Source organism: Limosilactobacillus pulli, from assembly GCF_947381555.1.
Taxonomy (GTDB): domain Bacteria; phylum Bacillota; class Bacilli; order Lactobacillales; family Lactobacillaceae; genus Limosilactobacillus; species Limosilactobacillus pulli.
The window spans coordinates 1-56,034 of record NZ_CANCWQ010000010.1; the positions used below are offsets into that span (position 1 = coordinate 1).

At 46.9% G+C, this 56,034-nt stretch carries 60 protein-coding genes and 9 tRNA genes (1 of these 69 only partly in view); 61 read left to right on the forward strand and 8 right to left on the reverse strand.

The features are described 5' to 3' along the window. The 9 genes from QOS03_RS04425 to QOS03_RS04465 all read left to right on the forward strand — a co-directional run bounded on the left by QOS03_RS04425 (position 1) and on the right by QOS03_RS04465 (position 754). Positions 1 to 76 (forward strand) — tRNA-Asp (locus QOS03_RS04425). Between the two features lie 7 nt (positions 77 to 83). Continuing rightward, positions 84 to 156 (forward strand) — tRNA-Phe (locus tag QOS03_RS04430). A gap of 26 nt (positions 157 to 182) precedes the next feature. Further along, positions 183 to 253: transfer RNA gene (locus QOS03_RS04435), tRNA-Gly, on the forward strand. Positions 254 to 265: 12 nt separating this feature from the next. Continuing rightward, positions 266 to 339 (forward strand) — tRNA-Ile (locus QOS03_RS04440). A 2-nt stretch (positions 340 to 341) separates the two neighbouring features. Beyond that, positions 342 to 429: transfer RNA gene (locus QOS03_RS04445), tRNA-Ser, on the forward strand. 4 nt (positions 430 to 433) lie between these two features. Further along, a tRNA-Glu gene (locus QOS03_RS04450) sits at positions 434 to 505 on the forward strand. 8 nt (positions 506 to 513) lie between these two features. Further along, positions 514 to 585, forward strand: a tRNA-Glu gene (locus QOS03_RS04455). Positions 586 to 600: 15 nt separating this feature from the next. Continuing rightward, positions 601 to 674, forward strand: a tRNA-Met gene (locus QOS03_RS04460). A 4-nt stretch (positions 675 to 678) separates the two neighbouring features. After that, positions 679 to 754 (forward strand) — tRNA-Asp (locus tag QOS03_RS04465). A gap of 326 nt (positions 755 to 1,080) precedes the next feature. On the opposite strand, the gene QOS03_RS04470 is transcribed toward QOS03_RS04465, so the two are convergent. Further along, positions 1,081 to 1,572, reverse strand: coding sequence for a hypothetical protein (locus QOS03_RS04470; RefSeq protein ID WP_283575484.1), 492 nt, complete (start codon positions 1,570 to 1,572; stop codon positions 1,081 to 1,083). Positions 1,573 to 1,872: 300 nt separating this feature from the next. Here QOS03_RS04470 and spxA point away from each other — a divergent pair, with 300 nt between their 5' ends. The 4 genes from spxA (at position 1,873) to QOS03_RS04490 (ending at position 4,434) form a co-directional block, all read left to right on the forward strand. Continuing rightward, entirely contained in the window at positions 1,873 to 2,274 is a 402-nt protein-coding gene (gene spxA / locus QOS03_RS04475) for a transcriptional regulator SpxA (protein WP_283575485.1), read from the forward strand. A gap of 161 nt (positions 2,275 to 2,435) precedes the next feature. Continuing rightward, complete coding sequence (locus QOS03_RS04480) at positions 2,436 to 3,152, forward strand: adaptor protein MecA (RefSeq protein WP_272208310.1); 717 nt, start codon at positions 2,436 to 2,438, stop codon at positions 3,150 to 3,152. A 91-nt stretch (positions 3,153 to 3,243) separates the two neighbouring features. Further along, positions 3,244 to 3,798 (forward strand): competence protein CoiA, encoded by a 555-nt coding sequence (locus QOS03_RS04485; protein ID WP_283575486.1) that lies wholly within the window; start codon positions 3,244 to 3,246, stop codon positions 3,796 to 3,798. A gap of 174 nt (positions 3,799 to 3,972) precedes the next feature. Continuing rightward, positions 3,973 to 4,434, forward strand: a complete 462-nt coding sequence (locus QOS03_RS04490) for a hypothetical protein (protein ID WP_283575487.1) — start codon at positions 3,973 to 3,975, stop codon at positions 4,432 to 4,434. Here the strand turns inward: QOS03_RS04490 and QOS03_RS04495 are convergent. Next, the gene (locus QOS03_RS04495) at positions 4,431 to 5,069 is read right to left on the reverse strand and encodes a DsbA family protein (protein ID WP_169462022.1); all 639 of its coding nucleotides are present in this window, start codon (positions 5,067 to 5,069) and stop codon (positions 4,431 to 4,433) included. The genes QOS03_RS04490 and QOS03_RS04495 overlap by 4 nt on opposite strands. A gap of 245 nt (positions 5,070 to 5,314) precedes the next feature. On the opposite strand from QOS03_RS04495, the gene QOS03_RS04500 reads away from it, so the two are divergent. The 3 genes from QOS03_RS04500 to QOS03_RS04510 are packed head-to-tail and all read left to right on the forward strand — an operon-like array spanning position 5,315 to position 7,710. Further along, complete coding sequence (locus tag QOS03_RS04500; RefSeq protein WP_169462021.1) at positions 5,315 to 5,983, forward strand: GTP pyrophosphokinase; 669 nt, start codon at positions 5,315 to 5,317, stop codon at positions 5,981 to 5,983. Positions 5,984 to 5,986: 3 nt separating this feature from the next. After that, positions 5,987 to 6,799 carry an NAD kinase gene (locus tag QOS03_RS04505; RefSeq protein WP_283575488.1) on the forward strand — a complete coding sequence of 271 codons (813 nt, stop codon included), beginning with the start codon at positions 5,987 to 5,989 and terminating at the stop codon, positions 6,797 to 6,799. After that, positions 6,799 to 7,710, forward strand: coding sequence for an RluA family pseudouridine synthase (locus tag QOS03_RS04510; protein ID WP_283575489.1), 912 nt, complete (start codon positions 6,799 to 6,801; stop codon positions 7,708 to 7,710). Before QOS03_RS04505 ends, QOS03_RS04510 begins: the two co-directional genes overlap by 1 nt. 31 nt (positions 7,711 to 7,741) lie before the next feature. Here QOS03_RS04510 and QOS03_RS04515 read toward each other — a convergent pair whose 3' ends face one another. Further along, the gene (locus QOS03_RS04515) at positions 7,742 to 8,773 is read right to left on the reverse strand and encodes a lactonase family protein (protein ID WP_169462018.1); all 1,032 of its coding nucleotides are present in this window, start codon (positions 8,771 to 8,773) and stop codon (positions 7,742 to 7,744) included. Between the two features lie 94 nt (positions 8,774 to 8,867). Here QOS03_RS04515 and QOS03_RS04520 point away from each other — a divergent pair, with 94 nt between their 5' ends. The 3 genes from QOS03_RS04520 to QOS03_RS04530 all read left to right on the forward strand — a co-directional run bounded on the left by QOS03_RS04520 (position 8,868) and on the right by QOS03_RS04530 (position 12,804). Beyond that, positions 8,868 to 9,719, forward strand: a complete 852-nt coding sequence (locus QOS03_RS04520; protein WP_283575490.1) for a methyltransferase domain-containing protein — start codon at positions 8,868 to 8,870, stop codon at positions 9,717 to 9,719. 174 nt (positions 9,720 to 9,893) lie between these two features. Next, positions 9,894 to 10,403: a tRNA (cytidine(34)-2'-O)-methyltransferase gene (locus tag QOS03_RS04525; protein WP_169462016.1), complete on the forward strand. Its 510-nt coding sequence runs from the start codon at positions 9,894 to 9,896 to the stop codon at positions 10,401 to 10,403. 22 nt (positions 10,404 to 10,425) lie between these two features. Further along, entirely contained in the window at positions 10,426 to 12,804 is a 2,379-nt protein-coding gene (locus tag QOS03_RS04530; protein ID WP_283575491.1) for an FtsK/SpoIIIE family DNA translocase, read from the forward strand. A gap of 81 nt (positions 12,805 to 12,885) precedes the next feature. Here the strand turns inward: QOS03_RS04530 and QOS03_RS04535 are convergent, their stop codons facing one another. Then, positions 12,886 to 13,002 (reverse strand): DUF4044 domain-containing protein, encoded by a 117-nt coding sequence (locus QOS03_RS04535; protein ID WP_006499693.1) that lies wholly within the window; start codon positions 13,000 to 13,002, stop codon positions 12,886 to 12,888. A gap of 123 nt (positions 13,003 to 13,125) precedes the next feature. On the opposite strand from QOS03_RS04535, the gene QOS03_RS04540 reads away from it, so the two are divergent. The 27 genes from QOS03_RS04540 (at position 13,126) to QOS03_RS04670 (ending at position 39,217) form a co-directional block, all read left to right on the forward strand. After that, positions 13,126 to 13,464 carry a hypothetical protein gene (locus tag QOS03_RS04540; protein ID WP_169462014.1) on the forward strand — a complete coding sequence of 113 codons (339 nt, stop codon included), beginning with the start codon at positions 13,126 to 13,128 and terminating at the stop codon, positions 13,462 to 13,464. Between the two features lie 152 nt (positions 13,465 to 13,616). After that, positions 13,617 to 14,045 (forward strand): division/cell wall cluster transcriptional repressor MraZ, encoded by a 429-nt coding sequence (mraZ, locus tag QOS03_RS04545; protein WP_283575492.1) that lies wholly within the window; start codon positions 13,617 to 13,619, stop codon positions 14,043 to 14,045. Positions 14,046 to 14,068: 23 nt separating this feature from the next. Then, positions 14,069 to 15,013, forward strand: a complete 945-nt coding sequence (gene rsmH / locus QOS03_RS04550) for a 16S rRNA (cytosine(1402)-N(4))-methyltransferase RsmH (RefSeq protein WP_272208303.1) — start codon at positions 14,069 to 14,071, stop codon at positions 15,011 to 15,013. Between the two features lie 24 nt (positions 15,014 to 15,037). Next, complete coding sequence (gene ftsL2 / locus QOS03_RS04555) at positions 15,038 to 15,409, forward strand: cell division protein FtsL (protein WP_283575493.1); 372 nt, start codon at positions 15,038 to 15,040, stop codon at positions 15,407 to 15,409. Then, positions 15,409 to 17,553, forward strand: coding sequence for a penicillin-binding transpeptidase domain-containing protein (locus tag QOS03_RS04560; protein ID WP_283575494.1), 2,145 nt, complete (start codon positions 15,409 to 15,411; stop codon positions 17,551 to 17,553). The genes ftsL2 and QOS03_RS04560 overlap by 1 nt, the downstream gene beginning before the upstream one ends. 33 nt (positions 17,554 to 17,586) lie before the next feature. After that, positions 17,587 to 18,546, forward strand: coding sequence for a phospho-N-acetylmuramoyl-pentapeptide-transferase (gene mraY, locus QOS03_RS04565; protein ID WP_272208301.1), 960 nt, complete (start codon positions 17,587 to 17,589; stop codon positions 18,544 to 18,546). Positions 18,547 to 18,654: 108 nt separating this feature from the next. Continuing rightward, positions 18,655 to 20,031 carry a UDP-N-acetylmuramoyl-L-alanine--D-glutamate ligase gene (gene murD, locus QOS03_RS04570; RefSeq protein ID WP_283575495.1) on the forward strand — a complete coding sequence of 459 codons (1,377 nt, stop codon included), beginning with the start codon at positions 18,655 to 18,657 and terminating at the stop codon, positions 20,029 to 20,031. Then, positions 20,031 to 21,137, forward strand: a complete 1,107-nt coding sequence (gene murG / locus QOS03_RS04575) for an undecaprenyldiphospho-muramoylpentapeptide beta-N-acetylglucosaminyltransferase (protein ID WP_283575496.1) — start codon at positions 20,031 to 20,033, stop codon at positions 21,135 to 21,137. The genes murD and murG overlap by 1 nt, the downstream gene beginning before the upstream one ends. A 14-nt stretch (positions 21,138 to 21,151) precedes the next feature. After that, positions 21,152 to 22,003 (forward strand): cell division protein FtsQ/DivIB, encoded by an 852-nt coding sequence (locus QOS03_RS04580; protein ID WP_283575497.1) that lies wholly within the window; start codon positions 21,152 to 21,154, stop codon positions 22,001 to 22,003. 135 nt (positions 22,004 to 22,138) lie between these two features. Next, positions 22,139 to 23,521, forward strand: a complete 1,383-nt coding sequence (gene ftsA, locus QOS03_RS04585) for a cell division protein FtsA (protein ID WP_283575498.1) — start codon at positions 22,139 to 22,141, stop codon at positions 23,519 to 23,521. 35 nt (positions 23,522 to 23,556) lie between these two features. After that, the gene (gene ftsZ / locus QOS03_RS04590; protein ID WP_283575499.1) at positions 23,557 to 24,894 is read left to right on the forward strand and encodes a cell division protein FtsZ; all 1,338 of its coding nucleotides are present in this window, start codon (positions 23,557 to 23,559) and stop codon (positions 24,892 to 24,894) included. Positions 24,895 to 24,970: 76 nt separating this feature from the next. Beyond that, the gene (locus tag QOS03_RS04595; RefSeq protein WP_169462003.1) at positions 24,971 to 25,411 is read left to right on the forward strand and encodes a cell division protein SepF; all 441 of its coding nucleotides are present in this window, start codon (positions 24,971 to 24,973) and stop codon (positions 25,409 to 25,411) included. 8 nt (positions 25,412 to 25,419) lie between these two features. Next, complete coding sequence (locus tag QOS03_RS04600; protein WP_169462002.1) at positions 25,420 to 25,680, forward strand: YggT family protein; 261 nt, start codon at positions 25,420 to 25,422, stop codon at positions 25,678 to 25,680. A gap of 10 nt (positions 25,681 to 25,690) precedes the next feature. Next, positions 25,691 to 26,479 carry a YlmH family RNA-binding protein gene (locus QOS03_RS04605; protein ID WP_169462001.1) on the forward strand — a complete coding sequence of 263 codons (789 nt, stop codon included), beginning with the start codon at positions 25,691 to 25,693 and terminating at the stop codon, positions 26,477 to 26,479. A 16-nt stretch (positions 26,480 to 26,495) separates the two neighbouring features. Beyond that, on the forward strand, positions 26,496 to 27,209 hold the full coding sequence (locus QOS03_RS04610; protein ID WP_283575500.1) for a DivIVA domain-containing protein: 714 nt from the start codon (positions 26,496 to 26,498) through the stop codon (positions 27,207 to 27,209). A gap of 299 nt (positions 27,210 to 27,508) precedes the next feature. Continuing rightward, positions 27,509 to 30,304 (forward strand): isoleucine--tRNA ligase, encoded by a 2,796-nt coding sequence (ileS, locus tag QOS03_RS04615; RefSeq protein WP_283575501.1) that lies wholly within the window; start codon positions 27,509 to 27,511, stop codon positions 30,302 to 30,304. A gap of 126 nt (positions 30,305 to 30,430) precedes the next feature. Further along, a complete protein-coding gene (locus QOS03_RS04620; RefSeq protein ID WP_169461998.1) occupies positions 30,431 to 30,634 on the forward strand; it encodes a cold-shock protein in 204 nt (67 codons plus the stop codon). A 15-nt stretch (positions 30,635 to 30,649) separates the two neighbouring features. After that, positions 30,650 to 31,222, forward strand: coding sequence for an NUDIX hydrolase (locus tag QOS03_RS04625; protein ID WP_283575502.1), 573 nt, complete (start codon positions 30,650 to 30,652; stop codon positions 31,220 to 31,222). Continuing rightward, a complete protein-coding gene (locus QOS03_RS04630) occupies positions 31,215 to 31,541 on the forward strand; it encodes a hypothetical protein (RefSeq protein ID WP_283575503.1) in 327 nt (108 codons plus the stop codon). The genes QOS03_RS04625 and QOS03_RS04630 overlap by 8 nt, the downstream gene beginning before the upstream one ends. A gap of 17 nt (positions 31,542 to 31,558) precedes the next feature. After that, positions 31,559 to 32,260 carry a 5'-methylthioadenosine/adenosylhomocysteine nucleosidase gene (locus tag QOS03_RS04635; RefSeq protein WP_169461995.1) on the forward strand — a complete coding sequence of 234 codons (702 nt, stop codon included), beginning with the start codon at positions 31,559 to 31,561 and terminating at the stop codon, positions 32,258 to 32,260. A 4-nt stretch (positions 32,261 to 32,264) separates the two neighbouring features. Continuing rightward, positions 32,265 to 32,609, forward strand: coding sequence for a cysteine desulfurase (locus tag QOS03_RS04640; protein WP_283575504.1), 345 nt, complete (start codon positions 32,265 to 32,267; stop codon positions 32,607 to 32,609). A gap of 111 nt (positions 32,610 to 32,720) precedes the next feature. Beyond that, positions 32,721 to 33,854 carry a tRNA 2-thiouridine(34) synthase MnmA gene (gene mnmA / locus QOS03_RS04645; protein WP_169461993.1) on the forward strand — a complete coding sequence of 378 codons (1,134 nt, stop codon included), beginning with the start codon at positions 32,721 to 32,723 and terminating at the stop codon, positions 33,852 to 33,854. A 139-nt stretch (positions 33,855 to 33,993) separates the two neighbouring features. Then, positions 33,994 to 34,653: a histidine phosphatase family protein gene (locus QOS03_RS04650; RefSeq protein ID WP_283575505.1), complete on the forward strand. Its 660-nt coding sequence runs from the start codon at positions 33,994 to 33,996 to the stop codon at positions 34,651 to 34,653. A gap of 13 nt (positions 34,654 to 34,666) precedes the next feature. Continuing rightward, positions 34,667 to 35,353, forward strand: a complete 687-nt coding sequence (locus tag QOS03_RS04655) for a tetratricopeptide repeat protein (RefSeq protein ID WP_169461991.1) — start codon at positions 34,667 to 34,669, stop codon at positions 35,351 to 35,353. Then, a complete protein-coding gene (locus QOS03_RS04660; protein ID WP_283575506.1) occupies positions 35,350 to 35,643 on the forward strand; it encodes a YrrC family ATP-dependent DNA helicase in 294 nt (97 codons plus the stop codon). The genes QOS03_RS04655 and QOS03_RS04660 overlap by 4 nt, the downstream gene beginning before the upstream one ends. Beyond that, positions 35,630 to 38,137: an SF1B family DNA helicase RecD2 gene (gene recD2 / locus QOS03_RS04665; protein WP_283575507.1), complete on the forward strand. Its 2,508-nt coding sequence runs from the start codon at positions 35,630 to 35,632 to the stop codon at positions 38,135 to 38,137. Before QOS03_RS04660 ends, recD2 begins: the two co-directional genes overlap by 14 nt. A gap of 78 nt (positions 38,138 to 38,215) precedes the next feature. Further along, a complete protein-coding gene (locus QOS03_RS04670; protein WP_283575508.1) occupies positions 38,216 to 39,217 on the forward strand; it encodes a ribose-phosphate diphosphokinase in 1,002 nt (333 codons plus the stop codon). Between the two features lie 48 nt (positions 39,218 to 39,265). On the opposite strand, the gene QOS03_RS04675 is transcribed toward QOS03_RS04670, so the two are convergent. Then, positions 39,266 to 39,688 (reverse strand): ArsC/Spx/MgsR family protein, encoded by a 423-nt coding sequence (locus tag QOS03_RS04675; RefSeq protein WP_169461987.1) that lies wholly within the window; start codon positions 39,686 to 39,688, stop codon positions 39,266 to 39,268. Positions 39,689 to 39,986: 298 nt separating this feature from the next. Between QOS03_RS04675 and QOS03_RS04680 the strand changes: the two genes are divergently transcribed. Further along, positions 39,987 to 41,552 (forward strand): C40 family peptidase, encoded by a 1,566-nt coding sequence (locus tag QOS03_RS04680; RefSeq protein WP_283575509.1) that lies wholly within the window; start codon positions 39,987 to 39,989, stop codon positions 41,550 to 41,552. Positions 41,553 to 41,807: 255 nt separating this feature from the next. After that, entirely contained in the window at positions 41,808 to 42,020 is a 213-nt protein-coding gene (locus QOS03_RS04685; protein WP_169461985.1) for a hypothetical protein, read from the forward strand. Between the two features lie 141 nt (positions 42,021 to 42,161). Here QOS03_RS04685 and QOS03_RS04690 read toward each other — a convergent pair whose 3' ends face one another. Further along, entirely contained in the window at positions 42,162 to 43,121 is a 960-nt protein-coding gene (locus QOS03_RS04690; RefSeq protein WP_283575510.1) for a diacylglycerol/lipid kinase family protein, read from the reverse strand. A 69-nt stretch (positions 43,122 to 43,190) separates the two neighbouring features. Beyond that, entirely contained in the window at positions 43,191 to 43,403 is a 213-nt protein-coding gene (locus tag QOS03_RS04695; RefSeq protein ID WP_283575511.1) for a DNA-directed RNA polymerase subunit epsilon, read from the reverse strand. Positions 43,404 to 43,533: 130 nt separating this feature from the next. On the opposite strand from QOS03_RS04695, the gene QOS03_RS04700 reads away from it, so the two are divergent. Beyond that, on the forward strand, positions 43,534 to 43,998 hold the full coding sequence (locus QOS03_RS04700) for a hypothetical protein (RefSeq protein WP_283575512.1): 465 nt from the start codon (positions 43,534 to 43,536) through the stop codon (positions 43,996 to 43,998). 77 nt (positions 43,999 to 44,075) lie between these two features. Here the strand turns inward: QOS03_RS04700 and def are convergent, their stop codons facing one another. Beyond that, positions 44,076 to 44,636 carry a peptide deformylase gene (gene def / locus QOS03_RS04705; RefSeq protein ID WP_169461981.1) on the reverse strand — a complete coding sequence of 187 codons (561 nt, stop codon included), beginning with the start codon at positions 44,634 to 44,636 and terminating at the stop codon, positions 44,076 to 44,078. Positions 44,637 to 44,779: 143 nt separating this feature from the next. Here def and QOS03_RS04710 point away from each other — a divergent pair, with 143 nt between their 5' ends. From QOS03_RS04710 to holA, 12 genes are all read left to right on the forward strand, one after another. After that, positions 44,780 to 45,067 carry a UPF0223 family protein gene (locus QOS03_RS04710; RefSeq protein ID WP_283575513.1) on the forward strand — a complete coding sequence of 96 codons (288 nt, stop codon included), beginning with the start codon at positions 44,780 to 44,782 and terminating at the stop codon, positions 45,065 to 45,067. Positions 45,068 to 45,083: 16 nt separating this feature from the next. Next, a complete protein-coding gene (locus QOS03_RS04715; RefSeq protein WP_283575514.1) occupies positions 45,084 to 45,848 on the forward strand; it encodes an inositol monophosphatase family protein in 765 nt (254 codons plus the stop codon). A 92-nt stretch (positions 45,849 to 45,940) separates the two neighbouring features. After that, positions 45,941 to 47,785, forward strand: coding sequence for a translational GTPase TypA (gene typA / locus QOS03_RS04720; protein WP_006499730.1), 1,845 nt, complete (start codon positions 45,941 to 45,943; stop codon positions 47,783 to 47,785). A gap of 207 nt (positions 47,786 to 47,992) precedes the next feature. Continuing rightward, positions 47,993 to 49,165, forward strand: a complete 1,173-nt coding sequence (locus tag QOS03_RS04725) for an FtsW/RodA/SpoVE family cell cycle protein (RefSeq protein ID WP_408612072.1) — start codon at positions 47,993 to 47,995, stop codon at positions 49,163 to 49,165. Continuing rightward, positions 49,165 to 49,452 carry a YlbG family protein gene (locus tag QOS03_RS04730; RefSeq protein ID WP_283575516.1) on the forward strand — a complete coding sequence of 96 codons (288 nt, stop codon included), beginning with the start codon at positions 49,165 to 49,167 and terminating at the stop codon, positions 49,450 to 49,452. Before QOS03_RS04725 ends, QOS03_RS04730 begins: the two co-directional genes overlap by 1 nt. Then, positions 49,449 to 50,018: a 16S rRNA (guanine(966)-N(2))-methyltransferase RsmD gene (gene rsmD, locus QOS03_RS04735; RefSeq protein WP_283575517.1), complete on the forward strand. Its 570-nt coding sequence runs from the start codon at positions 49,449 to 49,451 to the stop codon at positions 50,016 to 50,018. Before QOS03_RS04730 ends, rsmD begins: the two co-directional genes overlap by 4 nt. Then, on the forward strand, positions 50,015 to 50,536 hold the full coding sequence (gene coaD, locus QOS03_RS04740; protein ID WP_272217821.1) for a pantetheine-phosphate adenylyltransferase: 522 nt from the start codon (positions 50,015 to 50,017) through the stop codon (positions 50,534 to 50,536). Before rsmD ends, coaD begins: the two co-directional genes overlap by 4 nt. Beyond that, a complete protein-coding gene (locus QOS03_RS04745; RefSeq protein WP_283575518.1) occupies positions 50,520 to 51,569 on the forward strand; it encodes a SepM family pheromone-processing serine protease in 1,050 nt (349 codons plus the stop codon). Before coaD ends, QOS03_RS04745 begins: the two co-directional genes overlap by 17 nt. Positions 51,570 to 51,658: 89 nt before the next feature. Beyond that, positions 51,659 to 52,297, forward strand: a complete 639-nt coding sequence (locus QOS03_RS04750; protein ID WP_283575519.1) for a helix-hairpin-helix domain-containing protein — start codon at positions 51,659 to 51,661, stop codon at positions 52,295 to 52,297. A gap of 67 nt (positions 52,298 to 52,364) precedes the next feature. Continuing rightward, positions 52,365 to 52,859, forward strand: coding sequence for a ComE operon protein 2 (locus tag QOS03_RS04755; RefSeq protein WP_283575520.1), 495 nt, complete (start codon positions 52,365 to 52,367; stop codon positions 52,857 to 52,859). Beyond that, positions 52,860 to 55,127 carry a DNA internalization-related competence protein ComEC/Rec2 gene (locus QOS03_RS04760; RefSeq protein WP_283575521.1) on the forward strand — a complete coding sequence of 756 codons (2,268 nt, stop codon included), beginning with the start codon at positions 52,860 to 52,862 and terminating at the stop codon, positions 55,125 to 55,127. It begins immediately after the preceding gene. Then, positions 55,097 to 56,034 carry the 5' portion of a DNA polymerase III subunit delta gene (gene holA / locus QOS03_RS04765; protein WP_283575522.1) on the forward strand. It continues 88 nt past the right edge of the window, so 938 of the gene's 1,026 nt are visible here — the first part of the coding sequence; it begins with the start codon at positions 55,097 to 55,099; its stop codon lies off the right edge, out of view. Before QOS03_RS04760 ends, holA begins: the two co-directional genes overlap by 31 nt.

The following is a 56,034-nucleotide window of genomic DNA, read 5'->3' on the forward strand; positions in this document are numbered from 1 at the left end:
GGTCCGTTGGTCTAGTTTTGGTTAGGACGCATCCCTGTCACGGATGAGATCACGAGTTCGAGTCTCGTACGGACCGTTTATATGGCTCGGTAGCTCAGTTGGTAGAGCAACGGATTGAAGCTCCGTGTGTCGGCGGTTCGATTCCGTCCCGCGCCATTAAAGCAATTAAGCATTAGCTTAATGCGGGTATAGTTTAGTGGTAAAACCACAGCCTTCCAAGCTGTTGTCGCGAGTTCGATTCTCGTTACCCGCTTTTGTAATATATGGGTCTATAGCTCAGTTGGTTAGAGCGCACGCCTGATAAGCGTGAGGTCGGTGGTTCGAGTCCACTTAGACCCATTGGAGAATTACTCAAGTGGCTGAAGAGGCGCCCCTGCTAAGGGTGTAGGTCGCGAAAGCGGCGCGAGAGTTCGAATCTCTCATTCTCCGTTATGACCCGTTAGTCAAGTGGTTAAGACACCAGCCTTTCACGCTGGTATCGTGGGTTCGAATCCCGCACGGGTCACTTGTAATGACCCATTAGTCAAGCGGTTAAGACACCAGCCTTTCACGCTGGTATCGTGGGTTCGAATCCCGCATGGGTCACTTTATTTTAATTATCGCGGGGTAGAGCAGCCTGGTAGCTCGTCGGGCTCATAACCCGGAGGTCGTTGGTTCAAATCCAGCCCCCGCAATTTTGGTCCGTTGGTCTAGTTTTGGTTAGGACGCATCCCTGTCACGGATGAGATCACGAGTTCGAGTCTCGTACGGACCGTCTTTGAAAGTATTCTGTCAGGATGGCGGAATGCTTTTTATTTTTGACCTTTGTCCACATTGGTGAAGAGTGATGCCTTGCTTCGAAATTAGCAGATGCGTGTGAGTTGTGCGCCATTTTTAATAACGGTCTCAAAACCGCAGTAAGGGCAGCGAGAGATCGGGTAAGACAACTGTGCCTTGATAACGTTACGAATCTTAACGTCAAAGGGGACAGCTTTTGCCCTCTTTTTTTACGAAAAAATCTGGCATTGGCGATCACCAATACCAGATAGTGTAGACCCATATAAAATAAAAGAGCAATGCAGACAATGCATTGCATTTTCTTTATTCAGCTGGACGATAATCTTCGTAGTAGTAGACGCTGCGTGGACTGTGATCCATGTAACCGGCAATTGGTGCAAAGTCGGCACTGCTGGTCCACTCATCAATCGCATCGGCATTAGTCCAGGTAGTAACTAAAATTGTTGCATTGGTTTGATCAGGACGTGAGAACATGTAGCCAGTCGTCATCTTGGAATGATCGGCACTGTCAAGAGCCAGCTTAGCCTGCTTGCGTAACAGGTTCCGATCGTCTGCACCAAGCTCAAAAGACTCAAAATGTAAAATTCCTTTAAACTTGTCATTACCGACGCTGTATAAGGACTCTAAGGTAATCGGACTTTGAAAAATGCTTGGCTTGCCCGATAGATCAAACAAGGCCAGTTTGCTGTTGTCGCCGTTTGCTTGCAGCAGCCGAAAATCACGATCTGGGTGTTTCTTTACGATATCGAGTAGAACTGGCATGGAGCCAAAAGTAAAACTGATTTGTGAAAGCATAAGTGTCTCCTCCTTATCTTAATTGTCTTAATTATACCGCTGATTAACAGTAATTGGGAATAACGAGTTAGAAAGCACAATTAATTAATCATTGATGACCATTTTTATTGAAAATGTATATCTTTTAATGGCAGATTAATCTTGACTACCGATTAGTATAGATAGTGATCGACAAAAATTTTACTTACAAAAAGTCAAGAAAATTCCTTGCAGTGGTTCAAAATCATTCTAAAATAGGTTATAATTGTTTATGGAGTGATCAAGGTTAAACATGTTTTTGATTTAAAGGAGGCCCAACAAATGGTTACACTATACACGTCTCCAAGTTGCACATCTTGCCGTAAGGCGCGGGCCTGGTTAAAGGAACATGGTATTCCTTTAACCGAGCGCAACATTTTTTCTGAACCTTTGAGTATGGATGAGGTAAAAAATATTTTGCGAATGACTGAAAACGGCACAGAAGACATTATCTCAAAACGCTCTAAGGCTTATCAAAGCTTAAACGTTAATTTGGATGAAATGTCGATGACCGAGCTCTATGATTTGATTCGCAAAAATCCAGGTCTACTGAGACGACCAATCATTATGGATGATAAAAGATTACAGATTGGATACAACGAAGACGAGATTCGTCGTTTCTTGCCACGTGAGGTACGGGCACTGGAACTGGCAGAAGCACGTCGTAAGGCAAATCTGTTTTAAAGGGGTGGCGATTTTTTCGTCGCCTTTATTTTTTAATCGAACAGTTACTGGAAAAAGAATGATATAATGAAAAATAGACATTTGACATCGTTCGGCTTTTCGGTTTTAAAGGTCATAACGATCGGATAAGAAATTAGCGAATCAAAGGGGGCGCGATGCTTATGGAAATGAAACGCATTAACGAAAATACGATTCGCGTACTGCTCAACAATGAAGATTTAAATGAGCGTGGTATCACCGTACTTGATTTGCTGAATCACAATCAACAGATTGAAGACTTCTTTTACAGCATTCTGGAAGAGGTTGATGCCGAGCATCAATTCCAAGACAATGATCTGGTTACATTTCAGGTTCGTCCCCAACAAGACGGTTTAGAGCTATATATTACCAAAACCGATCCGGCCAGCCTAAAAAAGGGAACGCCTACCGGACAGCCGCCACTGGACCAAGATCAAATCACGAACCTGATCAAAAAAGAACTGGTTGGTAGAGATCGTCAAGAACCGCAGACAGCTCACGACCAACAAACAAATTCAGCTGCTGGCGATGAGCCTGAGGAAGCAATTGCCAATCCAGACATTGAAAAAAACGTCTGTGTTTTGCGAATTGATGATTTTGAGGACCTGATTGCATTGGCAAAGCTTGCACAAGGCAATATCTATGCGGTATCTGATCTTTATCGCTATCAAGACAGTGACTATTTGCTGCTGACCTTTATTGACGATGGCTCATTGTCTTCACAGCAGCTAAAGGATCAGCTTGCTTTAGCCTATGAATATGGACAAAAAACCAACCTGACGCCAGACGTTATCCTAGAGCATGGCAAACCACTGATGAAACAGGCAGCTTTGGAATTGGTAAGAACGTATTTTGATTAACAAAAGGCTGAGTCATTGAATTGTTTCAATGATTCAGCTTTTTTAATGCCAGCAATTGTTTTTTGACATATAGCAAAGTGGAGGTGTAATCATGCAGACCGCTTTGTGGAATGATCAATTGGTTTGGGCGCAAAATGAAGTTAAAAAAACGCAACGGACATATTATTGCCCCGACTGTGGTCAAAGAGTCCATCTATGTCAAGGCAGCGACCATCGCCCATATTTTGCTCATTATGCCAAGAGCAGATGCGATGCCAACGAAACCATCATTCACCAACTGGGTAAGCACCAAATTGAGAGATGGCTTGCCCTGCAAGGATGGTCCAGCTATTCAGAGGTTTATTTGCCCACCGTCAGGCAGCGACCGGATGTCTTAACCAGAATTAATGATCAGTGGATAGCAATTGAGTTTCAATGCAGTCCACTGAGCGTGAAACGTCTGATCGAGCGTAATCAAGGATATGCCAAGCTGGGAATTGCCTATCGCTGGTTTTTGGGGCCAACCTATGCGCATCAGCTGCGCCCGTATAAAGCGGCTCAGTTTCTGCAATGGCACGAGCAGCAGCTGACTTTGCCGTTTTGGGATTTAAGTCGTCAGCAGCCCAACTATCAAAGAAAGAGAGTGAGAAAAAACTCCGAAAATTAGCTTGCAACCGATTTTCGGAGTTTGCCTTCGAACCTCCGCAAGGATGGCTAGGTCGGTCAAATGCTGATTTATCAGTGTTTAAACTGCTAGCCAGCTACTGCGCTAAGGTATTATTATCCATACGTAGTTAAGAGGTTAAGTTAATTCCCAGCCTCTCAAGATGTTTGGCAAGTATTGATACAACAAACCAGACAGCTGCAGCGGCAAGTCTATTTTGCAGCGCCACGACTGCGTAGACTGGCTGATCAAGCCTATTTAATGGGACATGGCACCCTCAGTACTTGTCCGCTGGTTGCTCATGATACGCATCCACAATGGGACCTAATGGCTGAGTCACCATTAGAGTGGCGAGTATCCGTGATTTTAAGCCTTGAGCAGTGCACCCTTGGTCAAGGCTGGAGCTGGTCGGAATGGTATGATTTATTGAATCAGAGCGTAAAATGGCTGCCATTGCCATGCCTCAGCCCGGCTCAGATCAATCTGGTACGGCATCGCTTATTGGCTTGCTATACTCAAGAATTGGCCTTGGCAGGGATTATTCGATGTCAGACTCAGGTAAAAATAATTCAACGGCCACGATGGTTTAAAAGCTATGAGCACAAGCTGGGCTACCTAAAGCAGCTGGCAAATATCTAAAGGATACGTAATGTTGACTGATGGTGCTTGTCGTTATAGCTTTGAGCAAATTCTTGGGGAGTTTGATGCAAGCAGAGCTGATGACTGCGATAGGACTCAATCAGCGATTCATAATCAAAATTGTTGATCATAAACCCATAGACCGGTTGCTCAGAATCAAAAACAACTGCCGTAGCCGTTTGGGTAACACCCATTTCGTCAGCCATGTACTGGTCTTTTTTAAAGGCTTTGACTGCCAGTTCCGACTTACGATCTTCCCAGAACATGTCCAAATCAAGCTGAGCCTGCCGAGCAATCTTTTTGGCGAGTGCTTCTGAGTAGTCAAGCCCGTCGTTAATTAGTGCCGACTGAAGCCTGAGCAGATAGTGACGGCCACGTTTGCGTCCTTGAAACAGTGCTGCTTTATAATCCAAGATAATCTGGTAAAGCGTAGCCGAAGTCTGCTGCCGAACACTTAGATCATGGACGTTTAAGTGATAGAGCTCCATGGTCTGCTGAATGGTTTCCATGTTAAACAATGGAACGAACTGATAGTTGACTTTGGTGCGCAGTTCTTGGTCAATGCGCAAAACATCCTGTTCGCAGCAAAAACAGCGCATGCCTAATGGATTAACAAAAAGATGAATTTCGAGCATTGGCTGCTCCTCCTGTTCATTACAGAATAATCGATGATTGAACAATGTTATTTTTACAAAGAAAGTGCAAGATGTAAAGTGATCTGTTTTGAGCTGATCATCAAATAAAATGATTTTGATCAAGCATCTGACAGATCAAGGGATTTGTAAAATCTTGATTTCATTCTTGAACCCGATAGTCTTTGGTTAAGTCATGGCTAAACTATGATAAAATAAACAGAGATTGTCAAGGAAGTGGGATTGCAATGATTGAAGATTGGCAGCATTTTTTATTACCTTATCAGCAAGCCGTCAATGAATTAAAGGTCAAGCTGCGGGGCATGCGCAAACAATTCCAGGATCAAGATCAGCATTCGCCGATTGAATTTGTTACTGGCCGCGTTAAGCCAGTTGACAGTATTAAAGAAAAAATGGTACGGCGGCATGTCTTAGAAGAGCGTTTGGAACAAGACATGCAAGATATTGCTGGTTTGCGAATCATGTGTCAATTTGTCGAGGACATTTATCAAGTCGTTGATTTGCTTCGCCAGCGCAATGATATGACGATTCTAGAAGAGCGTGACTACGTAACCAACGTTAAGCCAAGCGGCTATCGGTCGTATCATATCGTAATCGAGTATCCGGTTCAGCTGGTTACCGGCGAAAAAAAGGTATTGGCAGAGATTCAGGTTCGGACACTGGCCATGAACTTTTGGGCCACGATCGAGCATTCATTAAACTATAAATATCAGGGCGCCTTTCCCAAGGAGCTTTCTGATCGCTTACAGCGCGCGGCCGAGGCGGCTTTTAAACTGGATGAGGAAATGTCGGAGATCAGAGAAGAGATTCAAGAGGCGCAGACGCTGTTTGGTCGCAAGCAGGCGCCTGACGAATTGCTGAATGCTTCGCTGGAAGATAAAAAAGGAGCGGATTGATCAATGCGGGTAGCCATTTTTAACTATGAGTCACCAGAATCGCTGCGGGTGCGCAAGCTGTTGCTGAATCGTCTGGAAGAAGAGACCGCAATTACTTATGATGACCAGCAGCCAGACATCGTCATCACAATTGGCGGCGATGGCACGCTGATCTCGGCTTTTCATCATTATGAGGATCGTCTGTCAACGATTCGCTTCGTGGGGATCCATACCGGACATCTGGGCTTTTATACTGATTGGCGTAATTTTGAAGTTGAGGACTTGGTTGAAAGTTTGCAAAACGACAGTGGTCAATCCGTCAGCTACCCACTGTTGGAAATGAGCGCCACCTACGATGATGGCGAGGTTGAGCGTCGCGTAGCACTAAACGAGTCAACGCTGCGCAATATAGTTAAGACCATGGTTTGTGACGTCTATATCAATAACCAGCTGTTTGAGCGTTTCCGTGGTGATGGATTGGTTATTTCCACGCCAACCGGATCGACGGCCTACAATAAATCAGTAGGCGGGGCAATTCTGGATCCGCGGATTATTGGCTTTCAGCTGGGCGAAATGGCTTCATTGAACAATCGTGTGTTTCGGACGCTGGGCTCACCGGTTGTATTTGGCTCGGATACCAAGCTGACCTTGCGATTGCCCGATGACTCAGGAACGGTTTTGAGCTGCGATCGTGATCAGATTATGATGGATACGCAAGATCGTCGTCTGATTGATGTTTCATATCGCGTCTCCGATAAGGTAATCCGCTTTGCCAAGTATCGGCACACCAACTTTTGGGATCGGGTCAAGGATTCGTTTATTGGGGGGATCCAATAATGGAGTTTGCCTGGGTCTATACTGGCAATCAACCGATTAAGCTGCGCTCGGCTTTAAAGCAGCGTGGCGTTACCAGTTCTTTAATCAAGGTTGCGATTTTTCATGGCGGACAAATGACGATCAATCATGAGCCAAAATGGGCCATTGATCTGGTCGAGCCAGGTGATCGCTTTGCTATTGAATTGCCGCCTGAGGTTCCCAATGATCATGTACCGGCTTGTCAGGCACCATTTGAGATTGCCTACGAGGATCGCGATTTCTTGATAATCAATAAGGCAGCCGGAGTGGCAACGGTACCGGCTCATAACGTAGCCGTTCAAGACAGCTTGGTCAATCGTGTTAAGTACTATTACCAAAAACAGGGATATGAAAATCAGGTTACTCATGTCGCTACGCGTCTGGACAAGGATACCAGTGGCCTGGTGGTTTTTCCCAAGCATCGTTTTGCCCATGCCGTTTTAGATGATCAGCTCAAGCATCATACGGTTAAAAAAGAGTACGTGGCTTTGGTCAGTGGTCGTATCACGATTGCTCACGGCTATATTGATGCACCGATTCAGCGTGATCCAGAGTCATTCGTAAAAAGACAGGTTGGCTTGGATGGCAAGGCAGCGGTAACTGAATACTGGCTGACACATGCAACTGATCAGGCTTCAATTGTCAAGATTCGGCTGCATACGGGACGTACGCACCAGATTCGGGTTCATTTCAGCTATCTGAATCATCCGTTGCTGGGGGATGTTATGTATGGCGGACCGGCCGTCATGGATCGTCAGGCATTGCATTGTCAGTGGCTGAGCTTTTACAGTCCGTTTTTGGGTCGGCAGATTGAATTGAACGCGCCTATGCCAAGTGATATGAAGACGGCAATTGAAAAAGTTGAGTCAATAAATAAACGGGACGCTGATTAGGCACCCCGTTTATTTATTGATTCGTTTGAAACTACTTAGGCCAGCGTTTGACGCAAACCGGTTCTGGGCAGGCAACATCTTTTTGCAACAGCGTCAGCATCCCGGATTTGGCATCGCGCCTGTACAGCGTCAGGTTGTCGCTGTTTTGATTTGAGCCAACCAGATAGGCATCGTCATGGCTCAATTCAAAATCGCGTGGGAAGTCGCCTTCCGTGCTGATTGACTGAATGTGAGCCACCGTAAAGTCAGGCTGGATTGCAAAAACGGCAATCGTATTTTCACCACGGTTGGATGTGTAGACGAAGCGTCCATCAGCAGAAATATGAATAGCCGCCGCACCATTGTGGGCAGTCCAGTCGGCAGGAATGGTCTTGATGGTCTGCAGATGCGTCAGCGAGGCGTCTGCGGCGTTGTAGCGCATTACGGCCAGCTTGCTGCTTAATTCGCCCAGCACATAGACGATCTTGCCATTTGGATGGAAGACCAGGTGGCGCGTACCAAAGCCTGGTTCAAACTGATAGCGTGATGCCGCCGTCAGCTTACCGTCATCGGTTACGTCATAGACAACAACCAGGTCCATCCCCAGATCACAGACGATGAGACGATTGTCCGGCGTCAAGTCGATATAATGAACGTGTGGTGCGTCTTGTTCAGGCTGGGGACCGGTTTCCCCTTGGTGAACGACAGAATCGGTTTGAGTCAGCTTGCCATCTTCAGCAATTTTAAAGACTTTCAGCTCACCGGTGTGGTAATTGGCCGAAAACAGCAGATGACGATGGTCGTCAACACCAATGTAGGCTGGCGTAGGTCCTTTTTCCAATTTGGCATCAATCAGTTTGGCCGTGTCACCAGACAGATCATAGGATGCCACGCCACCCAGCTCACCATCCTGCTTCAAGGCATACAGCCGTTTTTGTGCGCCATATTGCAGGTAGGCCGGCTTACCAGAGGCAGCTACCAGGCGTACGTTGGTCAGTTCTTCTTTTTCAGTATCTAAAGTTACGCCATAAATTCCTTGGCTGGATTTACTGGTGTAGGTTCCAATTAAAAAGTCTTCAGTCAAAACGAAGCCCTCCTTAAAAAAATATACACTTATATAATAGCAGAAACTGTACGCTTAGGATTGAGAAATCATGAGCAAATCGAAGGGAGCAAATATGAAAAAAGTAGCAATCAAAAGGCAATGGGTCAACGCTCATCGGCAGCTGTTTCGCTGTTCGGTCTGCCAGGCGCCGATCAAAGGCGTTTTTGAAAACAGTCTGGTCTGTGAGCAGGGACATGCGATTGACTTCAACAAGCATGGCTACCTTTATTTTTTAAATAACGGCAATGGTACCGACTATGATCGGACGATGTTTGAGTCAAGACGCCGTATGCTTAATGCGGGGCTATTCCTGCCAATGCTTGAACAGATCAATGCCGAGCTGCCAGATGAATCACAGACGATTTTGGATGTTGGCACGGGTGAAGGAACGCCACTGGCTCAATTGGGAGATTTACGTGGACAGCAGGATGCCGCAATTGGTTTTGATATTTCTAAGGCCGGCATCCAACTGGCTACGCAGCTTTCGGGCAATCTGTTCTTTTGTGTAGCGGATCTTAGACGCCTACCATTTGCTGATGAATCGTTTGATCAGGTGATGGAGCTTTTTTCACCATCCGATTACCGGGAGTTTGATCGCATTCTCAAGCCTGGTGGTCAGCTCTTAAAGATTATTCCTAATGCTAACTATCTGATTGAGCTGCGGCATCTTTTGTATGAGCTTAACGACCAGCATGCCGCTTATGACAATACGCCGGTTGTCAAGCGCTTCAAGCAGCATTATAAAGATGCTCGCATTATACCGATTCAATATCAGTTTGAAATTCCGGCAGGACTGCAAGGGGATTTAGTAGAGATGTCGCCGCTGCATTGGGGACGCAATGCCAAAAAATTGAATGAAAGCGATTTATCGTCATTAAAACAAGTTACGGTTGACGTCAGCTTACTGATCGGTAAAAAAGTTTGATTATTTTATTGTTTTTTTTAAGTGATGGGAGTATATTGTTTTATAGAAATCGTTTGGCCGAGGACATCGATTTGCGTCGTTGGCATTGGTCAAAGAGTACTTCATTAAAGCAGCGTTTCGCCGTGCCCACACCGAGACCCTGCTTTTTTTATTGCCTTTTTTAGGAGAGTGAATATGACTAATCACATTGTACTGTTTGAACCCTTGTTTCCTGCTAACACCGGCAATATTGCCAGAACCTGTGCCGGCACCGATACGATCCTGCATTTGGTCAAGCCCCTTGGTTTTTCAACGGACGACAAACATATGAAACGGGCTGGTTTGGATTATTGGGACAAGGTTAAAGTGGTCTATCATGATGATCTGCCCAGCTTTATGGAAACAATTGAAGATCTTGATCGATTGTATCTGGTTTCTAAGTTTGCCGAACGCGACTATACTGAAGTTGACTATCGTTTGCCAGGCGACCATTACTTTTTGTTTGGCAAGGAAACGACAGGGCTGCCGGAACCGTTTATGCGGCGCTATCCGCAAAACTGTATTCGGATTCCACAAGATGACAATAACATTCGCGCGCTTAATCTTTCCAACAGTGCGGCAATCGTTATTTATGAGGCGCTGCGTCAACAAGGATTTCCGAAACTGGCGCGTGTACATCGCTATTCAGACGATAAGCTGAAATAATCAGGGATAAAGGAGGATTTGCATGGCTCGCAAAAAAACTGTGACACGGCGTCGTTCCAACAAAACGGCTGCTAAGCGGCGTACCAAAAAGCCAGCGCGAGACGAGCGAGCCATTCGCAGTCTGAGCGGTCTGGCTATCATTTTATTGACGCTGACCGGCCTGTTTAAGCTGGGAATTTTAGGAACCGGTGTGCAGGATGTCTTTAAAATCTTAGTTGGTCAAAGCTATCCGCTGCTGATGGTAATCGTGATTTTATATAGTCTGGGACTGACGATTTATGCCCAATGGCCGCATTTTAAAAAGCGCTGGATCTGGGGAACGATGATTTTTTATCTGGGGCTGTTGCTGATGCTGCACGCGCAGATGTTCGATCAGCTGGGACGGCACAGCGACTTTTGGAATCAAACGTGGAGCAGCTTGACTGAAGCCGTTTTAAACGATGATTCCAGTATGCCGATTGGTGGTGGGATGCTGGGTGCGGCATTATATTCTGCCAGCGGCTATTTGCTGGGCAGCACTGGAACCAAGGCAGCGGCTGTTTTATTGATGATTGTAGGATTCGTGATCTTTTTTAATCTACCGGTCCAAAAGCTGCGGCTGGCAATTGGTCAAGCACTGAGTCAGCTGAAAGAACGGCTGCATCAATTAAATGATGATCGCCAAAAGCGTCAGGCCCAGCATCAAAAAGAACGCCAGAAACATCTAAAAGAGCAGCATGCCAACATACCAGGGAAGGCAATGATTGAAAAAGATTTGCCAGAGCCGATTGCTGAACATCGCCAAGCGCGAGCACTGCCAGAATTTGAGCTTGGTCAGTCACGCACTGAGCAAAATGCTGAGCATGGATCTGATATCGCTGAGCCACGGATTACAGTAGCCAGTGAAAATGAGCGATCAAGGTCAACTGATGCCAAGCTGCCAGTCGATGTCGAACTGACGTTGAACAATGCGGATGCCAAAGAGGATCAAGACTATCAGTTCCCGCCGCTTGATCTCTTGAGCAAGGTAAAGCCAACTGATCAAAGCGCAGATCTTGACTCAATCAAGTCAAATACGCAAAAGCTGCAGGATACGCTGAAATCATTCGGCGTTGAGGCGACGGTTGAAAACGTGAACCTCGGCCCGTCTGTAACTAAATATGAGTTGCGTCCGGCAGTCGGGGTTAAAGTCAGTCGCATCACAAATCTGGCCGATGACCTGGCCCTGGCCCTGGCAGCCAGGGATATTCGAATTGAGGCACCGATCCCTGGCAAGTCTTTGATTGGAATCGAGGTGCCCAACCAGCAGATTGCTACAGTGGGTTTTCGTGACATGATTGAAGCTGCACCGCATGATGATCGACCGCTTGACGTGCCGCTTGGTCGTACGGTTACTGGTCAGGTTATGACGGCAGACCTTACGAAAATGCCGCATCTTTTGATTGCCGGTGCTACTGGGAGTGGGAAGTCGGTGGCCATCAACGTGATCATTACCAGTATTTTACTGAAGACTAAACCGAGCCAGGTCAAGATGCTGATGATCGATCCTAAAAAAGTTGAGTTGAGCGTTTATAATGGCATTCCACACCTGCTCAGTCCAGTCGTATCTGAACCAAAAAAAGCGGCGCGTGCGCTGGGCAAGGTTGTTGCTGAGATGGAGCGTCGCTATGAATTATTTGCAACATTGGGCGTCCGTAACCTGGATGGGTATAATCGGCTGGTTGAAAAAGAAAATCAGCAGCATTCCGATCCCAACGAGCAGCAGCCAACGATGCCCTTGATTTTGGTAATCGTTGATGAGCTGGCTGACTTGATGATGACTGTTTCCAAAGATGTAGAAGATGCCATCGTCCGAATCGCACAGATGGGGCGAGCAGCTGGGATCCATATGATTCTGGCAACGCAGCGGCCCAGCGTTGACGTCATTACCGGTCTGATCAAGGCCAACGTTCCTTCACGAATTGCCTTTGCCGTTTCCAGCGGGGTTGACTCACGAACGATTATCGATACCAATGGGGCTGAAAAACTGCTTGGACGCGGTGACATGCTGTTTGAACCAATCGATCAAAACAAGCCGATTCGAATTCAAGGAGCTTTCATCTCGGATCATGACGTTGAGTCAGTCGTTGATTTCATTAAAAATGAGCGGCCGGCTGAATATGATGATCAAATGATGGTTAGTGATGCCGAAATTCAAGAAGAAGAACAAACAGCCGATGAAGACGAGCTGTTTGGCGAGGCACTCGAGTTTGTGGCTCGTGAGCAAAAAGCCTCAACGTCATTGATTCAAAGACGTTTCCGGATTGGCTATAATCGGGCGGCCCGCATCATTGATGACATGGAGCAGCGGGGCTATATCGGCCCGGCCAATGGTTCTAAGCCACGTGAGGTTTATAAAAAGCCGGATCAGCCAATTCAATAAAAAAGAGGCCTCGACGTTGATGTCGAGCCTCTTTTTTGTGCCTATTTAAAGATTTCTATGTTAAGTCTATGATGACTAAGCTTAGAAGCCAAGTGAGGCAACGGCCCCTAGAATCAGAGAACCCAGCATTGCGATCAGCATTAGCCAAACGGCAACCATAGTGATTTTTTGGAATCGGGTCTTTTTCTTGCGTTGCATCGGTATTTTATCCCGCCTTTCAATTTATCCTTTTCAGTTTACACATCTTATCACGCAAATTCAAATTTGGTGTTGATCTGTGTTAGAATTAAACTTAACTAATTTTATCGGAGGCAGTTTTGAATGGTACGACAATTGATCATGGAGTTCATCATCTTGATCGGATATGGACTGTTGGAACAGCTGACGATTAGGCTGTTCAAGCTGCCGCATAAAAGGGCTGCCTGGTTGTGGGCGGTGCTTTTAATGATCCTCAGTTTTTGGAACTTGGGTTTTTATTGGTATTGTTATGTTTTGATTGTCTGGATGATTGCGGGAATTGCTTTGATTATTTTGCAGCTGACGGCCGCTCATCAGTTTATCTATCGTCAGTATTGGCCAGCCTTTTGGCGAGTAACGCTGGTTATTTCAATCGCTGCCTTTTTGGTTTCTTTGACCGGATCGTATCTGCCGGTTGTTTAGAAAATCGTCAAGGAATCACTTAAATCGAGCCGTTGTCTCCATCCAAGAGACAGCGGCTTTTTAGGTTGTACAAAATTATTAAAATCCATGGTGAGTGGTGGGGGATTGTGGTAGACTGTATCTGTAACATTGGTCCAAAAGGGGGGATTGGTATGTTCATGGGTGAATATGAACATACGATTGACGATAAAGGTCGTCTGATCATCCCCGCAAAATTTCGTTCGCAGCTGGGCGAAGGCTTTGTCGTTACGCGTGGCCTGGATGGCTGCCTGACTGGCTATCCGCTCAGTGTCTGGCATGAATTGGAAACAAGATTAAAGTCGTTGTCAATGACGAAACGTAATGCACGAGCCTTCGTGCGTTTTTTGTATGCTGCGGCGACCGAATGCCAGTTCGATAAGCAAGGACGGATCAATTTGCCAATAGCACTGCGACAGCATGCTGCTTTAAATAAACAGTGCACGATCGTTGGAGTATCGGAACATTTGGAAATCTGGGACAAAGAACGCTGGCAACAGTATATGGACAATACAGCTGCCAATTTTGACCAGCTTGCCGAAGATCTTGACTTCGATCTGTAGCTTGTCGGAAAGGAGGTATATTAATGACTGAATTCAACCACGTAACGGTGCTGCTCAACGAAGCAGTTGCCGGCTTGAATGTTAAGCCAGCCGGCGTCTACGTTGATGCAACGCTTGGTGGTGGCGGTCACAGTGAGGCAATTTTAAAACAGCTAACGACGGGGCATCTGTATTCTTTTGACCAGGATCAGACCGCGATTGACTATAACCAAGAGCATTTGGCACCTTATTTAAAAGCTGGTCGAGAAACCTTTATTAAGGATAATTTTCGTCATCTTAAATTGGCATTGAATGCTCAAGGCGTAACGAGCTTTGATGGGATTGTCTATGACTTGGGCGTTTCTTCACCCCAGTTTGATGATGCCAAGCGAGGCTTTAGCTATCAGCACGATGCATTGCTGGATATGCGAATGGATCAGAGCCAGGCCCTTTCCGCGATGGAAGTTGTCAATGAATGGCCATATGAGCGGCTGGTCAAGATCCTGCATCGCTATGGCGAAGAAAAATTTGCCAAACAAATTGCCCGTGCTATCGAGCGTCAGCGCCAACAAGCACCGATTAAGACAACGCTTGAGCTGGCTGAGGTTGTTAAAAGTGCGATTCCGGCGGCTGCTCGTCGGCATGGCGGCCATCCAGCCAAAAAAAGCTTTCAGGCAATTCGCATTGCAGTCAATGATGAGTTGGGTGCCTTGGAAGATTCCTTGGAGCAGGCATTTGAGATGCTTAACGTTGGTGGTCGGATCAGTGTGATTACTTTTCAGTCACTAGAGGATCGACTGGTCAAGACGATGTTTAAAGAACAGGCATCATTGCCGGAACTACCACCCGGTTTGCCTGTGGTTCCACCGGACATGGAGCCTAATTTTAAATTGGTAAACAAAAAGCCAATTTTGCCAAGCGATGCAGAACTGCACGACAATCATCGCTCGCACAGTGCAAAGCTGCGAATTATTGAAAAAGTCAAGTAGAAATCAGTAAGGAACGTGTTTTATATGGCCTCAAATGCGGCAAGAAAATTAAATCAACCAACGCCTCAATTGACGCCGCGCCCTAATCAGCCGACGCCACAAGTAAAGTCACATCAGCAGCGCTTGCCGTTCTCGGCCTTTGAAAAGACCCTGATGATCGTTGGTGCGCTAGTCGTTTTTTCAATGATGATTATGGTCGTAACGACGCAGCTGTCAGTCGTTAATCAACAGCACCGTCTGCAAAATCTGCAAACGCGGGTAGCCAACGTCAAACAGCAGAACGTCAGTGATCAGCAGGAAGTTACCACGCTGACCAGCCAATCGCGATTAGACCAGATCGCGCAAAAATATGGTCTCACGGATGCAAATTCAAGCGTAAGGAACGTTAACAAGTAATGAAGAAACAACAACAACGAACGATTGGAAAGAATCAAAAAAATCGAAAAGCATTCGGTATTGCCTTATTCGCAACGTTTTTCCTTATTTTTGTTCTGTTTGTCGTTCGTTTTTTTGTCATTGCATCAACTAAGGACGTTCAGAATCGTAATTTACAGACGATGGCCAGCCGCATGTACACGTCCAAACGAATTATTGAAGCCAAGCGTGGTACGATCTATGACTCGCAAGGGAATGCGCTGGCTCAAGATACCAAGACCTATACCGTTACGGCAATCCTAAGTCATCAAAGCCTGACCGCCAAGGGTAAGCCCAATTACGTTACCAATAAGAAAAAAGCGGCCAAGGTGCTGGCCAAATATTTGGATATTACTGAGAAAAAGGCCTTATCAATTATGTCGCCAAAGCGCAAAAACGTCTATCAAGTTGAATTTGGTACGGCTGGCAGCAGCATCTCAGTCAGCACGATGCAAAAGATCAAGGCTCAGCACGTCACCGGATTAGAGTTCACCTCAACGCCTGCTCGTCAGTACCCAGCCGGCGAGTTTGCCAGCCAGCTGATAGGTCTGGCAACGGCCAAGACCAATGTCAAGACCGGTCAGTCCAAGCTGGTTGGTCGGCTGGGGCTGGAAAGCTATTTTAATAAGAATCTAACCGGGACGAACGGCTTAAAAGAAATCAAACAAGACGTCTATGGCTATCAGTTAGCCGACAGCCAGGTCAAGGGTAAGCCGGCCAAGGATGGTGCCGACATCTACACGACTTTAGACAATCGGACCCAGCGACAGCTTGAGACGCTGATCACCAAGGTTGAAAAAGAAACCCAGGCCAGCTCGATGACGGCCGTGGTCATGGAAGCCAAGACCGGAAAAATTCTGGCAGCAACGCAGCGGCCCAATGTCAACTCATCAACTCCAGTCTGGCGAAACGCTCTGGTACAGGATACTTATGAACCGGGATCGACGATGAAGGTGCTGGCACTGGCAGCTGCTATTGACTCAGGCAATTTCAATCCTGAGGCGGTCTACAAATCTGGAACCTGGGAGCTTGGCGGTGGCAAGATCACTGATTGGAATACGGCTGGTTGGGGCAATATTACATATAAGGAAGGGTTCTATCGCTCTAGTAACGTTGCCTTTGCTCATATCGAACAGGATATGGGATCAGCTACCTGGAAAAAATATATTGAGAAGTTTGGCCTGCTGAAAAACGTTGGTGTCTATGGCATGAGTGGTGAATCCAAAGGCTATACGAGCTATAAGGGAACTTTGGAACAAGCCAACACGGCATTTGGTCAAGGAATTACCGTCAACGTGATGCAGATGATGCAGGCATTTTCAGCCATTGCCAACAACGGCAAGATGGTTAAGCCGTACTTTATTAAAAAAATCGTAGCCAGCGATGGCAAGACGATTGAAAAGACCAAGCCCAAAACGGTTGGTCAGCCAATCAGCAAGACAACGGCCAAGAAGGTTCGGCACTATATGCAAGGCGTCATCTACAATAAAAATGGGACCGGCCAGGTGTACAAGATCAGTGGCTACCGGATCGCCGGTAAGACGGGGACGGCTCAGATCGGGAGCTCGCATGGTTATGAGACGGGGAGTACGAACTATCTGTACTCATTTGTAGGTATGGCACCGGCTAAGAACCCTAAATATATCGTCTATATTACGATGAAACAGCCGCAAAACATTACCAAAGCGGCAGAACAGTACATGGCTGATGTGGTCAATCCAGTTACCAAGCAGCTTTTGGAACGAGCTGCTGCCAAGGATTCCAAGCAGCAAGGCGTCGTCAAGCTGCCAAACGTTGTTGGGATGAGTACTACAGCGGCACAAAAAAAGCTGCAGAATAAAAAGCTGAACGTTGTCGTCTTGGGAAATGGCAAAAAGGTTAAGGAACAATCGGCCAAGCAGGGGAGCAGTGTGATTATCAATGAGCGCGTCTTCTTGCTTACAGGTGGTCAAGTTACGATGCCAGACATCTCTGGCTGGTCTCAGGCCGATGTCAGTCGTTTTGCACAACTAATGGGCTTAAAGTTGAAGTCAACTGGTGGCGGCTATGCGGTCTCACAAAGCATTAAGGCCAACACGACCCTTAAAGCGGGCGCATCCTTGCAAGTACGCTACAAGGCAAAATAAAGCAATAAGAGAATTGATTTTTAGGAGGATATCATGAGTATACTGGTTGTCATTTTGACGCTGCTCAGCTCGTTTTTAATTACGTTTCTGCTGATGCCGTCGTTGATTCGCTATTTCCGTGCCAAAAAAGAAGGACAGCAGATTAGAGAAGAAGGGCCAACCTGGCATGCCAAAAAAGCCGGCACGCCAACCATGGGGGGACTCTTGTTTATCGTTGCCGCTTTGGTAACCTGCCTTTGGGTCGCCATCTGGCAAGGAATTTTAACCAACACGATGTGGGCATTGCTGTTTGTGTTGGTAGTCTATGGTTTGATTGGGATGTGGGATGACTCGATCAAGATTTTCAATCACCAAAATGAAGGCTTCAAGCCGTGGCAAAAAGCACTTTGTCAAGTTATTGCAGCCATGATCTTTACTGTGATCTATCAGCATGAAGGCTTTCAAATGGGCTTTGGTAGCTCGCAGATTGGTTGGCTCTATGGCCTGTTCATTATTTTTTGGATAGTTGGCTTTTCTAATGCCGTCAACTTGACGGATGGTCTGGATGGCCTGGTAACCGGATGCGGTATCGTGTCATTTTTGGCCTACCTGTTTTTGGCCATTATGCAGCGTCAGTATGAGGTTGCACTGTTTTGTCTGGCAATGGTAGGTGCCTTAGCCGGCTTCTTCCCTTATAATCACAAGCCGGCCAAAATCTTCATGGGCGACATGGGATCGCTTTCAGTTGGGGCCTCATTGGCTGCGGTATCACTGTTGCTGCATCATGAATGGTCGCTTCTGTTTATTGGGATTATCTATGTTGCTGAAACCTTAAGCGTAATTTTGCAGGTGGCAGCTTTTAAGACGACTGGTCATCGAATCTTTCCAATGACGCCAATTCATCATAGTTTTGAGATGAAGGGCTGGAGTGAATGGAAGATTGATATCGTATTTTGGAGCGTGACGCTGCTGTTTTCGATCCTGTCGATTGGCACGATCATGCTGTTTGAATAAAATCAGGTTTTAAGAATAATTTTAAAAATTGGGCGGCATAAACGGTCTATGATTGTCTATGCACTCAGAAATAATTTTTACTTTTAAAAAATAACGAGGTGAATTTTCGTGCGACAGGTAACGAAGTATCAAGGCAAAAAAGCCTTAGTATTGGGATTTGGAATCAGCGGCATTAACGCGGCTCATCTGTTGGTTAAATTAGGGGCCAAAGTTGTGGCTAATGATCAAAAAACGCCAGATGATCCAGCAGTCGTGGCCGATTTAAAAGCGGATGGCATTGAGGTTATTACTGGCGAAAACCCATTATCACTGGCTGACGAAGACTTTGACGTGGTGGTTAAGAATCCCGGTATTCCTTATGATGTGCCATTGGTTCAAAAATTCATGACCAAAAAAACGCCAATTATTACCGAGGCTGAACTGGCCAGCGAGATCTTTGCCGGTCATCTGATCGCCGTTACTGGCAGCAATGGCAAGACGACGACGACGACTTTGATTGAAAAAATGGTTGCCAAGAGCAATCCTTATCAAACGGCTTATGCTGGCAATATTGGGGTTTCGTTCAGCAAGACGGCTGAAAAGATGGGCCCTGATGACACGATTGTCGCTGAATTGTCCAGTTTCCAACTGTTGGGTGCACCAACGATTCATCCGCAGATTGCCGTAATTACCAATATTTTTGCCAATCACCTCGATTATCATAAGAATCGCGAAAATTACATCAATGCCAAGCTCAATATTACGCGCAACCAAACCAAGGATGATTATTTGATCATTAACTGGGATCGTGATGAATGGCAGGAAATTGCCCGTCGCTCCAATGCAACGATCGTACCTTTTTCGCGGCTCAACAAGAGTCATGAGGGTGCCTATGAACAAAATGGCGAGATCTTTTGGCGTGATGAAAAGATCATGGCTGCCAAAGACATTCGTCTGATTGGCCCTCAAAACGTTGAAAATGCCTTGGCAGCAATTGCAGCAGCCAAGCTGAGCGGTGTTTCGACTGCCGATATCGTAGACGTTTTAACGACCTTTGCTGGTGTGCGTCACCGACTGCAGTATGTCATGGAATATGAGGGACGGCGCTTTTACAATGATTCCAAGTCGACTGATATCGAAGCTACTGAGGTGGCTTTGCAAGGATTTGAACAGCCGGTCATTTTGTTGGCTGGAGGTCTGGATCGTGGCTACACGTTTGAGCGCTTGGTACCTTACTTTAAAGAACACGTTAAGGCCATCATTGTATTTGGTGAATGTAAAAAGCAGATGAAAGATGCTGCAGAACAGGCGGGCATCCCTGAGATCATTGAAACTGAAAATGCCGTGACGGCCGTACCAGAGGCGTGGAAACTAAGCGAGCCTGGCGATGTCATCTTGCTTTCACCAGCCAATGCCAGCTGGGATCAATTCCCAAGTTTTGAGGTGCGTGGTGATGAGTTCGTCAAGGCAGTTGAGCAGTTGACCGGACAAAAGGAGCAGAAATAATGAGAATCATTGTTTCCGGTGGGGGCACCGGTGGTCATATCTATCCAGCGCTGGCTTTGATTGAACGTTTAAAGCAGGTTGAGCCGGATACGCAGGTACTTTACGTGGGAACCGATCGCGGGCTGGAAAACAAGATCGTTCCGGCAGCTGGACTTGAATTAAAGGTACTGCACACGCAAGGGTTTAAGCGTTCGCTGTCTTTGGAAAACTTCAAGACGGCCTATTTGTTTTTAAAAGCCGTTCATGAAGCCAAAAAGATTATCAAAGACTTTAAGCCAGATGTGGTCCTGGGTACCGGTGGCTATGTCAGCGGTGCTGTTTTGTATGCAGCAGCCCGCCTGCACGTACCAACGGTTATTCATGAGCAAAACAGCGTTGTCGGCATTACCAACAAGTTTTTGAGTCATTATGTTGATGAGATTGCCATTGCTTTTGAGGCAGCTAGAGACCAGTTCCCGGCTGCCAAGGTTACAATGTGTGGCAATCCCCGTGCTCAACAGGCTGCGGCCAATGCTGACTCTGATTTCTCATGGACCAGCTATGGATTAAGCAATGATAAACCGGTCCTGATGATCTTTGGTGGCAGTCAAGGGGCACCAAAGATTAACGCCAGTGTCGTTCAAGCGATTCCAGAATTCAGCCAGCGCGACTACCAGGTGGTTTTTGCTACGGGACAAAAGCGCTATAACCAGGTTAAAGAAGCACTTAAAAACGTCAAGATTGGATCAAACGTCAAGATTGTTCCCTATATCGAAGACATGCCAGCCAAGATGCCTAAGGTAGCCTGCCTGGTTTCAAGAGCTGGCGCGACAACGATTGCTGAAATTACGGCCCTGGGAATTCCAACGATATTGATTCCAAGTCCATACGTAACGGCCAATCATCAGGTCAAAAACGCGATGGCATTGGTTAAAAACGGCGCGGCAGCTATGATTACTGAAGATAAGCTGGATGGTCGGTCGTTGCTGGTCCAGGCTGATCGCTTGATGGAAGATAAGGCAGTGCGTGAAAAAATGGCCGTGGCTTCGAAAAAAATGGGACGACCTGATGCAGCTGATCGCTTGATTAAGATTTTGCATAAGGCGATTGCCGATCACCAAAAATAAAAGGAGGGGAAATCATGAACAGCGACGAAAAACGCAATCAAGAGCACCAGCGGTATGCACGCCGACTGGCCAAGTTAGAGGCTCAAAGTGCCATGGCTTTTGATCGCCGTCGTCGCTATCAAAAGCAAGGCATTGGCAGCCGGGTCAAGGGGATTAAGCACGCACAACAAATCAGCAACACTCGCCGAGTACTGAGCGTTTTGATTCCATTTGTGATCATCTTGCTGCTGGCTTTGTATATTGTTTCCCCGCTTAGTAAGATTACAAGTATTCAGGTAACCGGCAACCAGGATCTAACGGCAGCCAAGGTTGAATCGGCAGCTCAGATTAAAAAGGGCGCATTGATCTGGCGCGTTTTAAGTCAGCAAAAAAAGCTGGAGCAGACGGCTAAAAAGGCCAATCCACAGATCAAGTCGCTCAAGGTCAGCTTGACCGATCCACAATCAATCAGAATCAAGGTTACCGAATATCCAATCATTGGTGTGATTGAGCATAATGGTGTCAACCAGCTGCTGATCGGCAACGGTCGTCTGAGTCCCGTCAAAAATCACTCAATCTCTAATTTTGTACGCTATGCCGGTTTTGAGCATCATGAAAAGATCATGCAGCAGACGGCGCGACAGATTGGCAGCCTGCCCAGTGCTATCAGAGCCGGCATCTCCGAAGTCACGTTTGCGCCTACGACCTCAGATGCTAAACGACTGCGCATCTATATGAATGATGGTAATGAGATTCTGGTGCGATCGGACAATCTGAATCAAAAGATGCGCTATTATCCTTCAATTGCTTCTAAGATGAAGGAAAATGGCGTGGTTGATCTGCAATATGGGGCCTTCTCATATTCATATGACAACCAGGACGAGTAGGTTCGTTGATCAAGCGCCAAATAAACATGGTTTGGGCCTTTTTTGAATCATGTTAAGTGTGGTAAAATTTAGTACAGTTTATGATTACAATCTGAATCCGGGTTGAATTTTAGAAAACAGGAGGGTTCCAGGTAGATGGAAAATTCACAAGTCTACGTTGGCTTAGATATCGGAACCACTTTAATCAAAGTATTGGTATGCGAAAACGTAAAAGGACAATTAAAAGTTGTAGGCACTGGCGTTCAGCCATCTGCTGGGCTGAATCGTGGCGTGATCGTTGATATCGACAAAACTGCTCAGGCAATCTCCCGAGCAGTTGCTGAGGCCGCAGCCAAATCAGGCATTGATATCAAAAAAGTCGTTGTTGCACTGCCGGCCAACTATTTGCAGATGGGCCATGTTCACGGTATGATCACGATTGCCAGTCAAGGTCAGTCACGCGAGATCGTCAACCAAGACGTAATCGACGTTGCACAGTCAACGTTAACGCAGAATCTGCCACCAGAACGTGAAATTATTGACCTGGTTCCACAAGAGTTTACGGTCGATGGCTTTAAGGGCATTAAGGATCCACGGGGCATGGTCGGCGTTCGCTTGGAATTGGCAGCAACGCTTTATACCGGACCAAAGACGATTGTTCACAATACCAAAAAAGCAGTTGAGCAGGCTGGCCTGCAGATTCAAGACCTGGTTGTTTCACCAATTGCCACGGGCTTTAATCTTTTGAACGATGGCGAACAAGACTTCGGGACGCTGGTTGTCGACATGGGTGGTGGTCAGACTACGGCCAGCATCATTCACGATCATCAGCTGAAGTTTGTCTATGTTGATCCAGAAGGCGGTCAATTGGTAACGCGTGACATCTCGACCGTGCTCAACACCTCAATGCGCAATGCCGAGCGTTTGAAGCGTGACCATGGCTATGCCGATAGTCGGATGGCGGATGAAAGCGTTCAGTTGGCGGTTGACGTGGTAGGCCAGAATCAGCCGGTTGAATATTCGGAAAAATATTTGGCTGAGATTATCGAGGCGCGAATCCGTCAAATCTTCCAGCGCATCAGCAATCGTCTAAAAGAGGTTCATGCGCCGAATCTGCCTGGTGGCGTGATTTTGATCGGTGGCTTAACGGCTTTGCCTGGCGTGGTTGAATTGGCCAAAGAATACTTTACGGCCAACGTTAAGACTTTTGTACCGGAACAGATGGGCGTTCGGCATCCAGGGTTTGCACTGGCGATTGCTCTAGGCATGTACGAGGATCACTTAAACGACATCGATCGCCTGCTTAAGCAGACCGTTCAGCAGGGTGCATTGATCATGAGCCCTCATCAAGCCGATAATCCTCGGCAAACCGAAACGACGCGCGGCTATTATCAAGAGCGTTATCAAAAGCCAGCAAGACTGGATGCTTCTTCGGATGCTCAGCAGCCCGAAGAAGCTCCAATGACACCGGAAAAGCCGGCTAAAAAGCCTAAAAATAAAGGCAGCATCAAACGTTTCTTTGAAAATTTCTTTGACTAATCAAACTAACCCTAACGTGACGGAGGAACCAACGAATGGACAATGTAACGAATGAAACAGACCAAATGCAATTGGAAGGTGCGAAGATCAAGGTTATCGGCGTCGGTGGCGGTGGCGGTAACGCGGTTAATCAAATGATCAACGACAAGGTATCTGGCGTTGACTTTATCGTAGCCAATACTGACCTGCAGGCCCTGGATGCCTCACATGCACAAACCAAGATTCAATTAGGACCTAAGCTGACCAAGGGATTGGGGGCTGGCTCCAACCCAGAAGTCGGTGCCAAAGCGGCCCAAGAAAGTGAATCAGAGATTTCAAAGGCGCTGGAAGGTGCTGACATGGTCTTTGTGACTGCCGGTATGGGTGGTGGTACCGGGACTGGTGCCGCTCCAGTAGTTGCCAAGATTGCCAAGGACTCTGGTGCCCTGACGGTGGGTGTCGTTACGCGTCCATTTACCTTTGAAGGTCAGCGTCGCTCTAAGCTGGCCAGTGAAGGGCTGGAAAAATTAAAGCAAAACGTTGACACGCTGATCGTGGTTGCCAACAACCGTCTACTGGAAATGATCGATAAAAAGACGCCAATGATGGAAGCTTTTAAAGAAGCCGACAACGTTTTGCGTCAAGGGGTCGAAGGGATCTCGGATTTGATCACCAACCCAGGCTACATCAACTTGGACTTTGCCGACATTCGTCATACGATGGAAAACCAAGGCTCTGCTTTGATGGGGATCGGTTCATCAACGGGTGAAAACCGTGCTGCCGAAGCCACGAAGAAAGCTATCTCCTCGCCATTGCTTGAAGTATCGATTGACGGTGCCGAACACGTCTTGATGAACATCACTGGTGGTAAGAACCTGTCAATGTTTGAGGCTCAAGAGGCATCCAACGTTATCAGCCAGGCTGCTAATACCAATGTCGATATTGCCTTTGGGATGGCCATGGATGACACGCTGGGAGACGAGGTTCGCGTAACGGTTATTGCTACTGGGATCGATAAGGCCAAGCAGCAGCGTCAGCAGGCAGCTGCCGCTCGTCCAATGAGCACGCCGACTGCCAGTGAGCCACGGGTAGCGCGCGTTGAGCCAGAAGCTGCGCCGGTTCCAGAAAATACAACGGTAGAACGGCGAGCTGAAGAACAGCAGCCGGCTGAAACCAAGCGAGCAGAACGGGCTGATTCCCAAGATCCATTTGCCGGCTGGGATGATCCTACGGCAGGCACCCGCCTGACGGATACGCGGGAGCAAAACGATGAATTCAATCACGTTAAGAAGCCAGAATTTAATGTCTTTCACGGTGATGTTGCCGCATCCGATGAACAAGACAATGATAATCTGACGACGCCGCCATTCTTCAAGAATCGTCGTCACGACTAATGAGTAATTTGGGAGAGCTGGCTAAAGGCGCTCCCTTTTGCTGTATCTTTAGCTCAAAATTAAAGGAGGAGCGAACATGGCAAATTTCTTCAACAACTTTTTTGGAATCGGCAATGAGTCAGAGACCGAAAACTATGAACCACAGCCAGTCGCACCAACAGCCCCCGTTGCATCAACTACCAGCAGTAAGGTAGTACCGATCGATCGGTCGCATGTTTCAGTTAAGTCAGCACCGGCTGAAAATGGCAAGATCATGCTATTTGAGCCACGGCTGTACGGTGAGTCCAAGGAAATCGTTGATGAGCTCTTGAATCATCACGCCGTCATCGTTAATTTCTCGCAAATGGACAATAAGGCAGCCAACAAGGTCGTTGACTTTTTAAATGGGGCTGTCTATGCAATTGACGGCGAGATTAAGCGCATTGGCGAGCAGATCTTTTTATGCGTGCCGCGTGGCGTTGACGTTGCCGGTAAACTGGCTGGGGATCTTAATTCCAACAGCAGCGAACGACTTTAAGGGGTATTATGATTGCATATTTGATCAATAAGATAATTGACGCCTATATATTACTGATCGTAGTATGGTGTCTTTTGACCTGGTTTCCTGGTGCCATGCAGAGCCGTTTGGGTGAATTGCTTACTAGACTGGTTCAGCCATACCTGCGCTTTTTTGACGAGCATATTCCACCACTGGGCGGGATCAGCTTTGCCCCCGTGGTAGCCGTATTCGTGCTTTATCTAGTCCAATATGGCGTGATTATGCTGTCGCGGTTGATTGGCTATTAGGAGCAGATAAATGACTGATGAAGAAAACATCAAGCAGCATTTTCGGCCTGATGAGGCACCTTTGATTGCGCAGGTTGAGGATTGGCTGAATACGGCAGCCGACCAGTATCGTCCAGTTTTAACCGACTTTTTGAATCCGCGGCAGGTCTATATTGCGCAAACGCTGACCAACCGTCGCGATGACGTTAAGATGCGGGCCAATGGCGGCTGGGAAAAGGCCGAAATGCAGCGGATCTTGTTTTATCCCAGCTATTATGAGCCACAGACAGCTGATTTTGAACTGCAGCTGATCGAAATCGACTATCCAACCAAATTTACCGAGCTGCACCATCGTCAGATTCTAGGAACGCTGATTGGCAGCGGCTTGGAGCGTTCCGCATTTGGCGACGTACTCAACGAGGGCATGCGCTGGCAGGTAGTCGTCAGTCAGAGCCTGGTTGACTATCTGCGCCAACAGGTCAGCCAGATTGGCAAGATTCACGTTAAGCTGAAACAAGCTGATCTGGAAACCATCGTTACGCCACAAGAAGACTGGGAAAAGATGGTCGCTACCGTGTCGTCAATGCGACTGGACGTCTTGGTGGCAGCCGGATTTAACTATTCACGCAATCGCGCCAAGCAGCTGGTTGAGCACGGCGATGTTCGTGTCAACTGGGAGACCGAGATGCGTCCCGATTATCCGTTGGTAGCCCATGATCTGCTTTCCATCAGACATGCCGGCCGGATTCGGATTGATGAGATTCAAGGAAACACTAGAAAAAATAAGATTCGCGTCGCCATGTCAGTGGTGCATGCTTAGTTTGGAGGAAATGCAAATGACTTTAACCGTGGAAGAAATCAGCAAAAAACAGTTCGACAACAAAATGCGGGGCTACAATCCCAGCGAGGTCAATGAGTTTCTGCGTCAAGTAGCTAGCGAGTTTCAAGCGCTGCAAGTCAAGAATCATGAACTGATGGAAACCATCAAGGCCAATGAAGAAAAACTAAAGTACTTTACCGACTTGAAGGATTCTTTAAACAAGTCAATTCTGGTTGCTCAAGAAGCTGCTGACAAGGTTAAGACCAACGCCAAGCGTGAGGCTGAGATCATGATTCGCGAGGCGCAAAAGCAGGCGACCGATATTGTTTCCGAAGCCAATACCAAGGCCAACCAGGTCGTGGAAAACAGTGCTGATGAAACGCGGAAGCTGACTACGGAAACCAATGATCTTAAAAAGCAGACCCGAATCTTCAGACAGCGGCTGCAAGTAATGCTGGAATCACAGCTGGAAGTCGTTAAGAGCAAGGATTGGGATGAGCTGCTGGCTAATGACGATCTGAGCAAATACGACGAAATTCAAAAGATTTTGGGAAGCAGTCTTGACAATCATTCGACAAACAGTGTAGAATCACAAGCAATTGATCAACCAGTTGCTGAAAAGTCGCAGGAAAGTCAAGCACCAAAGCAGGATCAAAAAGCTTCTGCCAAGCCAGCCGCTAAAAACGAAGGCGAGACGGTCGTTGTCTTTCCTGACAGTACGGCACACTAGTTGATGATTAATCGCGAACAAACTGTTGAGGAGAATCGCGCCCCCAGAGTCGTATTTCAGCGAGCCAACGAATGGTGAGAGGTTGGCAATTAAGGCCTGGGCAGCTATCATCTCTGAACGCCAATGCGAACTAAGTAGCATTGGCCGGTTCATTGCCGTTACCAAATGACTTAAGGAATCAGACAACTGATTTGAACTTGGGTGGTACCACGAAAACGCTTCGTCCCATTGCGGATGGAGCGTTTTGTCGTTTGGACGCGATTTTTAAGTTTAGAGAATTGACAAGGAGGAATTCGCAGATGCGGGTCAAAGACACTTTGAACATCGGCAAGACTAAGTTTCCTATGCGTGGACGCTTGCCGGAAACCGAAGCACAACGCGAAAAGCTGTGGGAAGACAATAAAGTCTACGAACAGCGTCAAAAATTAAATCAAGGCAAGCCAACTTTTGTTCTCCATGATGGCCCTCCATACGCCAACGGGAATATCCACATTGGTCACGCCATGAACAAGATCTCCAAGGACTTTATCGTCCGCTACAAGTCAATGGCTGGCTTTAGAGCACCATACGTTCCTGGTTGGGATACGCATGGTCTGCCAATTGAACACCAATTGACCAAGATGGGCTATGACCGCAAGAAGATGAGCACGACCGAATTTCGGGATCTGTGCCGCAAGTTTGCCTTAGAACAGGTTGACAAGCAGCGTAAGGACTTCAAGCGTCTGGGTGTTTCTGGTGAATGGGACAACCCATACCTGACACTGGCTAAAGAATTTGAAGCACAACAGATCAAAGTCTTTGGCGCTTTTGCCAAGAAGGGGCTGCTGTACCAGGCTAAAAAGCCGGTCTACTGGTCATGGTCATCTGAATCTGCCTTGGCAGAAGCCGAGGTTGAATATCATGATGTAGTAGCCAAGACGGCCTACTTCTGTGAACGAGTGATTGATGGCAAGGGACGTTTGGACAATGATACGTACCTGGTCGGCTGGACGACTACTCCTTGGACGATTCCGGCTTCTGAAGCCGTTGCCGTCAATCCTAAAATTATCTATGCCGTGGTTAAGCCGGCCAATGATGATCGCAAGTTCGTAATTGCCGATGAGTTGGTTGCCAAGTGCGCAGAAAAGTTCGGCTGGGACGAATATGAAGTTGTTGATCGGCTGTCTGGTCAAGACATGGATCGCATGACCAGCAAGCACCCATACAATGATAAAGAGATGCTGGTTGTCAATGGTGATCATGTTACGCTTGAGGCAGGGACAGGGCTGGTTCACACCGCGCCTGGCTATGGTGATGATGACTACCAGGTAGGTAAGAAGTACGGCCTGCCAATTTTTGCACCAATGAACGATCAAGGTGTCTTGACGGCTGAAAATGGTCCTGAGTTTGATGGCGTCTTCTACCAAGATGCAGATGACATTTCGTTGGATCTTTTGAAGCAGCATAACGCGCTTTTGAAGCAGGAACCGCTGAAGCACAGCTATCCATTTGACTGGCGGACCAAGAAGCCAATCGTTTTCCGGGCCACTGACCAATGGTTTGTTTCGATCGACAAGATGCGCGATGAGATCTTGAACGCCGTTGATGAGGTCAAGTACTACCCAAGCTGGGGTAAGGTACGGCTGCACAACATGCTTAAAGACCGTGGCGACTGGGTTATCTCTCGGCAACGGGTCTGGGGTGTGCCATTGCCAATCTTCTACGCTGAAGATTGTACGCCAATCATGACTGAAGAAACGATCAACCATGTTTCCGACCTGTTCCGTGAGTATGGCTCCAACGTTTGGTTTGAACGCGATGCCAAGGACCTGCTGCCAGAAGGCTTTACCAGTGAACATTCGCCACATGGTCAGTTTAAGAAAGAAACCGACATTATGGATGTTTGGTTCGACTCTGGTTCCAGTCATCAAGGCGTCTTGGCAGAACGTGACTACCTGACTTATCCATGCGACATGTATCTGGAAGGTTCCGACCAATACCGAGGCTGGTTCAACTCCAGTCTGATCTGCAGCGTCGTGCTCTCTGGTCATGCTCCATACAAGTCCATCGTTTCGCAAGGCTTTACGCTGGACAAGGACGGCAAGAAGATGTCCAAGTCGATCGGTAACGTTATTGATCCAAACAAGGTCGTTAAGCAGATGGGGGCCGAAATTATCCGTCTTTGGGTAATGAGTGCCGATACTTCGGCTGACGTGCGGGTTTCAATGGATACGTTCAAGCAGATCTCAGATGCCTACCGGAAGCTGCGCAATACCTTCCGCTTCCTTTTGGCCAACACGGCTGACTTTGACGCCAACGATGACACGGTTTCCTATGAAAAGCTGGAAAGCGTTGACCAATACATGGTCGTTAAGTTGAACCGCTTCTTAAAGGAAATGCGCGATCTGTTTGATGAATATGACTTTATGACGGCTTACAAGAAGCTGATCAACTTTGTCAACAACGATCTGTCAGCATTCTACATGAACGTAGCCAAGGACGTCTTGTACGTCGAAGCCAAGGATTCTCATGCGCGTCGTTCAATGCAGACGGTCTTTTACGACATTTTGGTAACGCTGGTTAAGCTGCTGACGCCAATTCTGCCACACACGACCGAAGAAGTTTGGGAATACATGGACGAGCCAGAAGAATTCGTTCAACTGACTGAAATCCCAGAACCACGGACCTACGCCAATGAAGAAGAACTGCTGAGCAAGTGGGACGACTTTATGGAGATTCGCTCTCATGTTTTGAAGGCCTTGGAAGAAGCACGTGATGCCAAGCTGATTGGTAAGTCACTGGAAGCTCAGGCTGATCTGTACCTGACTGACAGCCAAAAAGCCCTCTTAGACAGCATGAATGCAGATGCCGGTCTGCTGTTCGGGGTTTCGGCACTGCACGTTCATGATGTAGACCAAGCGCCAGCAGATGCTGAAAAGTTCAATGATAACGTTGCCGTTAAGGTTGCCGTAGCTGATGGCGAGACTTGCCAACGTTGCCGGATGGTCAAAGAAGACGTTGGCAGCGATCCCGTCTACCCAATGCTTTGTGCGCGCTGTGCCAAGCTGGTACGGGAAAACTTCCCTGAAACGGTTGCTGAAGGTTTGGAAAAGTAGTCCAATCTTAACCGAACCTTTATTGACCTAATCAAGACAAGGTTTAATAAACGGTGTAAAATGTATCAAGCAGCATTTAACTGTTTGATGCATTTTTATTTTGCAGCGAAATGGCAGGTGAAAAAATTGCTAAAAGGACGAGTAAAAAATTTTGATGCCCAAAAAGGCTGGGGCTTTATCGAAGTCGAAAACGAACCGGATGTCTTTGTTCACTTTAACGGTATCGAAGGCAGCGGACATCGCGAATTAAAACCAGGTCAGCTGGTTTCTTTGGTAGTCGTGCAGGGAAGAAAAGGGCCACAAGCCGCACACGTTTTGCCATTGGATTAGAAATGGGGGACGACAATGGATCTTGAAGAAAAAACAATTGGTCAACAAACGGTCTTTAAGGGTCATGTAGTCGATGTCGAGCTTCAACATGTTAAGACGCCACAAGGCAATATCGCCACGCGTGAGATTGTTCGGCATGCTCCAGCAATTGCGCTTTTGGTGATTGACGATGATCAGAAGATGATTTTAGAAAAGCAGTGGCGCGCGCCGGTTCAAAATATTACCTGGGAAATTCCGGCTGGTAAATTAGATGAGCGCGATCACGGTGATGCCAGACATGCGGCGATTCGTGAATTGAATGAGGAAACGCGTCTGCAGGCCGGCGAACTAACCAAAATTACGGCTTTTTACAGTTCCGTTGGTTTTTGCGATGAATATCTAACGCTTTACCAGGCACGAAACCTTAAGCCGGTTGAGCATGCCTTGCCACAGGATCAAGATGAGGATATCAAGCTTTACCGCTTCAGTTTGGACGAGGCATTAAAGATGATTGAAACAGGAGCGATTGAGGATTCCAAGACCATCGTGGCGGTTTATTACTGGCAGGCTCAGATGCTGGCACAAAAATTAAAGGAAAATCATGAATAATCAGCAGATTAATCCAGAAAAGATGACGCGCCAACAGTATCGTGAATGGCAAAAGCGACAGGCCTCAAAAAATAATCACCCAGTATCGGGCAATGAAGGGCCGGTCAATGATACCGATAATCTTAATGATGGATTTGAGGATGTTGGTCCAAGTACCGAAGCTGAGCCCATGATGCCGCGTCAAGCTGTTAAGCAGGCACAGGCCCAAGAATTAGCAGAGAGAAAAACGGCTCAATTAAAGCGCCGGCTCAACTGGGCGATTCTAGGATTGAGTCTGGCAATCATCGTTGTCTATTTGATTTTGTTTTTTGTAGGTTGATGGAGGAAAAGATTTTAATGAAGTTTGGAATTATCTGTGCAATGCAAGAAGAGATCAAGGAATTGAAGGGAGCTCTTTCAAATGCCCAGACCACGACTTTGGGCGACAAGGAGTACTTTAGCGGTCAGATCGATGGCCAAGCAGTTGTTTTGGTTGAATCCGGCATTGGCAAGGTCGAGGCGGCCATCACGGCTGAGCATCTAGCAGTTGACTTTGGTGTTGATGTAATTATCAATTCTGGTTCAGCGGGTGGCATCGGTGAAGGCCTGCACGTTGGCGATGTGGTGGTTTCTTCAGAGACGGCCTATCATGACGTAGATGCAACCGCCTTTGGCTACGAATATGGCCAGCTGCCGCAAAAGGCACCCCGTTTCAAGGCTTCGACAAAGTGGGGCGATGCCTTGATGAAAGCCGGTGAGCAGACTGGTCTCAACGTTAAGCGCGGTTTGATCGTATCTGGTGATCAATTCGTTGCTGGCCAAAAAGCAATCGACAAGATCAAGCAGCACTTTCCAGATGCGCTGTCAGCTGAAATGGAAGGGGCAGCGGTTGGTCAGGTAGCCTGTGATCATGAACTGCCATACGTGGTTGTACGCGCAATGTCAGATACTGGTGATGAGGATGCCGGTGTTTCGTTTGATGAGTTTATCATTGATGCCGGCAAGCGCTCGGCCAAGATGCTTTTGCAGCTGTTCAGTGACTTAAAGGTCTCGAGGTGAAAAAATGGCTGAATTCGTTTCAAAAATCAAGCTGCCGGGTGATAACGATACCTACGCAATCAGCCCAGCAATTAAAAAATACACGCTACTTGACCTGGGATTTGAACAATCACCCCGGGGAGTCTATACCTATCTGGGCAGCCTTGATCGGCAAAATCCATTTAAGCCGGTTGCCCGCTTAAAAATTCGCGTCAATCCTGAAATGACTGGCTTTAAAATGGAAACGGTCAATACCAATGGCTTTCGGGAGATCAATATTTTCAAGCATCCCCGGGCTGATGAATTGATTACGCAGTATCACTTTATCTTAGACGAGATGGTCGATCGGCATATCTTTGACCGTCAATAATGGTTTTTACTGGTCAAACCGGGCGTGTCTTTGTTACAATGAAAGGCACTGTGAACACGCGACCTTCACTCGTAGATTGTTCCAGAATCTATTGAAAATGATGGTGATAAAATGACAGACAACTCTAAGACACGGGTCGTCGTTGGCATGAGTGGCGGCGTTGACTCCTCAGTTACGGCGCTCTTATTGAAACGGCAGGGCTACGATGTCGTAGGCGTCTTTATGAAAAACTGGGATGATACCGATGAAAACGGCGTCTGCACCGCGACTGAAGACTATAAGGACGTAGCCAAGGTTGCTACGCAGATCGGGATTCCATATTATTCCGTCAATTTTGAAAAGGAATACTGGGATCGAGTCTTCAAGTATTTCATTGCTGAATACAAAAAGGGGCGTACGCCAAATCCTGATGTGATCTGCAACAAAGAGATCAAGTTCAAAGCATTCATCGAATATGCGCATCAGCTGGGGGCCGATTACGTGGCAACGGGCCATTATGCTGATCTTAAGGCCGACGCAGAAGGCAATATGCATCTGATGCGGGCAACCGACCCCCATAAGGATCAGACCTACTTTTTGAGTCAGCTGGACCATGCTCAGCTGGATCACGTGATGTTCCCACTGGCCGGCTACACTAAAAAGCAGGTCCGTGAGATTGCCAAGGAGGCCGGTCTGGCAGTTGCCGACAAGAAGGATTCAGTTGGCATCTGCTTTATCGGTGAGGATGGACATTTCCGCGAGTTCTTGAGTCAGTATCTGCCGGCTCAACCTGGCAATATGGAGACCGTTGATGGTAAGGTCGTTGGTCAGCATGCTGGCTTGATGTATTACACAATTGGTCAGCGTCGTGGTCTGGGCCTGGGCGGCAACAAGGAGAGCAATGAGCCTTGGTTTGTTATCGGCAAAGACATTACCAAAAACGTATTATACGTCGGTCAGGGTTATGAAAATGAGCATCTGTACGCTACGCACCTGGAAGCCAGTGACATTCACTGGGTTGACGATGTAGTCAGCCGCTATGGTCGCCATTTCCACTGCACCGCTAAGTTCCGCTACCGTCAGATCGATGAGGGCGTAACGGTAACGATCAGTGATGATGATCAGATGGTAACGGTTGAGTTTGACGATCCGGCACGAGCAATTACGCCAGGCCAGGCCGTAGTCTTTTATGATGGCCAAGAGTGCCTGGGCAGCGCAATTATCGATCGGGCCTACAACCACGATCATCAGCTGCAGTACGTCTAATTCAAATGATTTTTATGGTCGCCTGCAAGAGATTGCACGCGGCTTTTTAGATTTTGCGATAAATATTGGTTATACCCTGGTTATTTTTGGTATCATATAAGAAGACACATCGAAAAGGCAGATATTTTGGAAGAGAAAAATGACAAGGATCTATTTTATCAGACACGGTAAAACTCAATGGAACCTGCAATCACGCTATCAAGGAGCCCATGGCGATTCGCCGCTCTTGAAAAGCAGCTACCAGGAAATTGAGCTGTTGGCCGAATCGTTAAATAATACCGTTTTTGCCCATGCTTATGCCAGTCCGCTCAAGCGTGCCCGCGTAACGGCAATGGCGCTGCTGGATAATCTAAATCACCAGGTGCCGTTTACCATTGACAGCCGGCTGCGCGAGTTTGACTTGGGAATGATGGAGGGAATGCATTTTAGTGCCGTTGCCGAAAAATGGCCCACGGTGCTGGACAGTTTTCGCCATCATCCCGATCAATACGATGCCACGATCGTTCAAAGCGAAAGTTTTCCAGCAGTCATTGCACGGGTTGGTCAAGCGGTCAAAGAATATGCGCGAAGCTATCCTGGCGATCAAAATCTGCTGATCGTCTCACATGGGGCGGCCTTAAATGCAGCAATTAATGGTCTGCTTGAGGTTCCAATGGCGCACTTAAAAGATCGCGGCGGGCTCAGCAATACATCGACCACAATTTTGAAAACTGACGATGCTAAGCATTTTGAGCTGGAAAAATGGAATGATACCACCTATCTGCATAAAGAACATTTAGATCCGACTGATACGATTTAATGGGGTGAATAATATGAGCAACCAAGAAATCAATCGTGAAGAACAAAAGAAACAGACCCAAAAGCTGGTACATCGCTTGGTAACGGCAATCGACGAGGAACCAGATAAGTTCAACAACTACTATGATCTGGGAGCGCTCTTGACGCGGCTTAATGATTATGAACAAGCAGAAGAATTGTTTATGAAGGCGTTGGGGATCTTTGAAAAGAAAAACGATGCCAAAGCGGTTAATCTGCTGAACTATGGTCTGGGAAACGTCTACTACTCAGTAGGCAAGATCAATGATGCCATCAAGCAGTACAATAAAATTGACGATGCCAAGCTAAAGGGTGATTCATATCTGATGCTGGCGCAGAGCTATATGAAGCAAAAACAGTATCAGCAAGCCGTAGCATATGGTTTAACGGCTCATGATCTGCGTCCCCAGGATCCTGAAATCAATCAGGTAATCGGCGACTCGCTGCTGGCCTTGGGTGAGTTCAAGCAGGCCAAAACCTATTATGATTTGATCTTAAAGCGTCATCCCGGCCGTGCCGATACACAGTTTAACCGTGGACTGGTGGCAATGGTTTTGGGCGAGCCTTACCAAGATTATTTGACGCAGTCGCAGCAGCTTGATCCGGACTACTACGCTCAAAGCGAAAAGCGCATTTCTGATATTGAGCACTTCTTACAAAAGCAATCCGGCCAGAACAAATGACAATTGCTCAAAAAAATAGCCGTCCGGCAAAAACGTCATTTATCGGCGTCTTGCGCCGGGCGGCTTTTGTTGCGCCAAACAGTTTTTACCAGGTTCTCTATGTTCAGGTTTTGAATGCGTCGTTTGTCGATCGTCAAACTGAGATTACCGTAGTGGGACGTTTCGGCGACCTAACCGTCGGACAGGCATATCGCTTTACCGGTTTTTGGCAGACGCGCGCTCGTTTTGGCAATCAATTTCATGCCGTTGACTATCAAAAAATAGAGGGGGATTTGCATGGTCAAGAGTAAAACCGCAACTGCCAAAGAAAGGCTGCGCGGGACGGTTCATTTTATTAAGTTTGCCAAAGAAGATGGACCTCGTGCCTTTCGTATCTGTGTCATTGATGTGGATGAAGCTAGTTTTCCCTGGTCAGAAGAGGAGATTACGGTCAAAGGTCCGCTGGGCGATCTAAAAAAGCATCAAATGTATGAGTTTACTGGGCGACTGGTTGATAATGCCAACTATGGCCGTCAGTTTGAAGCTACCGGTTGCCAGATCGCCTTACCCCAGACTGAAGATGAGCTGGCGGGGACCTTGAATCAAGCCGGCATAGCCGTGACCGATGCTGAAGAGATCAGTCATCGTCTGTTTAAGAAGTTGGGTAAGAAAGCCGTTGAAAAAATCGTTGCCGATCCCAAGCGATTGGAAAAAATCAAGATTACCAGCGAAGCCGATCGCAAGCTGGTTTTAGACTACTTCAATGCCCGTCATGATGAGCATCAGATGAATGACGAGCTGGTTGACTGGCTGGCCAAGCTGGGCTTTAAGGATCGCCTTAGTGAGCGAATCATCAATAAGTATGGTGCCGATACGATGAAAATCGTCAAGGAAAATCCATATCAGCTGGTTTTAGATATCGATCGAATCGGGTTTGGCCGGGCCGACTTTGCTGCCAGCGTTTTAGGAATTGCTCCCGATGATTCGCGGCGTCTTTCAGCAGCACTGCGAGAGGTTTTGAATCAAGAGACCATGAATCAAGGGGCAACCTATGTCAGTCAAAAGACCTTGATTACTCAGGCAATGCGGCAGCTTGGCAATGTTTCTGATGCCGGACTGTTTGAAAATGAGCTGGCTGAGCTGATCAAGAGCCATCAGCTACAGGCTGAGGATGCTCAGCATATTTATCCCAGCTTCTTATATAACGCAGAATGGCTGATTGCCCAACACCTGCACCGAATTTTGTTTACTGAGGCCAAGGTTGATAAAAGGCGTGTTGAAAAAGCCGTTCAGACAGCAGAAAAGGCCGCGCAGATCGAATATGATCAACAGCAGAAAAAGGCAATCAAAATGGCACTGGAATCCAAGGTGCTCTTGCTGACTGGAGGACCTGGTACGGGTAAGACGACGATTATTCGCGGGATCGTCAACAGCTTTGCCCAGCTGCATGGCGTTGACGATGAAGAGATTATTTTGGCGGCACCAACGGGACGGGCGGCTCAGCAAATGGCAGCAGCGACCAAGATGCCGGCCAGCACGATCCATCATCTGCTGGGACTGACTGGTCAGGAAACACCTTCTAAAATGACGGCTAGTCGTTTAAAGGGAAGTCTTTTGATCATTGATGAGATGTCGATGGTTGATACACTGCTGTTCAAGACACTGGTTGCGGCAATTCCGCAAACGATGCATGTGGTTTTAGTTGGCGACCAGGATCAGCTGCCATCGGTTGGCCCAGGACAGGTCTTTCGGGATCTTTTGAGCTTTGCAGAGCTGCCTCAGGTGCGGTTGACGCAGATTCACCGACAAGATGCTAAGTCAACGATTATTCCGCTGTCCAAAAGCATCAATGACGGGCAGGTCCCAGCTGATCTGTTCAAGCAGGCCTTGCCAGACCGCTCGTTTATTCCAACCGACGCCCAAAATGCCGGTCGCTTTATTAATCAATTGATGGACTGGGGATTGAGTCAGCCAGGATGCGATTTAATGGACGTACAGGTCCTAATTCCAATGCACAAGGGAATTGCCGGGATCGATCAGCAGAATCGCAATCTGCAAGAACATCTCAATCCGGCCAGCCCAGATCGGCAAGAAGTAAAATTTGGTGAAACGATCTTTCGCAAAGGCGATAAGGTAATCCAAACAGTCAATGATCCCAATAATAATGTTTATAACGGCGATATGGGGGTAATTTCGGCCATCGAGGGCGGGGACAATGCGCCTAAGGCTAAGATCAAAAAGCCGCTTAAGGTTACCGTACGCTTTAACAACGACAATGAGGTCAACTATAATCGCAAGGAGCTGATCAATCTGCAGCTTGCATACTGCGTAACGATCCATAAATCGCAAGGCAGTCAGTTCAAGGTGGTAATTCTCTTAATGCTGGCCAACTATCGCATGATGTATCAGCGCAATCTGCTGTATACCGGCGTTACGCGGGCAACCAATTTTCTGCTTTTGCTGGGTCAGCCTGAGGCCTTTCAAGACTGTATTCAACAGCCACCATTGGCTCGGCATACGATGCTGGTTGACCGGCTCTTAAAAGTCTGGCAGCAGCCGGATTTATACCAGGCCCCCGAACCGGTCAGTGACGATGAGGATATCGATCTGTTTGCCAACGTTCCGAAGGCCGAAGTTATAGACTTTTTGGGACAGCAAAATCGTGAATCGGATAAAACGGTAACCAATCAGGCTGCCAATTTACCCCAAGCTAGTCGCCCCGATCGCTTGACTGCTAAGTTGATTGAAGAAGAGTCAATTGATCCATTGATCGGGATGCGGGGTATTACGCCAAAGGATAACTGAAGCAGATACGGCTTGCACATCAGGTTATTTGCTGAGATAATAGATTCAATGTTTAGCATAATTGCGTGGAGGATTTAAATGAGCAAGATTGAAAATGCAGAAAACGTTCGTCTGTTTGCGCTGAACTCCAATCAGCCATTGGCTAAGCGACTTTCCAAGGAATTGGGACTGCCGCTTTCGGATGCAACCATTACGCACTTTGCCGATGGTGAGATCTCAATTACGATCAATGAAAGCGTTCGTGGTCGTGAGGTCTACGTTTTGCAGTCGGTTTCACAGCCTGTCAACACCAATCTGATGGAGCTTTTGATTATGGTTGATGCTTTGCGGCGTGCCAGTGCCGCCAAGATCAACGTAATCATGCCTTACTACGGTTACGCGCGTCAGGACCGCAAAGCCCGCAGCCGTGAGCCAATCACGGCCAAGCTGATTGCCAATCTGCTGGAAATGGACCAGATTGACCGCTTGATTGCTGTTGACTTTCATGCTCCACAGCTGCAGGGATTCTTTGATATTCCCGTCGATCACCTGCAGGCAGCGCCAATTTTGGCTTCCTACTTTGCGCAAAGCGATCTGGATCTGGAAAATACGGTTATCGTGGCTCCAGACCATGCTGGCGTGACCTTGGCTCGTCGGTTTGCTGAATTTTTGGGAACGCCGATTGCAATTATCGACAACCGCAACCTTGATCAGCAGCGTGGTGCCAAAAATACTGAAACGCCAACTTCAATCATTGGTGACGTTGAGGGCAAAACGGCTCTGGTGGTTGATGATATCGTTGATACCGGGGTGCGGGTGGCCAACTCGGCTGAGCTGCTTAAGAGCTGCGGTGCCAAAGATGTATATGGCGTTGCAACGCATGCAGTACTTTCAAAAGGGGCCGTTGAACGGATTCAAGCTTCTGCGGTTAAAAAGATGGTAGTTACCGACACGATCGATCTGCCGGATGAAAAACGAATCGATAAGCTGGTTCGATTATCAACGGCTGATCTTTTGGCTGGGGCCGTGGCAAGCATCCACAATCATGAATCGATTCATTATCTTTACAGCATGCCAGAAGTCAAGCCAGTAGAAGACTAAAATAAAAAGGATTCGATTTTGATGTCGAATCCTTTTTTATAAACTCAGTTAAGCTGGTTTGGCTTGCGGACTGGGAGCAGCAAAACCTTGCAACAGCCGCTTGAGCTCAAGGCGGCGCTGCTGTTTGGAAATAAAGAGTCCCATTTTTTCCTTGTCAAAACCGGTAATCAGTTTATTATCACTGAAAATGATCGGATTTTTTAAAATATGTGGACTTTTTTGAATGGCTGCCGTCAGCTCATTGAGCGTCATTTGATCCGGATCAATCCTTAATGCCTTGGTCTCACGCGAACGCTGAGAAACCAGATCATCGGTACCGTTTAAAGAGATCGTCAGCAGTTGTTGAATCTCGGCCGCGCTCAATGGCTCCTTTTCAATATTGCGCTGTGTCAGTGCGATGTTATGCTTGGCAAACCATTGAACGGCCTTGCGCTTGGAAGGATCATTGGTATGAAAATACAGATTGACCATTTGAACGAACCACCTTTATGTACTTTAAAAGACATTTTAGCAAGTTTGATAAAAATATAAATACTAATTGACCAATTGTTAAATAAAACTTTATTAATTGTGACTTTTTTTAGAAACTCTTAATCTTTTTGAAAGGGCTTAACGTTAGTGCTCATAAGGGATTTGGTGATTATCACCTAAAAAGCGAACATGCTGGCGTCTTCAAATGTTTATCAAAAAATGGTAAATTAAGAGAGTATAAAATTTTTAGTGACGTCTTGACGTCAATTAAAGTTAAGTTCAAAGAGGTGTTAAGTTCATGGTTAAACGGATCAAAGCCCAGCATCATCGACATGGTCGGCAATGGCTGCTCGGAACGGTCAGTGCATTAAGTCTGCTGGCAACGGCCCATGCCAAGGCTGACCAGGTTACCGTTAAAGATGGTGACACCGTTTGGGATCTGGCCAATCAATACCAAACCAGCGTTAAGGCAATTGAAGATGCCAACCCGCACGTTAAAAAGATCAGCAGCAGTGTTGATCTGATCTATGCCGGCCAAAAGCTGCAGCTGTCTAAAAACGATTCAGCCAGCCAGTCAGCCCAAACAACCGGCAGCGACAGCTATACGGTTAAGAGCGGTGACACGCTGAGCGCGATCAGTGAGCGTCTACACGTATCAATTGCTGATCTGGTAAGCTGGAATCATCTTAGTAATCCAGATCAGTTGACGGTTGGTCAACAGCTGGTCGTAACGGGAACGTCAACTGTCAGTCAGACTGCATCCTCAGTCGCTGACGTTTCAAGTACGCCGGCCAGTGCAGCATCAGCTGTATCGGCAGAGCCGGTTAGTCAGGCTCAGCCATCATCAGCTGCTGGTTTGGCGGAAAGTACGACAATTCAAGCCGGCTCTGCATCCGTTCAGGCTGCTGAGTCTCCTCAGTTTGACAGTGCTTCAGCTTCTGCGCAGGCAGTATCTGCCAGTGCTGTTGATCAATCATCAGTTGCGGTTTCAAACTCAGCAACTGATGCATCAAGTACTGAACAGTCAGCTTCATCTGCAGTAGAAACTGCTGGTGTTGATTCAGCCGTTTCGCTTGCGGAAAATGAGGATATCGCTTCAGCCCAGCCAACGGATTCATCAGCCGCCAGCGTTGAGTCATCCAGTGATGTTCAAAGTGCAGCATCAGCTGTCAGTGGTGAATCATCTAGCAATAATACTCAGTCATCATCAATCGCTGCTTCTAACCCGGCTAATGATGCAGCCGCACAAGATACGACGGCAACGACTGCCGTTGTCAATAATGATGCCTCATCAACGGATCAGGCTGGATCTACATCCACTGAAACGTCTCCAGTGACGGCTGATCAAACTATGACTGCTGAATCAACCACGGCAATGACTGATCAGATGACCTCAGCTGCATCAGCAAGCACCTCTGATCAATCAACACAATCAACTGCCAACAGCACGGCTACGGTTGAAAACACTTCTACGACAACGACCAGCAGCTCTGATCTGACGACTGGCTCAGTAGTCAGTCTGGCGGTTAAACTGGCCAACGCCAACATTCCATATGTTTGGGGCGGGGCCTCGCTTTCTGGTATGGACTGCTCGGGTTTGGTCGATTATGTTTTCCAAAACGCAGAAGGCATTTCTTTGCCACACTACACGGTATCTTTGGAAAGCTGTGTCAGTCAGCATTCGGTAGCCGAAGCTCAGCCAGGTGACATCCTGTTTTGGGGTGAGCATGGCAGCACTTACCACTGTGCCATCTACATCGGCAACAACCAATACGTTGCGGCACCACGGCCTGGACAAAACGTTGAGATTGAAACGATCAGCTCATACTTTATGCCAAGCTTTGCCGGTACGGTGAATCGCTAAAAATAATTGTTAAGATAAGCACGAAATCGGTTCAAAGTGATCCGATCTCGTGCTTTTTTATTGGTTCTAATAAAAAGTTTTACCTATTGTGATGATAACTACTTTGGACTGTTAAAATACTAAGGCTTTTCTTATTAAAACGTAACAAACTTGTAAAACGAAAAAGGTTAACATTCCTTAAAGAGAGTGTTAAATTATGTTTATCCAATTAGGATCAGCTTTAAATATTTTCATTATTATTGGAGGTTGTTTAAAGTGAGTAACAAGTTTGAAATTCAACATGATCTGGTTGAAGCACAAAACAAGCTTAATCGGTTGTGTCAGGCAGAGTCAAAAGCCAATGCCGTCCAATCCGGTACTCAAACGGTAACAATCGAGCCTCAGTTTGGTGATGAGATGCAGCGTCTGCGTGAGGAATGCAGTCAGTTGAGCATCATCTTAGAAGCCATGGAAGCTTCTGAGGACTAGTCGGCTCAAGTAAAAACCAATTACAAAAATAAAGACAAACGGTTACTACGGCTCTGCTGATTAACCGATCCCCGCCTTGGTTAGCTGAGGTGGGGATATTTTAGTCTAAAAAACGTGCGAACAATTTTGCTCGCACGTTTTTTAATTGAATGATTTTTCCTTTAGTGAGGTACCCCAGAATGGATATCGCCTGGTATCCAGCGTTAAATCCATAAACCGGCTGCCCATCTCTTCGCCATCGGTTTGCGCAAATTCCAGCGAAGTTGTTACGTAATGCAGCCTTGGTGAACGAAAGCACTTGGCAAAACGAGAGCGGTTCAGCTTGCCGCGCGAAAACAGCCATAGACACCAAAACGTGATCAGCCAGTTGCGTTTTTCAACCACCAGCAATTCGAGGGTATCTGAGCTCAGCGACTCATCCGGAGCAACCTTAAAGCCGCCGCCAATGTAAGGGTGATTGCTGGCGATTAGAATAAAGGTTTTGGGGAAGGGATGATGGTGGCCGTTTTTTTCTTGAACCATCGTCTCAAATGGCTCTTGGTTATATAAAACGCTCAAGGCTTGTGATAGATAAGAAAAGTTTCCCAGATGCCAGCGATTGAGTCGTTTTTTAGCTTTTGAGGCATTGGCTTGGCTGACGATGGCTGCATCAAAGCCGATCCCCAGATTATTCAAAAACCAGCCATTCTCCTGCTTGATGGCGTCATAATAGTGACCGACGTTGATTAGCGTCGGGTGCTTGGTATCCAAAATCTGGCTGAGGGCCGTCATTGGGTTGGGTGAGATTCCATAGCCGCGTGCAAAATCATTGCCACTGCCAGCTGGAATGTAGGCAAGCGGTATTGATGATCCCGCTTTGATGAGGCCATTGAGTGTTTCGTGTAGAGCACCATCGCCGCCAACCACCATTATGATGTGATCGTCAGCACCGGCAAAGCGACCGGCAATGCGCTCAGCTAAATCAATAGCATGGCCATGATAGCGGGTTAAAACGACCTGATAGCTGATATTTAGTTCATTCAAACGACTCTGCAGCTGTTGCCAGATTTTTTTTGCCCGGCCGCCGCCAGCTAATAGGTTAACAATGATTGAATACTCCATACCAAACTCCTTAAAAGTAATAAAAAAGCCGAGACAGACTTGCCATCTCAGCCGCTAAGACCATTCAGCCTAGAATTCGGTAATCTTGAAGTCTGGATTCTGCTTTTCGTATGCCAAAGACTTTTCATCCAGCAGTTCAATGAATTCGATTTGGTATTCAGTCTTATTTTCCACGAGTTGACGTGCAACTGCTTCGGAGTCAGCTTCCAAGTAAAGTGACTTGGTGTTTTCACGTCGAGGAGTCATGGTCTTATCTGGTTGATAGTAAACTTTAAAAGTCATATTTTCTCTCCTTAGATATTGGATATCGATAAATCACCAATTTATTTTATCACAACTAACGAGCAGTGTCGTCATTCTTAATGAACCATGTGGTATTCTTAAGATAAGAATAATAAACGGAGGGATGAACATGCGACTGTTTATGATAATTTTAGTCTCAGCAATCATAGTCCTTGCCATCTATTTTTTGGTTCACCGTACGATGATCAATCGGGCAACCTTGATGCTGCGCAGACAGGCTCAGGCAACGACCGATGCAGCAATGGCCTATGCGTTAAAGCATATCTTGCTGCAGCTGCCGGCCATGCCTGAATCGCAGCTGGTGACCGATGTCTGGGGAAAGGGCGTTTTGGCATTTGAGTATACGCTCAAGGCTAAAAAGGTCACTGAACTTAATGCCAAAGATATAGAGCTGGCATTAAACGCCTATGCTAAAGAAAAACATCTGGATTATCTGCCTTCAGCCCCCAAGACGTTTGTCGTGACCGATTGGTGGACCTATGAGCAGATGCTGCACGTTGATGTGGCCTACATTTACAATGAAGCAACTCGTGAATACGTGATGGATCTGCATAAACTTAATCAAAACAACTGATCCAATCAAACCAATTGATTGAGCACAAAAAAACAGGCATGCTGGATGCAGCGTGCCTGGAGTCTTGGATGAATGCATTAGTCAAATAAGATCGTATCCTTAGGGGCCTCGAAAGGATGCTCTTTGTTGATATGATCATAAAATAAAATACCATGCAGGTGATCGATCTCATGCTGGCAGACGATGGCTGGATAATGCTTGAGCCGAATCTTGTGCGTTTCACCAGTCGTATCTTGATACTTTAAAGTAATCCGGTCATGCCGTGGCACATAGCCAGGTACGTCGCGATCAACCGATAGGCAGCCTTCGCCTTCAGTCAATGCGCCATATTGAACCGATTCACTGACAATAACCGGATTAATGATGACATCCTTGAATACTGGCTCATCATCGGGTTCTTCACCAGGAACCAGCACAGCAGCCATTTGTTTGGACTGACCGACTTGAGGAGCCGCCAGACCGACACCGGCCCGTAGCTTGTATTTTTCGCATAATTCGGGATCTTGGCTGACCACCAGATATTCCATCAGATCCTTGGCCAGTTTTTGGTCATCTTCAGAAAGAGGGAACTCGACCTTGGCAGCTCGCTTGCGCAGAACGGGGTCGGGATCACGAACAATGTCTTTCATTAGAAACATACTTGGTTTCGCCTCCATATTAAACGTTCAATGAACAGTCTATCATAAAAACTCAAAAAAAGCTGACAGAAGCCTGTCAATTTGATAATGAAGGCATATACTAAATAAGATAAGCAGAAATCTGCAAAAGGGGATGTGAGACAGTGCACGATAAAAACTATTCCTATCCACTAGATCCGAGCTGGAGCACGGCTGAAATCGAAACCGTCATTGCAATGTTTCGGGCAGTGGAAGATGCTTATGAGGTTGGCATCAATCGTCAGCAGGTTATGGACTGTTATCGAAAATTCAAGATGGTAGTATCGGCCAAAAGTGAAGAGAAATGCTTAGGAAGAGAATTTGCCAAGGCCACGGGCGGCTACCAGCTGTATGATGTTGTCAAAGCGGCTCGTGAGCAAAAGGCAGGACAGATTAAGCTAAGCATAAAATAACATTAGGGGTGTCATAATGCTGGAACAGATTGATCAGCAGGCGCAGCAGCTGATGTGGGAAGTCCGTCAGCAGACGCTGCAGCTGATGACCAAAGAATTTAACGTTGCTGAAAAAACCAGTGCTCGGGATCTGGTCACGACCGTTGATAAACAAAACGAAAAAATGATTGATGATCGGCTTAAAGAAATTGATCCGACCTGCCGCATCGTCAGTGAGGAAGGCTTTGGCGATCAAGTTAACGATTTAAAGGGGCATGTCTGGATTGTTGACCCGATTGACGGCACGATGAACTTTGTGATGCAAAAACGTAATTTTGCCATTATGATGGGACTGTATATTGATGGCAAGCCGGCACTGGGGTATATCATGGATGTTGTTGAAGGAACGCTTTATCACGGCGGTATTGGCAAAGGCGTTTTTGCCAATCAGCAGCGTCTGCGCACGCCAGCCAACAAATCACTTGCTGACAGCCTGATGGTCATGAACGGCTACTTGACTATGAATAATGTACATGGCCTGCAAAGGGCTGCCAGAAAAGCACGGGGATTGCGAATGTATGGCAGTGCCGGAATTGAAATGATCTATGTTCTGACGGGATGCTTGGGGGCGTATGTTTCTCATCTGCACCCTTGGGATCTGGCAGCAGGGCGTGTCTTGGCTGAAGAACTGGGATTAGTTGTGAAACCAATTGACGATGATCATCTCAATGTGTTATCATCTAACTTTGTATTAGTAGCGACAAAGCAAGCGGGTCAAGATCTTTTGAACATCGCTGAATAGCCCAAGACTGTGACAGCGGTCACAGTTTTTTTATGACAAGGCCGCTGCCTCACAAAATTTAGAGTATTGATTAGACGAAAGGAAGATAACTTTTGAAAACACGTGATGATATTCGCAACATTGCGATCATTGCCCACGTCGACCATGGTAAGACTACGCTGGTCAACGAAATGCTGAAGCAATCTGACACTTTGCCAGAACACTTCGAGATTCAAGATCGGGCCATGGATACCAACGCCATTGAACGTGAACGTGGTATCACCATTCTCTCCAAGAACACGGCCGTTAAGTACGGCAAGTACCAGATCAACATCTTGGACACCCCAGGTCACGCCGACTTTGGTGGTGAGGTTGAACGGGTTATGAAGATGGTTGACGGTGTTCTGCTGGTTGTTGATGCTTTTGAAGGTACGATGCCTCAAACGCGCTTCGTGCTGCAAAAGGCTCTTGAACAACACTTGACGCCAATCGTTGTTATCAACAAGGTTGACCGTAAGGGTGCTCGTCCAGAAGAAGTCGTTGATGAAGTGCTCGACCTGTTTATTGAACTGGGTGCCGACGAAGATCAGCTGGACTTCCCAGTTATCTACACGTCAGCTATGAATGGTACTTCCAGCTACGATTCTGACGTTTCGACGCAGGAACACACGATGAAGCCATTGTTCGACACGATCGTTAAGACGATTCCAGCGCCAATCGACAATTCTGATGAACCACTGCAGTTCCAAGTTGCCATTCTGGACTACAACGACTTTGTTGGTCGAATTGGGATTGGCCGAATCTTCCGTGGCAAGATCAAGGTCGGTGACAATGTTTCTGTTATGAAGCTGGATGGCTCCAAGAAGAACTTCCGGGTTACCAAGCTGTTTGGTTTCTTCGGTCTGAAGCGTGAAGAAATTCAAGAAGCCAAGGCCGGTGACTTGATTGCCATCTCTGGTATGGAAGACATCAACGTTGGTGAGACGATCACGGATTCCGAGCACCCAGAAGCCCTCAAGCCACTGCGGATCGATCCACCTACGCTGCAGATGACGTTCCGGACCAACGACTCGCCATTTGCCGGTCGGGAAGGTAAGTTTGTTACCTCTCGTCAATTGGAAAACCGCTTGAATGCTGAGCTGCACACTGACGTTTCACTGCGGGTTGACCCAACCGATGAACCAGGTGCCTGGACGGTTTCTGGCCGTGGTGAATTGCACCTGTCGATCTTGATTGAAACAATGCGTCGTGAAGGTTACGAACTGCAGGTTTCTCGTCCACAGGTTATCTACCGTGAAATTGATGGTACGACTTGCGAGCCATTTGAAGAAGTTCAAGTTGACGTACCTGACGAATACACTGGTGGCATCATTGACTCACTTGCAAAGCGCAAGGGTGAGATGAAGAACATGGAACCTTCCAAGAACGGTCAAACACGAATGATTTTTGAGGTTCCTTCACGTGGCCTGATCGGCTACTCAACCGAATTTATGTCCCAAACGCGGGGTTATGGGATCATGAGCCACTCCTTCAAGGAATACCGGCCAGTTATCAAGAACTGGAACCCAGGTCGGACGAAGGGTACGTTGGTATCAATGAATGCCGGCAAGGCTACGACCTACGCAATGATGGGTATCGAATCCCGTGGTACGCTTCTGATCGACCCAGGTACGGAAGTCTACGAAGGTATGATCGTTGGTGAAAACAACCGTGAAAACGATATTACCGTTAACATCACTAAGGGTAAGAACCTGACCAACGTGCGGGCGGCTGGTTCTGATGAAATGGCACGGATCAAGACGCCAACGCACCTTTCTTTGGAAGAATCGTTGGAATTCTTGAACGATGACGAATATTGTGAAATTACGCCTGAAAACGTTCGCCTGCGTAAGCAGATCCTGAACACGAATGCTCGTGAAAAGGAAGCTAAGCGTCGTCGGGCTGCTTCACGCAAGTAAAAAGACGGTCTGATTAAGTAACAGCTGTCGCCAAAGACCCATCATTCGGCTTATTGACCGGGTGAATGGGTCTTTTTTGTAACAATGCCAGCTGATGAATGAACGCGAAACGGGTTTTGCTGAGCAGGTGGTGTATAATATTGTTTGATTTTATCAAAAGCGAGGAATAGCCAGTTGAAGACGACGTTTAAAAAAATCTATCGAAAAATGCGCAGCATCGACTATTGGATTTTGCTGCCATATTTGGTGCTGTGTTTAATCGGTGTGGTGATGGTCTATTCGGCCAGTGCTGCCATCAAAATGCAGACGGGCGGATCACCGGTTGGCTATCTGGTTAAGCAGATCGTGTTTGTTTTGATGGGTTGGGGATTTTTTGGATTTTTGGCTTCTCTCAACCTGAATAAACTTCGTGGACGAGGTTTTTTATGGTGGACTTATGTGGGTATTCTTTTTTTATTGTTTTTCGTTAAGTTCTTTGGCCGCGCTGTTAATGGTGCCAATGGATGGATCAATCTCGGGCCGATCAGTATTCAACCAGCCGAATTTTCAAAACTGTATCTGATAATCTATTGGGCCAATCGCTGTGCCAAGGTTAACGATGAGCTGCATCATCCTAGTATGCGCGAGTATTCCATGGCATTGTTTAAAACTAGTCTTTTACTGTTGCTTATCATTATTCAACCTGACGTCGGTGGCTTTTCAATTAACTTTGCCATTGCTGCTTTGATAATCATGGCATCGGGCTATAATTCACGCTGGACGATCCTGATTTTTGATGGCCTGCTTTTGATTGGAATGATTGCCCTGCCTAGCCTAGCTAAGATTGTGGCGACTGGTCATATCAAAAATTATCAAGTCGCGCGCTTCGTGGCATTTGTCAATCCGTTTGGGACACAAAGCGGTGCCGGCAGTCAGTTGGTCAATTCATACTATGCAATCAGCAATGGTGGCCTAAAAGGCGTCGGCCTAGGCAACAGTATTCAAAAAATGGGCTATCTTCCAGAACCAAATACCGACTTTATCTTATCAGTCGTCAGTGAGGAGCTTGGCTTTATTGGCGTGTTTTTGGTGCTTACGCTTTTGACGATCATCATTTGCCAGATCATTCGGGTTGGAGTTCGTTCTGACAGTATGTATGAGGGGCTGCTTTGTTACGGAGTCGGTACTTTTATTGCCGTTGAAGCTGCAATCAACGTCGGTGGGGTTACTGGTCTGCTGCCGATTACAGGGGTAACGTTCCCATTTATCAGTTATGGGGGATCCAGTATGCTTGCGTTAAGCATTGCGCTAGGCTTGGCGATGAACGTCAGCATTCGGCAAAAGCTGCGGCGTAAAAACCTGCGGCGACTGCAGGCAATCAGACAAAGGGGGATTGGCTAATGGATTTTTCGATTCGTCCCAGACGTGGGTTGATCGTTTATTTAAACAGTATGAAAACGGTCAAGTCATTGCGGCGATACGGCCGAATTCAATATGCGTCACGTCGCATGCATTATGCGGTGCTGTACGTTGATGAACAAAATGTGGATACGATAACCGAAAAACTGCAACAGCTGCGCAACGTTAGGCGAGTAATGCAGTCGCACTGGCCAGAACTTGATCCAGAATTAATAGACTTGGAATTAACGGGTCTGTATAAAAAACATGATGAGGATGAAAAAGAATGAGAATTATTTCCGGCGAGTTTCGTGGACGGCGTTTGAATGCCGTACCTGGAATGGCAACGCGACCAACGACTGATAAGGTCAAAGAGTCGCTGTTCAACATTATCGGCCCCTATTTTGAGGGTGGAACCAGTCTTGATCTTTATGGCGGCAGTGGCGGCTTGAGTATTGAGGCAGTTTCAAGAGGAATTGATCATGCCGTTTTAATTGATCGACAATATGCTGCCATCAAGACCATTAAGAAAAATATCGAAGTGACTAAGCATCCCGAACGTTTTAGCGTCTATAAGCAGGATGCCGAAAAATCCCTGCATTTCTTGAGCCGGCAAACGCAGCACTTTGACTTGATCTTTTTGGATCCACCGTATGCCAAGCAGCATATTATTGACGATCTTGAAAGAATGGTTGACTTGGATTTATTGAACGATCAAGCTTTAATCGTAGCCGAAACCAATCAAGAGGCAAATCTGCCGACTGAAAACTGGGGAAGCTTTGAATTCTTGCGTCAGCAGACCTACGGCATTACGGTGCTGACGATCTATCGTTTTAGAAAGGGTGAAACAGAATGAAAATCGCACTTTTTCCTGGGTCGTTTGATCCACTGACTTTAGGACACATGGACTTGATCCGTCGCGGCAGCGCCCTGTTTGATCAGCTGGCAGTTGCGGTAATGAGCAATGACTCCAAAAAACCACTGTTTACGGTTGAGGAGCGCGTGGCGCAGGTCAAAGAGGCCGTAGCCGGATTATCTAACGTTTCGGTTATCACGGCAGAAGGACTGACCGTTGATTTAATGAACAAGATTGGCGCCGATTATTTAATGCGTGGCCTGCGTAATGTTAATGACTTTCAATATGAGCGTGATATTGCAGCCATGAACCAGTTCTTAGACGATCAGGCAGAAACGGTCTTTTTCCTGGCTGATCCTAAATATCAGCATCTTTCCAGCAGCCTTTTAAAAGAAACGGCGGCAGCTGGTGGCGATATCTCTGCCTACTTACCGGGCAATATCAATAAAGCCCTGGAAAAACGACTTCGCGAAACGAAACTGGAACAGGTAAAGGAACAAAATGAGCAGACAAGATAAACAGATTTTAAGGCGCATTGCCGAGGTCTTGGTTGCGGTTTTGTTTGTTGGCTGGTTTTTATTTTGGCCATTGAACTACTATATCGAAACGCCAGGCACGGCCGATAATCTTAAATCATACGTAACGGTCAAGGGACATCCTGACAAGAAAAAGGGCAGCTATATGATTACATCCGTCTATCTGCAGCAAGCCCGTCCCGCAACCTATGTCTGGGCCCATTTTGATCCACACGCAACGATTGAAAATGCCTCTGATGTTACTGGTGGTCAAAGCAGTGCTACGTATAACAAGGTCCAAAACTTCTATATGAAGAGTGCCATCAATGAGGCAATTGCTGTTGCCTACAAGGCTGCTCATCAAGAATATACCAAGCAGTATCTGGGGATCTACGTACTAGAGGTCGAAAAGCAGTCTAAATTTAAAAATGATCTGAAGGTTGGCGATACAATCACTGAGGTCAACGGTCGGCATTTTAATACTGCACAAGGCTATCAAAAATATATTGCCAAACAAAAGGTCGGCCAAAATCTGACAATCGCCTATCTGCATAATGGCAAGCGACACCAGACCACGCATAAGCTGATCAAGATCATGGGTGACCGCGCTGGAATCGGAATTTTACTGACTGACAACGTCAAGATTCATACTAAGATTCCAATTAAGGTCAATCCTGGGCAGCTGGGTGGACCATCTGGCGGCTTAATGTTTAGTCTGCAGATTTATCAGCAGGTATCCGGTGAAGATCTGCGGCATGGTCGCAAGATTGCTGGGACGGGAACGATTGCTCCAGATGGCTCGGTTGGCGAGATTGGCGGTATTGATAAAAAAGTCATTGCCGCTCACAAGGCTGGAGCAACGATCTTTTTTGCTCCTTATGTCAAGCCAACCAAGACGATTCTCAAATATGAAGAGGGTCATAAGACCAACTACCAGCTGGCCAAGGAAACGGCTAAAAAGTATGCACCGGGGATAGAAGTAGTACCGGTCAAGAGCTTTAACGATGCCGTTAAATATCTTAGAACTCATCAATAGAAAGAACGTCAGAGATTTTTGAAAATTTCTGGCGCTTTTTTAATGCGATCATATCTTTTTGGCATAAAGCATATTGAGGAGGTGAAAAAATGCAGTGGCAAGAATTCTTTGAGCTGCACCGTAAGACGATTCTGATCGTTTTAGGCGGATTGATACTGCTGATCGGTGGCTGGCTGTATTCAAAACCAACGCCGACCAGTCCTGCGTTTGCTACGGCTACCAGCTCGGCCAAGCCAGCTTATGTTAAAAATGAGTCAGCGACACGGACTGCGAAGGTCTGTGTTGACGTTAAAGGAGCAGTCAATCAGCCAGGTGTCTATACGCTGGGCAAGAACGCTCGTGTCCAAGAAGCCATTAATGCAGCTGGCGGCGTGCATGCCGATGCGGATATGCGTCAGGTTAATCTGGCCAAGCAGCTGCAGGATCAGCAGATCGTCTATGTTCCAGCACAAGGTGAACAGCTGCCAGGCAGTTTGATGACTGGTATGGCTGCTGACCAAACTGGGCCGAGTCTTTCAGCTGGGGGACAGGATGCACCCAGGATCAATCTCAATCAAGCCAGCAAGGAAGAATTGTGTCAGATTAACGGAATTGGCGACAAAAAAGCTGATATGATCATCCAGTATCGGCAGCAGCATGGACCATTTAAAAGTGTTGACGATCTGAAAAATGTCGATGGCTTTGGCGATAAGACGGTTGCCAAGCTAAAGGAACAAGTGGCGGTTTAAAATTGACGTTGGCGTTGGGATTGAATCTGGTATACTGGTTAGCAGAATAAAAAAGAGGATGATAAAAGTGGAACATAGAATTGATTGGGATCAGTACTTTATGATGCAGGCGGCCTTGCTGGCTTCCCGCAGTACCTGCCAGCGACTATCGGTTGGCGCTGTCTTGGTTCGTGACAAGCGGATTATTGCTGGTGGGTACAATGGCTCGGTTTCAGGTGATGATCACTGTCTGGACGCAGGCTGCTATTTGCGTGACGGTCATTGCGTGCGGACGATTCATGCTGAAATGAATGCAATTTTGCAGTGTGCCAAGTTTGGTGCACCAACTGACGGGGCCAGTCTTTATGTTACCGACTTTCCATGTCTGCAATGCACCAAGAGTCTTTTGCAGGCTGGAATCAAAGAGATCAATTATATCCGCAATTATCATAACGACGACTATGCAATGAAGCTGATTCGTCTTAAAAACGTTGCTTTACACCAGATTAAACTTGATGCCAACATCTTGGAAGAAGCCCATTTGGATCAATACATCAATCCGCAAAAACCGGTGAATGATTAATTGATTGAGCCGCGGTGGCTTTTTCCAGCCCTAACCGCTGCCTTGGTTACTGGGATTATTTTAGGCAGTCAATTATGGCTGTTATTACTTTTGCTCTATCTGCTGTACCGTGTGTGGACGCTGCATGATGGATCGACTTTCAGATATGTGCTCCTGGCGGCTTTGGTAACAGGAATGTTCTGCAACCGGGCGCTTTATAATTCTTATCAAAAACCATTGCATAGTCCGCAGTCAATCGAGCGCACCTTTAAGACGATGCCCGATCAGATCAGCATCAATGGCAATCTGGTTCAGATGCAGGGAGTCGAGCTTGCTTCAGGTGAGCGGGAACTAATCACTTTGCGACTGCATTCCTATCAAGAAAAAGCCGCCTTGATTCATAATCAGACCATGTTGATCTGGCGAATCAAGGGGCAAAAAGAACCAATTATCGAGCCGACCAATTTTGGCCAGTTCGACTATCAGAAGTATCAATGGCGTCATCATGTCTATAATGAGGTCCGAACAGATGACTGGCAGGTAGACTCACAAAAACCACGTACTCTTATTGAGGGATGTCATTGTCTAAGAGCTGCACTGCATCAGTATTTTCAAACGCTGCCAGCACCTTTGAGCGAGTATTGCGACAGTCTGATTATCGGTTTGAATACGTTTGAGACGGCTCGCCTGCTCAGTTCAGTTAAAAAACTGGGCGTGATTCATCTGTTTTGTATTTCGGGCATGCACGTTGTCTTGCTGATTGCAATTTTGCGTGGGCTTTTGATTCGCCTGCGTCTTAATATTGAAACGATTGACTGGCTCTTGATTTTTTTGCTGCCGTTTTATCTAATCGTCGGTGGCGGCGCGGCCAGTCTGATTCGGGCATCGATTATGGCAGAGGTCCGGCTTTTGAGTCATCGGCTGCATTTTTCAGGGATCGATGCCTGGTCGATCAGTCTTTTAATTGGCATAATGCTTGATCCATATGTATTATTAACGCTTGGTGGTCAACTGAGCTATTTAATGTCGCTTTTGATGCCATTGTCATTAAAAGACGTCTCGGATCTTAAAAGAGCATTTTGGCTGAATCTGGTCAGCTTGCCCAGTCTGTTTCATTATGTTTATGAGGTGCATCTGCTTAGCACGCTGGTCAGCTGGCTTTTGATTCCACTGTTTGGTACGATCCTTTTTCCATTGACATTGATTGCAGCACTGACTGCCAATTGGCTGCCATTATTGGCATATCGATTCAATCAGATGCTTAGGCTGCTGCATCATTTTTTGGACCAGCTGGCTGCATGTCCGGGAATGCTGACGTTTGGAAAGATCCCCGCTTTTTGGGCTATGATGCTTTTGATCTTAACGTTATGGCTGCTGGCTGATCCAGCACAAAAGGGCAGCTGGAAGCTTTTGATACTGGTCTACTGTGCTGTTTTTATGATGATTCATCTGCCGCTTTTTGGAGAGGTAACGTTTGTTGACATTGGGCAAGGCGATTGTGCCGTTGTCAAAATGCCGTTGAATCGCAAGGTAATCATGATCGATACCGGGGGTAAGCTGCACTATCAGATGCCACAATGGGCCAAAAGTCAGACAAACAATGATCAGGCAGCCAGAACCTCAATCAGTTATTTAAAGAGTCGGGGCATTACGCACCTGGATGCCATTTGTTTAAGCCACAGCGATGCCGATCATATCGGGTATCTGCCGACTGTGCTTGACTCAATGCGCGTCAGCGAGATTTTGGTACCCAGTGGAATGGAGCGTAATCAAAAATTCACACGTTTGATCAAAAAGCCGATTCAGGTCGTACCGGTTCAAGCAGGGGATCAGATCAAAGGAACATCGCTAAAAGTCGTCCATCCATTTAAGCCAGGTACAGGCAAAAACGAGGACTCAATGGTACTGGCTGGAAGATTTGGACAGTTGCGGTTTGTTTTTACCGGTGATCTGGATCGCAGTGGTGAGCGTCAGGTGATTAAGCACTATCCGAAGCTACATGCTGATGTCTTAAAACTTAGTCATCACGGCAGTAAGACTGGTAGTGATCCAAAGTTCTTGTATCGGCTGCAACCGCGTTACGGGATCGTTTCGGCCGGTCGCTTTAATCGATATGGTCATCCTAATCGCGTGACGATCAAAAATCTAAAAAAACAGGGCATTACGCCGATTTCAACGCAGCAGTATGGAATGATCAGTTATGTTTATCATCAAAATCATGGTTATTGGAAAACCAGACTAAAAGGGGATGAGTTAAAATGGATGTTGCCACCTTACGCCAACAGTTAAATGGCCAGGCACCGGCAATGGTCTACGTAGTATTGGGAACGCAGGGGATTTTACAGCAGCAGGCTCGTGATGCATTTATGGGATTGATTCCAGAAGCAGAGCGCGTGATGAATGTCGGCAGCTATGATATGGAAACAACGCCGCTTGCGACCGCAATTGATGATGCCATGTCAGCACCTTTTTTTGGTGAGCGACGCTTGGTATTGATCAATAAACCATATTTTTTAACGGGCAGTCCAGCCAAGGTCAAGGTTAATCACGACCTGGATGCGCTTAAAAGCTATCTTGAGCATCCTGAGCCCTCGACAGTCCTAGTACTGATGGCGCCATATGAAAAGCTCGACAATCGCAAGGGTTTGGTCAAGGAACTGAAAAAAGTGGCCATTGAAGTCAGTGCAGCTCCGTTAAGTGAACAGGATGCCCGGCATCAAGTCGAACAACAGCTCTTAAGTGATGGCTACCGTTTGGCAAATGGAACCATGGATGAGTTGGTTAGGCGCACCAATGCTGATTATGGGCTGATGGTGGCTAATTTAAAGAAACTGGAGCTGCTGGCCTATCAAACCAAGCAAATCAGTCAAGGCGACGTGATCGGCCTGGTTCCCCAATCACTGGATGAAAATGTCTTTGATCTGATTACGGCAGTCTTAAAGCGTGATCAGGCCCAGGCTTTAGACATTTACCAACAGCTTTTGGAAACCAATCATGAGCCATTGCAGTTAAATGCGCTGTTGGTCGGTCAGTTTCGACTGCTGATCCAAATTAAGGTCTTAAGCAGTCGCGGGTTAAGCCAAGGTACGTTGGCCAGCCGGCTTAAGGTGCATCCGTATCGGGTCAAAATCGGGATGCAGACGGCACGACGCTTTCAGATGAACGATCTGGTACGGGCCTATTTAGGCTTGATTCG

Excerpts from the sequence above, each read along its gene's own strand:
- QOS03_RS04470 (WP_283575484.1), bottom strand. The coding sequence starts at position 1,572 with ATGCTTTCACAAATCAGTTTTACTTTTGGCTCCATGCCAGTTCTACTC.
- spxA (WP_283575485.1), top strand. The coding sequence starts at position 1,873 with ATGGTTACACTATACACGTCTCCAAGTTGCACATCTTGCCGTAAGGCG.
- QOS03_RS04480 (WP_272208310.1), top strand. The coding sequence starts at position 2,436 with ATGGAAATGAAACGCATTAACGAAAATACGATTCGCGTACTGCTCAAC.
- QOS03_RS04485 (WP_283575486.1), top strand. The coding sequence starts at position 3,244 with ATGCAGACCGCTTTGTGGAATGATCAATTGGTTTGGGCGCAAAATGAA.
- QOS03_RS04495 (WP_169462022.1), bottom strand. The coding sequence starts at position 5,069 with ATGCTCGAAATTCATCTTTTTGTTAATCCATTAGGCATGCGCTGTTTT.
- QOS03_RS04500 (WP_169462021.1), top strand. The coding sequence starts at position 5,315 with ATGATTGAAGATTGGCAGCATTTTTTATTACCTTATCAGCAAGCCGTC.
- QOS03_RS04505 (WP_283575488.1), top strand. The coding sequence starts at position 5,987 with ATGCGGGTAGCCATTTTTAACTATGAGTCACCAGAATCGCTGCGGGTG.
- QOS03_RS04510 (WP_283575489.1), top strand. The coding sequence starts at position 6,799 with ATGGAGTTTGCCTGGGTCTATACTGGCAATCAACCGATTAAGCTGCGC.
- QOS03_RS04520 (WP_283575490.1), top strand. The coding sequence starts at position 8,868 with ATGAAAAAAGTAGCAATCAAAAGGCAATGGGTCAACGCTCATCGGCAG.
- QOS03_RS04525 (WP_169462016.1), top strand. The coding sequence starts at position 9,894 with ATGACTAATCACATTGTACTGTTTGAACCCTTGTTTCCTGCTAACACC.
- QOS03_RS04530 (WP_283575491.1), top strand. The coding sequence starts at position 10,426 with ATGGCTCGCAAAAAAACTGTGACACGGCGTCGTTCCAACAAAACGGCT.
- QOS03_RS04535 (WP_006499693.1), bottom strand. The coding sequence starts at position 13,002 with ATGCAACGCAAGAAAAAGACCCGATTCCAAAAAATCACTATGGTTGCC.
- QOS03_RS04540 (WP_169462014.1), top strand. The coding sequence starts at position 13,126 with ATGGTACGACAATTGATCATGGAGTTCATCATCTTGATCGGATATGGA.
- mraZ (WP_283575492.1), top strand. The coding sequence starts at position 13,617 with ATGTTCATGGGTGAATATGAACATACGATTGACGATAAAGGTCGTCTG.
- rsmH (WP_272208303.1), top strand. The coding sequence starts at position 14,069 with ATGACTGAATTCAACCACGTAACGGTGCTGCTCAACGAAGCAGTTGCC.
- ftsL2 (WP_283575493.1), top strand. The coding sequence starts at position 15,038 with ATGGCCTCAAATGCGGCAAGAAAATTAAATCAACCAACGCCTCAATTG.
- QOS03_RS04560 (WP_283575494.1), top strand. The coding sequence starts at position 15,409 with ATGAAGAAACAACAACAACGAACGATTGGAAAGAATCAAAAAAATCGA.
- mraY (WP_272208301.1), top strand. The coding sequence starts at position 17,587 with ATGAGTATACTGGTTGTCATTTTGACGCTGCTCAGCTCGTTTTTAATT.
- murG (WP_283575496.1), top strand. The coding sequence starts at position 20,031 with ATGAGAATCATTGTTTCCGGTGGGGGCACCGGTGGTCATATCTATCCA.
- QOS03_RS04580 (WP_283575497.1), top strand. The coding sequence starts at position 21,152 with ATGAACAGCGACGAAAAACGCAATCAAGAGCACCAGCGGTATGCACGC.
- ftsA (WP_283575498.1), top strand. The coding sequence starts at position 22,139 with ATGGAAAATTCACAAGTCTACGTTGGCTTAGATATCGGAACCACTTTA.
- ftsZ (WP_283575499.1), top strand. The coding sequence starts at position 23,557 with ATGGACAATGTAACGAATGAAACAGACCAAATGCAATTGGAAGGTGCG.
- QOS03_RS04595 (WP_169462003.1), top strand. The coding sequence starts at position 24,971 with ATGGCAAATTTCTTCAACAACTTTTTTGGAATCGGCAATGAGTCAGAG.
- QOS03_RS04600 (WP_169462002.1), top strand. The coding sequence starts at position 25,420 with ATGATTGCATATTTGATCAATAAGATAATTGACGCCTATATATTACTG.
- QOS03_RS04605 (WP_169462001.1), top strand. The coding sequence starts at position 25,691 with ATGACTGATGAAGAAAACATCAAGCAGCATTTTCGGCCTGATGAGGCA.
- QOS03_RS04610 (WP_283575500.1), top strand. The coding sequence starts at position 26,496 with ATGACTTTAACCGTGGAAGAAATCAGCAAAAAACAGTTCGACAACAAA.
- ileS (WP_283575501.1), top strand. The coding sequence starts at position 27,509 with ATGCGGGTCAAAGACACTTTGAACATCGGCAAGACTAAGTTTCCTATG.
- QOS03_RS04625 (WP_283575502.1), top strand. The coding sequence starts at position 30,650 with ATGGATCTTGAAGAAAAAACAATTGGTCAACAAACGGTCTTTAAGGGT.
- QOS03_RS04630 (WP_283575503.1), top strand. The coding sequence starts at position 31,215 with ATGAATAATCAGCAGATTAATCCAGAAAAGATGACGCGCCAACAGTAT.
- QOS03_RS04635 (WP_169461995.1), top strand. The coding sequence starts at position 31,559 with ATGAAGTTTGGAATTATCTGTGCAATGCAAGAAGAGATCAAGGAATTG.
- QOS03_RS04640 (WP_283575504.1), top strand. The coding sequence starts at position 32,265 with ATGGCTGAATTCGTTTCAAAAATCAAGCTGCCGGGTGATAACGATACC.
- mnmA (WP_169461993.1), top strand. The coding sequence starts at position 32,721 with ATGACAGACAACTCTAAGACACGGGTCGTCGTTGGCATGAGTGGCGGC.
- QOS03_RS04650 (WP_283575505.1), top strand. The coding sequence starts at position 33,994 with ATGACAAGGATCTATTTTATCAGACACGGTAAAACTCAATGGAACCTG.
- QOS03_RS04655 (WP_169461991.1), top strand. The coding sequence starts at position 34,667 with ATGAGCAACCAAGAAATCAATCGTGAAGAACAAAAGAAACAGACCCAA.
- QOS03_RS04660 (WP_283575506.1), top strand. The coding sequence starts at position 35,350 with ATGACAATTGCTCAAAAAAATAGCCGTCCGGCAAAAACGTCATTTATC.
- recD2 (WP_283575507.1), top strand. The coding sequence starts at position 35,630 with ATGGTCAAGAGTAAAACCGCAACTGCCAAAGAAAGGCTGCGCGGGACG.
- QOS03_RS04670 (WP_283575508.1), top strand. The coding sequence starts at position 38,216 with ATGAGCAAGATTGAAAATGCAGAAAACGTTCGTCTGTTTGCGCTGAAC.
- QOS03_RS04675 (WP_169461987.1), bottom strand. The coding sequence starts at position 39,688 with ATGGTCAATCTGTATTTTCATACCAATGATCCTTCCAAGCGCAAGGCC.
- QOS03_RS04680 (WP_283575509.1), top strand. The coding sequence starts at position 39,987 with ATGGTTAAACGGATCAAAGCCCAGCATCATCGACATGGTCGGCAATGG.
- QOS03_RS04690 (WP_283575510.1), bottom strand. The coding sequence starts at position 43,121 with ATGGAGTATTCAATCATTGTTAACCTATTAGCTGGCGGCGGCCGGGCA.
- QOS03_RS04695 (WP_283575511.1), bottom strand. The coding sequence starts at position 43,403 with ATGACTTTTAAAGTTTACTATCAACCAGATAAGACCATGACTCCTCGA.
- QOS03_RS04700 (WP_283575512.1), top strand. The coding sequence starts at position 43,534 with ATGCGACTGTTTATGATAATTTTAGTCTCAGCAATCATAGTCCTTGCC.
- def (WP_169461981.1), bottom strand. The coding sequence starts at position 44,636 with ATGTTTCTAATGAAAGACATTGTTCGTGATCCCGACCCCGTTCTGCGC.
- QOS03_RS04715 (WP_283575514.1), top strand. The coding sequence starts at position 45,084 with ATGCTGGAACAGATTGATCAGCAGGCGCAGCAGCTGATGTGGGAAGTC.
- QOS03_RS04725 (WP_408612072.1), top strand. The coding sequence starts at position 47,993 with ATGCGCAGCATCGACTATTGGATTTTGCTGCCATATTTGGTGCTGTGT.
- QOS03_RS04730 (WP_283575516.1), top strand. The coding sequence starts at position 49,165 with ATGGATTTTTCGATTCGTCCCAGACGTGGGTTGATCGTTTATTTAAAC.
- rsmD (WP_283575517.1), top strand. The coding sequence starts at position 49,449 with ATGAGAATTATTTCCGGCGAGTTTCGTGGACGGCGTTTGAATGCCGTA.
- coaD (WP_272217821.1), top strand. The coding sequence starts at position 50,015 with ATGAAAATCGCACTTTTTCCTGGGTCGTTTGATCCACTGACTTTAGGA.
- QOS03_RS04745 (WP_283575518.1), top strand. The coding sequence starts at position 50,520 with ATGAGCAGACAAGATAAACAGATTTTAAGGCGCATTGCCGAGGTCTTG.
- QOS03_RS04750 (WP_283575519.1), top strand. The coding sequence starts at position 51,659 with ATGCAGTGGCAAGAATTCTTTGAGCTGCACCGTAAGACGATTCTGATC.